This is a genomic window from Serratia sp. JSRIV002 (genome assembly GCF_019968725.1).
GTDB lineage: Bacteria > Pseudomonadota > Gammaproteobacteria > Enterobacterales > Enterobacteriaceae > Chania > Chania fonticola_B.
This window is the reverse complement of the sequence record NZ_CP074143.1, coordinates 1497590-1554389: the sequence shown is the minus strand read 5'-3', so window position 1 is coordinate 1554389 and position 56800 is coordinate 1497590. Positions and strand designations below refer to the sequence as shown.

Below are 56800 nucleotides of genomic sequence, written 5' to 3'. Positions count from 1 at the left end.
GAATAGAGTATTTATGCAGCGAAACTATTATTTAATGATGGCATTGAAAGAATTAACTGCACCGTAGTCATTAACAAAATTCCCTGTCACGTTATTGCCCGCCTTCACTGGCAACGTAAATGTCTGTGTTCCATGCGGGGCCACCATCTCACCTTCCACCGTTTTCCCATTCACCGTAATGCTCGCAAAGGAGACATGATAAGGGGTTGGATTGATGGCCTGAAGGCTATTTCCTTTTGCACTCCAGGTGACAGCTTTGACGGCATCATTGGCGTTCCCCACCAACCCGACGGGCCGGTAGAACAGCTTGATGCGCGAGCGGAACGCCATCTGCAACAAATTATCCTCGGCTTTGGCCATTTTTTTGGCCGGTATCTCGAGCACGTTGAGCCAGAATACCGATTCTCTGTCCATCGGCAATGCACCGCCGGTGTAGCTGATACGCAAGGTCTGGCCTTTGCTGGGTTCCACACGGTTCATTGGCGGGGTTAACACAAAAGGTACCTGAATAGCGGCGGGTTTGGCCGCGGTATCGCCAGTATCGATCCAGCTTTGTATCAGCACAGGAGAAGGGCCGACATTGTTGAGTTTGACACTCACCTCTTTTGCATCAGACGGATAGATCACTCGAGTGCCGGTGATCACCACACTGGCCAGGCTGCTGGTCGTAAACAGGGCTACGGCTACCAGACAGAAGGCATGGGCGGTGTTCCGGGGAAAAAACGACATGATAAGCTCCTTGCTGACATGCTGAATGGGGGAGGGTTTCCCCTCCCACCAACGTATTACTTGTACTGAATGGAATAAACAACGTTACTCAGTACGGTACCCGCAGTGGTTGCACCGTCTGCATAGTACTCAACGGCATATGGCAGGTTGGCCGTACCCGCCGTCAGGTCATATGGAACATAAGTGGTATTCAGTCTCTGGTTCTGGTTACCCGCCTGGATCACAGCTTGAGTGGAGCTTGAGCCGTCACGCAGTTGCAGGCTGACATTACTCGCCGTACCGCCCATGTTTTTCAGGTGGCCGGTCACCAGATCAACAGAAGTTCCTGCTTCGAAGAAGGCAGAAACCGTCTGCAAGGTACCTGCGCAATTGCTCAGTGCCATGTTGAAGCCTGTACGTCCTGCGGTCTGGGCAGCGGCTGTCAATTGGTTGATCCCGATGGTTGGCAATTTCACGGTTGCGTCTGCCGCTTGACCATCAACAATAACGTCGCAGGTTGTTGCCGTCAGTTCACCATTGAATGTGATAGTCCCAGTAGAAGCAGCCTGAGCCAGGCCAACAGAGCCAAATAAAGCGACGAGAGATGCAACGATTGTTAACTTTTTCATATATATTCCTACATACCTTGTGTTGTTAAACCATTCTAATGTCCATTAGAATGACGGGGTCATCCATGTGATATGGATATATCTATATATGCTTTATCAATTACAGGAGAAACTCATTCGATAATTAAAGACTTGACCCTTTCATTATCTACAGAGTAGCCGATACCACGCACGTTGATTATCAGATTATCACGAAGACCAATTGATAACAGCTTGCTTTTTAGCTTTTTAATTTCTTGCCAAAGTCGTTGATTAGATGATGATAGACCAAACTCATCCCAAACATTTCTCATAATGTTATTTTTGCTGATGACTTCTATTCTTCTATTCTTAAGTAAAAATGCTAATAATCGGGTTTGCATTTCATTCAAAAGAACAAGCCTGAAAGACAATGGGCGTTCCTCATCTTCATTGATGAAATACATCAGCCTTCTGTGATTTACATTGAAGTAAATATCTTCATCGATTAGGAATCCATGCAAATTATCTTCCATAACTATCTCGGCTAATTTTTAGATTTTAAAAACCACCCATAATGTGGAGCTATTATAGCTGCAAATTGGCGTATAACAATCCATTCTAAATAATGAAAATCCCATCCATTAAAAATGGAAATCGAGATTTTATTTTTAAAAAATCATGAATAACAGAGTTTATATCTACTTAATTTTTAAAAATGAATCTTTCAACCAATTTCACTTATTCCGTTTTATTAGCCAAATATATTGAATGTACAATCTTATCGGATTTTTCTGCCATGGCGTTGAATTTTATAATATTATTCATATAGATACACCAATTTCATCATTAGGATTTATCTAACACCACCTCCGTCAAAATGAGCAAAATTGCGCATCATGTCGCTATACAGTCCGTGATGGACCAGTAATTTTTGGCGCCTGAATAGCCCGTTAATGAACGGACTACGTTTGGCCATGATCCTGTCTAGCCCCGTACAGCCGTTGTGCTGGGATATTAAGAGCCGGGCGTTGACCCGAGCAGCCGTTATCTCAGTATCTGAACGTTTGTGACAAGGTCAAAAAACGGACATGCACCTTTCTCAACGACTACACTTGTAAAATTGGTTTGATCGCGTGTGTTCTCTTGATGTTGCGTTGTTTACGAACAACGTTCTCCCTACGATCCCACTAACGGACTTGGTATGAAGATTGAAATTCTTAAACAGGCGGTTATGGATTCGCGAGACGGCATCACCATCTCTGACAATGCCATAGACGACAATCCTTTGATTTTTGTAAACCCGGCTTTCGAGAGAATGACCGGCTACTCCTTCGAAGAAATTACCAACATCAACTGCCGATACCTACAAAATAACGATCGGGAACAGCCAGAGCTGGAGATTGTGCGCAACGCCGTTAAAAATGGCGAGTACTGTCTGGTAACCTTGCGAAACTACCGCAAGGATGGAACCATGTTTTGGAATGAGTTAAGCATATCGCCAATTCATGATGAGAGTGGGGCTGTAACCAATTTTATCGGGATCCAAAAAGACGTAACACCAAGAATGATAATCCAGCAACAGCTTCGTGATGAGCATCGGTCCCTCGAGGAAATGAAAATACACTTCGAGCAACTCTCCATAAAGGATGGACTCACCGGGATTTATAATCGTCGCTTTTTTGATACGCAGTTCGACATTCAATGCAAAATTGCCATCCGTAATGGTGACTCATTGATGCTCGCCATGATTGATGTCGATCACTTCAAATCATTCAATGATATTTATGGGCATCAGGCAGGCGATGCAGCGCTAATACGTGTCGCTGATTGCTTGAGTCAGTCTTTCAAGCGGGGGTCTGATTTTGTAGCCAGGTATGGCGGCGAAGAATTTGTCATTCTCTCCAATGGGATGACCAAAGACCAGGCAACGCTGTATGTGCAGACGCTATGCCAACTCGTACGGGATTTGAGAATACCGCACTCCGCATCCAGCACTGGGTACTTGACTATAAGCATCGGTTTTTCAGTTCATACATTTGGCCAACTGCCCTCGCCTAACGTACTACTGACACATGCCGATAAAGCGCTTTACGTAGCTAAAGCCCGGGGCAAAGATCAGTTTTTCAGTCTTTAGCAAAACCCGCCGTAAACCCTCGACAAATACGGACGGGGATATAAGGCAAAAAGCCCGAAGGGATTTAAAGATCGGTCAGGCGTTGACTGACTCTGAATGTAGGCTCCGAGAGTCTAAATAGTTGCCCCTCCTGCGTTACAGACAAAGTACGATCTTGACCACAACAGCCCTGACACTTGCAGAATTTGTGGGCCGACGGCCGGTCACACCGTATCCGCACGACCTCCTCCCTATAACAACGCGGAGCGTTTATGTTCTTGGTCTTTCGAGAGGAACAGGTTATATTTCCATTATTCTGGAAATATAGAATAAAGGTGTTTATGGAGCTTTCAAAAGCAGCGGATACCCTGAAAGAACTGGGGCATCCAACACGTCTGAGTGTGTACAGAGAGCTGGTTAAAGCCGGGCATCAGGGGCTACCTGTAGGAGAACTGCAAAAGCGGCTTGAGATCCCTGCTTCAACATTAAGCCATCATCTGTCAGCGCTGATTTCAGTTTCCCTTGTGCATCAGGAACGGCAAGGACGAATACTTTTTTGCCATGCTCACTATGAAAGTCTGGACGCACTGATCGCCTTCCTTACTGAGGAATGTTGCACTGGTAGCGCTGATTGTTCCACTACTGCCATAAATCTAAAAAATGGAGAGATAAAATGACGGACGAGCTTAAGAACGTTGACAGAGGTTTATTCGACACGTCAATTAACGAGGGGAGATTCGGTGTTCCTGCCATTCAACATCCTGCCCGCATTCTGATGCTTTATGGTTCTGTACGCGAACGTTCATACAGCCGACTGGCAACTGAGGAAGCAGCAAGATTATTGACTGCGATGGGCGCAGAGGTGCGGATCTTCAATCCTTCTGGCTTGCCTCTTCCTGATGATGCACCTGAATCGCATCCTAAAGTGATGGAGCTACGCGAGCTGGTTCGTTGGTCTGAAGGGATGGTGTGGTGCTCACCTGAGCGGCATGGTGCGATGACCGGCATCATGAAGGCCCAGATTGACTGGATACCCCTATCGGAAGGCGCAGTTCGTCCTTCTCAGGGTAAGACGCTGGCCGTTATGCAGGTCTGCGGTGGCTCTCAGTCTTTCAATGCCGTAAACCAGATGCGCATTCTTGGCCGTTGGATGCGGATGATCACCATTCCAAATCAGTCCTCAGTGGCGAAAGCCTGGCAGGAATTTGATGGGGATGGCCGTATGAAACCATCATCTTTTTACGACCGCATTGTAGACGTGATGGAAGAACTGATGAAGTTTACTCTTCTGACCAGAGGGAGTTCAGCTTATCTCGTTGATCGCTACAGCGAACGAAAAGAGTCGGCAGAAGAGCTTTCCCGGCGAGTCAATCAGAGCAAGATTTGAGGCCTGACATGAGTGATTTGATTGCTTTCAATTCGTGTGTGGCGTTTTTTCAGGCGGCAACATGAGACTGGGCTATCCCACGTTTTGACATCAACCCACCGGAAAATGGCGAAGTAACATAAAAAAAAGCAGGGGGGAGTTACTTCTCCCCTATTTTCCTAAGCCTGTAGTTTTGGGTTTGAAATTCCTTGTTTTTTTATTATAGTTCCCGCTTAGCTCATGTGACTGAGCTTGATTTGATGGCTGGATGAATGTGTTTTTACTGGCTACACACTCTTCTGAAAGTAACTAAAGCAGACCTGAGGCCTAAATTTTATCATGTGTATTACGCCACCCTGAGTTTTCCCTTCCTTCGTCGTACTGAGCCAGCCTCTGCACGCACTCAATAACGTCCCGTCTGCGGATGTGTTTTACCGTACATAAATTTTTGCCCTCAAGGGCTGACTGTATCTAAAAACCGAGAAATAACCATGTTGCTGTCCTCAACGCGTAAGGACTGGCTGGGTAACGTCCGTGGTGACGTACTGGCCGGAATTGTTGTCGCGCTCGCACTCATTCCAGAATCGATCGCCTTTTCCATCATTGCCGGTGTCGATCCCCAGGTAGGGCTCTACTCTGCTTTCTGTATCCCGGTAGTTATGGCTTTCTTTGGCGGGCGTCCGGCGATGATTTCTTCATCCACAGGTGCAATGGCGCTGCTGATGGTGACGCTGGTTAAAGACCACGGCCTTCAATATCTGTTGGCGGCTTCCATTCTGACGGGGGTCTTCCAACTGATAGCGGGTTATCTGAAATTAGGCAGACTGATGCGTTTTGTCTCACGCTCAGTGGTAACCGGATTCGTCAACGCGCTGGCAATTCTGATCTTTATGGCGCAATTACCTGAACTGACTAATGTGACCTGGCATGTTTATGCCATGACTGCGGCGGGTCTAGGAATTATTTATCTCTTCCCGTACCTTAACAAAACCATTCCTTCACCACTTGTCTGCATCGTGGTGCTGACTGGCATTGCCATGTGGCTGCATCTGGATGTACGAACTGTAGGTGACATGGGTAAACTTCCAGACAGCCTGCCTGCCTTCCTGCTTCCCGACGTGCCGCTAACTATCCAGACACTGCTCATCATCCTGCCATATTCTGCGGGGCTTGCGGTTGTTGGCCTGCTTGAGTCAATGATGACCGCTACTATCGTGGATGACATGACCGATACCCCCAGTGACAAGAACCGGGAATGCAAAGCGCAGGGTATCGCCAATATTTGTGCGCCCTTTGTCGGAGGAATGGCTGGGTGTGCGATGATCGGGCAGTCGGTTATCAACGTAAAATCAGGCGGGCGTGGGCGACTTTCTACTCTCACGGCTGGCGTAGTGCTGCTTTGCCTGATTGTGTTCCTACGTGACTGGGTATCTCAGATCCCCATGGCAGCGCTCGTCGCGGTGATGATTATGGTATCCATCGGAACGTTCTCCTGGCGCTCGATTACCAACCTGCGTACACATCCACTTTCAACCAGCGTGGTCATGCTCGCCACTGTCGCTGTCGTGGTTGCAACACATAATCTGGCCTTTGGCGTGCTGACTGGCGTACTGATAGCCTCTCTCAACTTTGCCACAAAAATATCCCGGTTCATGAGAGTCACTTCTGTTCTTGAGGATTCGAGCCGAACCTATACCGTTACCGGCCAGGTTTTTTTTGCCTCGGCAGACCGCTTTACCAGACACTTTAATTTCCGCGAAACCATTGAGCATGTGGTGATAGATGTTTCACATGCCCATTTCTGGGACATCACATCCGTCAGCGCTCTGGATAAGGTGGTCATTAAGTTCCGCAGAGAAGGCACGGAAGTTGAGATCCGTGGGATGAACGAAGCTACCAGCACCATCGTTGACCGTTTTGGTGTTCACGATAAACCCGAAGCACTCGAAAAAGCAGGCTTCTGATACTTCGTTAACACGGGTCCCCAGAAAAAAGGGCGAGAACTCTCGCCCTTTCATCATCTCGACTATTTTACCTACACAATCAACTTAAGCGATGCCCCTTTTCATCAACCACCTTCTCACCGTCTTCCTTGGTAAACGCACTTTTCTGCGCCTCTGGAAGAATATCCAACACGACTTCAGAAGGGCGGCACAGCCGGGTTCCCAGCGGCGTCACGACAATGGGACGGTTAATCAGGATCGGATGCTGCAACATAAAGTCGATGAGTTGATCGTCAGTAAAACGGTCTTCGGCAAGCCCTAACGTTTCATACGGCTCAACGTTTTTACGCAGCAGAGCCCGTACTGCAATGCCCATATCGGCAATAAGTTTGCCCAACTCATCGCGTGATGGTGGCGTCTCAAGATAATGAATAATAGTCGGTTCGGTGCCGCTGTTACGGATCATCTCCAACGTATTACGCGAGGTGCCGCAGGCCGGGTTGTGATAAATGGTAATGTTGCTCATATCAGGATCTCATTACAGAGTAACAGAGAGACGTAGCGCCAGCGCGGCCAGCGTTACAAACAGCACAGGCAGCGTCATGATAATCCCGGTGCGGAAGTAATATCCCCAAGTGATCGTCATGTTCTTCTGTGAAAGTACGTGCAGCCACAACAGCGTTGCCAGGCTACCAATAGGAGTTATTTTAGGCCCCAGATCGCAGCCAATCACATTGGCATAAATCATTGCTTCCTTGATAACCCCTGAAGCGGTGCTGCCATCAATCGACAATGCGCCGACCAGCACGGTAGGCATGTTGTTCATGATAGATGACAGGAATGCGGTCAGGAGCCCTGTGCCAAAGGTGGCGGCCCAAAGCCCTTGGTCTGCCAGTAAACTCAACACGCCAGAGAGATATTCTGTTAGTCCGGCATTACGTAAACCATAGACAACCAGATACATCCCCAGTGAGAAAATCACAATCTGCCAGGGCGCACCGCGCAGCACTTTACCGGTGTTAATGGCATGTCCTCTTTTAGCGACGACAAACAGGATAGCGGCTCCAACAGCCGCAATAGCGCTAACCGGGATCCCTAATGGTTCCAGCACAAAAAAACCGACCAGCAGAAGAAGTAATACAATCCAGCCGGTTCTGAACGTCGTCGGGTCCTTGATTGCGAGTGCGGGTTGTTTCAGACGTTTCAGGTCATAGGTCGGCGGAATATCTTTACGAAAGAACAGATGCAGCATCACCAGCGTGGCAATAATGGCGGCAATATCCACCGGCACCATCACTGAAGCGTATTCAGTGAAACCCAGATGGAAGAAGTCTGCCGAAACAATATTGACCAGGTTCGACACAATAAGCGGTAGGCTGGCGGTATCGGCAATAAACCCAGCGGCCATAACGAAAGCCAACGTAGCGCTTTTACTGAACCCGAGAGCCAGTAGCATAGCGATAACGATCGGTGTCAGAATGAGAGCCGCACCATCATTGGCAAATAGCGCTGCCACCGCCGCACCGAGCAGAACGATATAGGTAAACAACAGGCGACCACGGCCATTTCCCCAGCGGGAAACGTGCAGAGCTGCCCACTCAAAAAAGCCAGACTCATCCAGCAGCAGGCTGATAATAATGACGGCAATAAAGGTTGCGGTGGCGTTCCAGACGATATTCCACACTACCGGGATATCCGCAATGTGTACCACCCCCGACACCAGAGCCAGTATCGCGCCCAGAGTGGCACTCCAGCCGATCCCTAACCCCTTCGGCTGCCAGATTACCAACACGATGGTCAGGATGAAAATTGCTCCTGCCAGTAACATAAAACCTCCTGACAGGGCAGCGTAACTGCCCTGTATCTGTTAAAAATCAACCTGCGAGCTGTTTGAGTTTGTCGATACCTGTTGGCTCTACTGCAAGAACAGGAACCAACGCAACACGGTTAGTATGCTGGCGCTTAACGGCCTCTATTTGAGGTAGCTCCTGCTGCGCACGCTGACGAAGCAGCGGTGAATGAGTTTCCGCGATGGAAAGACTGTTATTGATAATCCAGCCCCAGGGATGGATCCCCGCCCGTTCAAGATCGGCCTGCAAATTTGCCGCCTCCAACACGGGGGTAGTTTCAGGCAGCGTGACCAGTAAGACTTTGGTGCGCTGCGAGTCCTGAAGCTGCATCATCGGCGTCGTGAAATGAGCTTTATCTCCCATTTTCTTTGCTATCTCCCGGTGATATGCCCCGGTGGCATCAAGTAACAACAATGTATGCCCGGTCGGTGCCGTATCCATGACAACGAATCGTTTACCCGCTTCCCGGATCACCCGCGAGAAAGCCTGGAAAACAGCAATCTCTTCAGTACAGGGAGAGCGTAAATCCTCTTCCAACAGATGTTTCCCCGCCTCATCCAAGTCACGTCCTTTGGTTTCAAGGATATGCTGACGATAACGTTCTGTTTCAGCATGAGGGTCTATTCTGCTGACCTGCAGGTTATTTAGGCTTCCATTGAGGGTTGTACTGAGGTGCGCAGCAGGATCTGACGTCGTGAGATGCACATCAAATCCCATCTCGGCCAGCCTGACTGCTATTGCAGCAGCCATGGTTGTTTTACCCACGCCACCTTTGCCCATCAGCATAATCAGGCCATGTTCACTGCGGGCAATCTCGTCAACCAAAGTGGACAGTGACGGGAGCGATGGTTGTTGCAGCGAGTGTTCTTCAGCGAAGGAAACTGTTTCAGGCCCGGAGGCGAGAAGCCCCCTTAGTGCAGGAACGCCAACCATATTTACTGGTTGAAGGAATAAGGTGTCCGTTGGCAGACCGGCCAGACCGACAGGAAGGGTTGCCAATGCCTCCTGCTCCCGGCCCCATATTGCAGCCGCCAATGCATCGTTTACCGCTGCTGTTTCAGGTAAAACACCGTTGATGACCAGATACTGATTTTTGAGGCCAATCGCCGCAAGCTCATTATGAGTACGGGCGACCTCCTGCAGCGTGGATTTTTGCAGTCTTGCCACTAAAACCAACCGCGTACGCTCCGGGTCAGACAAAACCTTAACGGCGTGCGAATATTGCTCACGCTGTTTTTCCAGCCCTGCCATCGGGCCAAGACAGGAAGCCCCGTCTGGATTACTCTCAATAAAGCCACTCCACGCTCTAGGTAACTGGAGAAGGCGAATGGTGTGGCCCGTAGGCGCGGTATCAAAAATGATATGGTCAAAACGGGTCAATAATGATGCGTCAGTCAGCAACCCGGTAAATTCATCAAAAGCTGCAATTTCTGTGGTACATGCACCTGAGAGTTGCTCGTTAATACTGTTAACGACATCATCAGGCAGAATGCCTTTGATGGGATCAACAATTCTGGCCCGATATTCCTGGGCGGCTGCCTGTGGATCAATTTCCAGCGCTGAAAGTCCTGGTACAGAGATCACAGGCAGAATGGTGTTGCCAATAGTCTGGTCAAAGACCTGGCCGACATTTGAAGCCGGATCGGTGCTGACAAGCAGAACCCGCTTGCCCTGCTCCGCCAGACGGATAGCCGTGGCGCAGGAAATAGAGGTTTTACCGACGCCCCCTTTACCGGTAAAAAACAGGTAAGGGGGAATATTCTGTAAGAATTTCATCTGTCCTCCAGACATGTTCAGCAACAGGAAGTCTTACCGCCACAGCAACCCGTAGGAGCTAATCCTATCTTCTCCAGTGGTATACTAAACCAGCGAGCCAACTCGGCACGTTTCGGGTATCGCCCTGCCATTACCGTTTCTCCGTCCAGTAACAGCAGTGGCAGTCCTTCAGCCCCCGATGCCTCAAGGAACGCTTTAGCTTTCTCGTTTTGTACAAAGTTCATGGGTTGCTGCGCCAGGTTATAACGGTCAACCTGGACGCCTCGCTGTTTCAGCCATTGCACATCCGCAGAAAAATCAACCAGAAACTGCTCGACCTCAGTACCGCAAACGCCGGTACTACAGCACATCGCTGGGTCAAACACCGTTAACGTTTTCATTTTTAACACCTCACATTCGAAAAAACATATGTGTATAGGTAAATTTTTTTAAAGACAAATAGCCTTGCCGCTGCCAGAGCAGTTGGCTGATACCAGCTTGCGAGCAATGCTCTGAACGTCTTCTTGTTGGCTTAACCAGGCCTGCTCGATAACCTGAGCAGCCCAGGAAGGAATATGCGGAGATAATCTGTAGTGAACCCATTTCCCCTGCTTACGATCCAGCAACAGTTCGCTTTCCCGTAACATTGCCAGATGGCGGGAGATCTTGGGCTGCGACTGCTCCAATGCTGCGCAAAGATCGCACACACACAACTCCCCCATCTCCTTGAGCAGGAGCACGATACCCAGACGGGTTTCATCGGATAGGTTTTTGAAGAGCTGTAAGGGGGTAAGCGGCATAGTTGTCTCCTGATGATCGATCTTAATCATAATCGGATTGGATATGGAGTCAATTACATATTCGAATTTTCATATGTGAAATCACGAATAACCGCAAACGTTGATGCCAGTTTGCCTTGTAACGTGATAGCACGGCACAATTTTATCACTGGCTGAGCAAAGTAAATGAGCCATACCCGCGAATATCCCTGATTGCGTAGGCTTAAGCTTTTTATGGATGATTGATCCTATTGCAAAATAACCCGCGTCGTAGAGTTTTCCAAACTCAGCCACGCGAACTTTTGCAAATGTAGTCATACAGGCGCTGGGTATCCGCCAGTGAACAGAGCCGCGTTCCAAGATTAAGCGTGGCTGCACTGCCTGCTGCAACGCCGAACCGAACCATATCCACCAGCTCTGCCCCGTTCGCCAATTTCAGCACCATCGCGCCTACCATGCTGTCACCTGCCCCGACGGTGCTAAGTTTCTTCACCGGTGGCGGGACTATCTGTATACAGGTATCACTATCAACGGCGAGAGCCCCTTGAGGGCCGAGTGATACAACAACCCGCTCAGCTCCGCCCTGTTGTACCAACTCCTTAGCGGCAGCCCGGACATCATCAGGATGCTCCAATGACCGCCCGATAAGCGCAGACAGTTCATTCTGATTCGGTTTTACCAAAGCCAGCCCCCCTACATCCAGGCAGGCCTGTAAAGCATCCCCGGAACTGTCGACGATACACTGCAATCCCATGGCTTGCGCCTGCTTAATCAGGTCGGTTAATTTTGCCAGCGTGGTGCCCGGTGGCAAGCTGCCACTCACCACCAGAATCGAACCATGGGGGATCTTCTGCACCTTCAACAGAATCTGGTCAAACTCGGCATCATTAACCCTTGCCCCTGGCATAACAAAACGAAACTGTTCACCGCTATTATCCACATGGACATGCAGGTTCTGCCTTGTCCAGTCCTGAGCTTTCAGGGTTTCTGTAACAATGCCTTCCCGATCAAGCAACTCTTTTAAGTGCTCACCCGTTGGCCCACCAATGGGAAAAATCGCACTGGCTTGCCCACCAAGATAAACAACGGCACGGGCAACATTGATACCGCCCCCACCAGGTTCAAAAATGGGGGTGGTGCAGCGCAGTTTCCCTTCAGGGTAGATCTTGGGAGTGGTCGTCGCACTATCGAGAGAAGGGGAAAGTGTTAAAGTAAAAATCTGAGTCATGATGGTCAAATCCTCTTTTTCTGATTTTACTTTGTCGATTAGGTTGAGGAAGAAAAGGGAAAATATGGGTCATGCACCGCGACTGGGAGCATTTACCCAAGCCAGAATATATCCGTACACCACAAGTATATACCTAAAGAGCTTAAGGATAATGTTAAGCAACGTGCAGCACTCAATGGCCGCTCGCTCAATGCGCAGCTGGTGCAGATTGTTCAAGATGCCATGTCCAGGCCTTCACCTGTTATTGGCTACCGTAGCGACACGGAAAAGTTAGCCGCTCAGCAGGCCGAAACCGTCAAGAAGATGGTTTTCTAAACACTCGTGCAGATGTATGCTGATAAAAAATAATTAGTTAGGACTCTGGGATGAAAAAGATCATCATTGCCATGTTGGCCTTGGCCTCACTACCCGCTAGCGCCGAGTGCTGGGTTGTGTCGAACTTAAAAGGCTCAACATTCATGAAGGATGATGCCTACAAACAAACGGATGACGGTTTTAGCGGCTCGTTCATGATAACCATTGATGAGAAAAACTCATCCGTTGTGACAAACGGCACAGACGCTGGAGGGATAAAATATATTCCTATATCCCAAAATACGCTTATTGGATTATCTCAGTCTGATTCTGGTGAGGCGGTTGAGACGTGGTCTATCAACAATGATGGAAAGGTCATGATGACAAAAGTCCTAACCGGATGGGGAGGGTTTGACTCCTCCAAAGCATTCGTTGGTGATGTAACTGGCAAATGCTAAACGCTACAGCCGGGGGCTATATATATAAAATTTTAGCGTTATCTTTGTTACTGGCGCCATGCGTTTCTAATGCTCAGTGCTGGGTGGTCTCCAACCTGAAAGGCCAGTCTCAATTCAGTCCTGAGTACAAACTTCAACAAGATGAGGCCGCTGGGACATACCATATTTCTATAAATGGGAATACAGCAAGCCTTACTTCAGTTGGTGATGTATATCAATCAGGACTTACGTACTCACCTGTGTCATCAACTTCTATGGTTGGAGAATCTCACGGGAAAAGTAACTCCTTCATCGAGACATGGGCGATTACACCTGATGGGAAAGTGCTCTACACTAAAACTCGGGCTAGTTCTTCACATTGGAGCCAATTGTCATCTTTCATCGGCGATGTTATCGGGGAGTGTTAGCCATCCTCAACTAATTATTAGAGCTTTTTATGGTAAATTAATTTTGTGCCTTATAGTAATTGTTTTAACTGGCTGCGTTCAATTCAGTCAGGTAAACCGCGGCGATGGAAAAGCATAGAAATGGTTCAGCATTATGTGCACCTCTCCTTTTCTCATTTAGCCGAACATGCGAGAAAAATTGACGAAGTCTTGGCGGGGGGATATCTCTAATCTGGCACTTTTGGAAAAAGTAGCAATCTGAATTTAGAGGTAACTATATGATTCAAAATGGTACGCCCTACAGGGCTCGAACCTGTGACCTACGGCTTAGAAGTGCGAAGGCAATACACTTCTAAGTATCTAAATAACCGCAAGATAGTTATTATTATCCAATTAAAACAATATGATAAATAAAAAACCTCATTGACGAAAATTGATGAGCGTTGATCTTTATAGCCTCAATTTACTTACACCAGCCGTTACATTAGCATCTGGTGTAAGTATTCAATAAGGAGCTACAAATGGCATCTTCGAGACAAAAATTCACCTTCGAACGATTACGTAGATTTGAACTAACTGAAGGAAAATCGCAAGAGTTTCTTTGGGATTCAGATGTAACAATGCTGGCCTGCCGTGCAACTAAAGGGACAAAAGCATTTATCTTCCAGAGTGTGTTTCTAGGGAAAACTCTGCGCATGACGATTGGCAAGATTAGCGACTGGAAAATCGATGATGCACGTACTGAAGCACGAAGACTTCAGATGCTTATTGATACAGGAATCGATCCCCGCGTTGCTAAGGCAGAGAAAATTGCTGCCGTAGAATCACAACAGGCTGAATCACGCAGAGGGAAAGTTATGTTCTCTACTGCCTGGGAAGAATATCTCAAAGAACTGAAAACGGGCATCAGCGCCAAAACTAAACGCCCTTACTCACCACGCTACCTTGCGGACCATATCAGGCTTTCTGATCGTGGGGGAAAGGCTAGAAAAGTCGGTGATGGTTTAACTATCGCCGCACCATTAGCATGTTTCCTGGATTTACCTTTATCAGAAATCACCCCAGTGCTCATTACTGAGTGGCTGACAAGGGAGAGACAAACCCGCCCGACGGTCACGGCCAACTCATACCGCATCCTTCGAACATTTTTGAAGTGGGTCGAGGACAACAAGCAGTTTCAGAGGATTATTCCAGTTGATCTCACCCAAGACCGTAATGTTAGAAAAATGGTACCAGTATCTGCCAGTAAAGCAGATGATTGCCTTCAGAAAGAGCAGCTGAAGAGCTGGTTCACTGAAGTAAGACGGTTAAGCAATCCTGTGATTTCAACCTATCTCCAGGTTCTTTTGCTCACGGGGGCACGGCGAGAGGAAATAGCATCTCTACGTTGGACCGATATTGATTTCAAATGGTCCAGCATGCGGATCAAGGATAAGGTTGAGGGCGAACGTATTATCCCATTGACACCTTATGTCTCAACTATTCTGGCTGAACTGGCTAGAACATCAAAAAGTGATGTTAGTAAAGATCGCTGGGTCTTTACCAGTAATAGTAAGAGTGGGAAAATTGTCGAGCCCCGAAAGGCACATAACCAAGCATTAGAGCAGGCAAACTTACCCCATATCAGTTTGCACGGCTTACGTCGGAGCTTTGGAACACTGTCAGAATGGGTGGAAGTACCAACAGGCGTTGTAGCGCAAATCATGGGGCACAAACCGAGCGCACTTGCGGAAAAGCATTACCGCCGACGCCCTTTAGATCTTTTGCGAAAATGGCATGAAAAGATTGAGACATGGATCTTAAAACAAGCAACAATTCGCGAAAAAATAAGTGTCGATCTGCGTTGATTTAATTAAAAATCAAATGGTTAGATTTTTTTGAAGGAATTGACAGAAATGGATTTTCAGGTGAGAATTCCAACTGTGTCCTTCATGACCACTTTTAAAACAGGAAATAAACATGATGATAGATTCAAGTATTGAGTCCACAGAAATCAGCCAGGAGGCTATCAGAGCTCGATGGGGGGTCAATTCAACAGTGTCACATCAGACTGTTAACATCTCAGAATCTTGGGAACAAGTTATCCAGCATCTGAAAGACGTTAGGTTTGGTTTTCATAAATCTGTGGCGCGTGCCAAAGAAAAATGTTCATTGCTCAGGAAAAGAATGCGCAACATTACGCTGCATAATGTTGTTGCCCGTATTGTGCCGTTCAAAAACCAGACATCAAGATCACATCAAAGTACAACAAAATCGGTAAAAAGCACTTCGCCTTCAGGATCAAGTGATGGTAGTGACCCCGATCCTGAAACTGTTTCCTCCTCGCTCAAAGTAGCTTCTTTCAAAAAACTCCTCCAAAAATTAATACAACCCAATGCTTTCTTTGCCCACATCTTAAACAATGAGGTGGCAAAATGAACGCATTCGAACTCTCAGATACCACCCAGCCACAACTCATTTCAACAACTGAGTTAGCTAAAATCATTAGCTATAAATCCCAAACCATTCGCAAATGGCTTTGCCAAGATAGATTACCTGAAGGGTTGCCTCGGCCAAAACAAATCAATGGTCGCCATTATTGGTTATATAAGGATGTAGAAAACTTTATATTAAGTTTCTCGGCTGAGGTAACCATTGATAATTAAGATAACCTTGTCCTTTTGTTTTTAATTTGCATGCTATTCCACTGTTAGCAGTGGAATAGTAGATTTGATGTTAAATAAAGGAAATCATTATGCCAATGAAAGTTACATTTTCTACAAATGACATTTCTACGATGAGCGTTTACAAAGAGGTTAGTCGAATCAAAAAACGTTCTGTATCCTTCGTTATTCGTCAAACACTACGTGAAGCTGCACCATCACTTTTGAAAAAACAAGTACCATTTCTTAGTGGAGCCATAAAAAAAACAGATTCAGAATTTTATCTAGATATATGGAAAAATCATATTCAGATGTCTAATGATATTCTGGATGCAATGAACTTTAAAAATAATATTATTGGACAGAGAATGGGCCATCTTGAGAGAGGTGAAATTATGGGGAAACTTAACAAGTTAATGAATGAAAGTGAAATAAAAAACACCATTTATATTTATATAGAAAGAAAAGTCAGTTACGCAAAAAGATTTGGATCGGGTATTAGCACTATCCTATCACTTAGAAAAACAATTCATGAGGGCATTTTTTTTGATATAAAAAGGGCTGTATTAATTCCTATCATTGAATTAATAGCTTACAGAATAGATAGTGTTTTAGAAAAGAATTGCATAGATTTTTCGTTTCCTCATATTTGCTGGATACCTATTTATTACATTAATGATAAGGCAGTGATGATCCCTGTCATTCGTAGATGTGACGTTTCATCTTTAGCTCAGTCTGAGGGTGAGATCATCATAATCAATCCTTTTGATGACGCAATCAGAAATGAAATTAATTAATGCAATAAAACACGACGCTGACTTTTTCTCATAACAAATAAATCTGTTAAACAGGTTTTTACATTATCACACAACAAACATGAAACTAAACCATGATGCTTTAAGGCACTTAGAGGTAGCTTTAATTAATAACTGATACCGGAGTTAAGCAGAATGTCTAGATTTTTTTACCATTTATACCGGAATGTGGGTGAGGTTGAGGTTGAGGATCAGAATCTTAAGTCGGAGATTGAAGACGTTCGCAAAGCTTTATCGATAAGTTCGGAACGGACACTGATTGACAGTCAGCCGTCACCCAACAAATTGAATTCTTTGGAAATCCTTATCAACCGAGGGATGGGCAGAGGCGACGATCTGGTTGTGTTAGAACTCAATAGTTTGGGGATCAACGCAGAGGAGATCCAGGAGAACATAATACGATGCGCTAAAAAGGCTATACGCATTCATTGTTACTTCCCTCAAAAGAAGCTAACCCCGGCTGCTGATGGGTATGTTTTTACTTTATTACTTCCGCAGATACAAAATGAATGCAGGAAGGTAAGTTTATCGGCGTTGAAGACCAGGAATGTTACTAAACCATTAGGGAGGAAAGAAGGAAGTGAATACTACAATGATATTCTGACATGTAAGACCATGGGACTGACACAATCACAAACAGCTGAAAAATTGAGGATCAGTATATCGACTGTTAAGCGTAATTGGAATAAAGGAATTATCGGTTAATTCAACAAGCTAATTACAGAGTAACTTTTAAACAGTCATCACAGGCTGGGACTAACTTCATCTCAAATTTAGGTGTAGGAAAAGGTATTATAATGGCTATATAATCTCACTACCTATTAATAGTTAGCTAAGAGATATATTACCAGTCAGATTACAACAGTATGTCCATACTAAGATCTGATACCAGTATATACCCCTGCCTTTGAGTAAGTATAGCCCTACCTTTGTGGCAATAACCAATATGGTCCCTGACAGATCGTAGGACCAACTACATAGGTATATATTATGAACACATACATTGGGTCGCATGGATTACACAATGCAGACAATCTAGACACAATACTTGAGGTACTCGGCTATGCCACCAATGAGTATTCCAGCGTTATGGCTGTGCGTGCTGATTTCCATTATCCCCCCATACTGGAAGATACCGTCTGCTGCTTCCCTAACCTTAAACCTGGAGCAATATCCCGGTCCATAAACGCGTTAAAAGAGATGTTGAAAAACAGTGAGCGGCGAAGAAAACGTAACGGTACACAGGTCCACCGCAATACCCTGCGTAATGTATGGGCTAAAGAATTCAGCCAGTCAGGGAAATGCCACTTCCACGTTTGCTTTGTATTCAACGAACAGGCCTACAACAAGCTGGGAGATTATAATATCGACACCAGCTTACGAATGATGATCACCAGAGCCTGGTACAGTGCATTAGGACTGGAACTGGAGGACTACCCTGGGTTGGTTCACTTCCCTGATAACTGCCGGTATATCCTGGACCGAAACTCAGCAGATTATATCTATGAGTACGGGGAGCTACTACATCGACTGGACTATTTGACCAAACTTGATAGCAAAATTTACGAAGAAGGTGAACGCAACTTCGGAGGTAGTCGGAAATAGCCATGTGAGCAGGCCTTCTCTGCGTGGGAAGGCCTTTTTTACTTCAGAGTTAAGTAATATGCCCCACGATCGCACAAATTAACCGGTAATCAGTGACGTAGAAAATCTCCGGGCTATCAGCGCTTTGCTCACCGATAAAGAAGACCCAAGCCTTATCTTTTAATCTTTTTGCTTTAGCTTCCTGTGCCTCTGTCCGAGCAGCTTCCAACTCTTTACTTACCACTGTCCGCTTGGCTTTTGACCACCCAGCCCATTTTATGTGGATCTGGTAACTTCGGGAAGGTTTACGCTTTCCTGATTCGTCTTCTGCCCACGCGCCAGACAACGAGATGATGAGTTTTTCATCATCTTCAACAAATTTATTCCAGAGTAGTTCAGCATAAAAGATCTTTGGCTCCGGGTAGGGCTGAATTTTACTTTGGAGCTTTTTAAACACATCTGAGTAAGTTTGCCCCTTGATACCAGGAACGTTTAGCGACATTCCTCGATCATATGGGAAGCGGATGAAGGCACGGCAAATATTGCGGATAGTATTCACTTGACGCCGGGATTGTCGTTCAGGTGAATTACCTTCACCAGATACTGAGGATGCTGAACGCGTCGAACTGGACTTGCTTTCATCACCTGCGATACTTGGTTCAACAACCGGGCGTTGCTCAATCAACTTTAATCCCGAGGGCATTAAACTTGGAGCACTGTCCAGTATGTTGCGGACACTCTCCTTCTGCCCCTGGCGAATTACTGTGCTTTCAGCATCAGCATCACATTCATGATGATGTTGAATATGGCGTTTCTTTTTAAAATAGGCTCTGACTTTTTTATCTTTTTCCCATGCAGCCGGATGCATGGTTATACCACATCCCCAGCACACGTAGCCTTCAGTATCAACGCTATCCAGCAGCCAGAGATCTTCAGCCTCGACTTTTTCTCCGGTACGTTTATCACGTGCAGATTCCATTACTTTCTCCTTAACGCAGAACGTTTGTATAGGCTAGTAGCCTTTATTCAAACCGCTGTTCCCTTTCACTATCTTCCCGTTGTTCGCATTCTTTTTGGCGTTCTACCCACTGAATCATTTTTTCACAAACTACTTTGGCAGCCTCAGAGATACCTGGGCATTCGTGTTTGAGCAATTGACCCATCGCATCCGCTCTAAGTTGCATGACGTTCGCCCGACTTCCAGACCAAGATGAAGGAATAACTCGCTCAGCGAAAGAATCAAGAACAGCTTTTGGATTAGGTGAGGCCTCAAGAAACTTGATAGCATCTTCCGTCAAGGTAAGTTCGTTCTGCTCGGGATCTTTTGGTGCTTCATAGATCAATGCATCCTTTGACCAAAGAGTTATACCAGCCGCAATAGAAGGCCATACGTGTGGATCATTTTTTGCCTTACACCACTCAATTAAGTCGTCGACATCAATTTTGGCAAGCGGTAACCCACGTGAGCTACTACGGTTAATAAAAAATAATCTTCTTTTTTTCTGTTCTTCATCCCCTTCAAAAATGCGATCAAGGAATGCCTCAGGCATCAATGCTGCGGTTGCCTCAATGGACTTTTTAAAAGACTGAATATAACCGTAGTGCCTATCAACAAAAGAAAAAATGGTGTCCAGCCATTCTAACTTTTCTGACTCATTGCCATCAAAACGCAGCGCAGCACCAACGACGAGCTCCATTCTATAATCTCTGGACCCACCAGAGACATTATCATCTCTGTTGAGTCTATGGATTGCGGCTCTCAGGCCAGCCTGCCTAAGGTCCGTACCAAGAGTATCAACTGTTTTATCCTTGCCATGAACCTTCATGCTGAGAGCATCTAAAACTACATCATCGCCATTTGGTTTACTCAGCAACTGGAGAGTAAGATCAAGAACACAGTCTCTTGGTAAATTAGCATATTGCTCTCCCCACAGGATCGGTCCATACATGGACAAATTAGTGCCAGACTCATCCAGAAGCGTCATGCAGCGCTCCAAATCCTGTACTGTGAACTCCCGCCGCGGATGCAAGCTAACCAATACCTGTCTAAGTTCAGAATGCTGCACGCATTGGTCAAGAAACTCCTGCGCTAATGCTGGATCAACAGAGTCAACTTCTTCAATGAAGCCACCTATGACTTCAAAGCCTTTATTAATACCTGGCTGCTTTTCTATTTGTTCAACAAGTCGCTGCCAGCCAACACGTAGATCATGTGCCCCTCGAGCAAGTCCTCGACCAAAGACGGCGCGATAGGGCATTCCACCGATGAAAAACAGCTCTGCTCCTAACTCCTCAAGCACATGATTTGATAAGGCAAAGTCCTGTCCCAATTGAAGTACTTTGGCTTCCAGTCGTTTTCCGGCTGCGGCATATTTATTGGAGTCCTCATGATCGAAATCCGCATCCAGTGCCCAATAATCATGATTTGTACTCAACACATATGTCTTTATTGTTGGAATTAACTCCGTGGGCTCCAACTCCTTCTCTAAGGCAGCAAGATTGTCCGGCAACTGCTCAACATCATCTCCATCGCTACGCTTGGTATAGTCAAAATAGACCATTGAACGAACGGCTTTCCAACCTTCCCCCCAAGGACTAAAAGCATTTAATGTACGGGCAGCATCAACGAGTTTGTCTCGCATTGCTTCTTGAAACCAAACTCCCCTGAATTCGTTAGCGAGGATTGATCGTGCGGGCCCTTCAAGCTCAGGATCTCCGGAAGTCCCTAATCGGACCACAACGTCAATAAAGGCGCTGCGCCATTCTACAAGTTCATCATAGTTGGGTTCGTATCCATAGTCCCTTGGTCGGGCTCCAAACTCATTCACCCCAAACCCTGACCACGGTGGGCCGTCCAAGGCAGTTGACAGCATTTTGAAACCTAGAGATCTGCGCGCCACCATGTCTGATGCAATGCATTCGTTCATTAAATCAATACGCTGGCTCAGGGATGAGTGAGTACCAGACAGGTACGCCTGGAAAAACCTTGGGACCATGTTTCGAGCAGAATGCTGGTCATTATTATCGGCTTCGTCGTCTGCCATTCGAATAAGGAGCCTGGCGCATCGCTCAAAGGCGTTCGGTTCGTATGCCAATACTTGTAAAAGACTGAGAACGCTTCGCCGCTGCGGGTTGTAGCTAGATTCCACACCTTTAAAATCAGATGAGGAGAGTACGGCCTCAATTCGGTTGAGTAATGCTTCAGGTGCAACTGGCCCGATATACTCAAGTATTCGTGCCGAAGCGTCATTTAGTTCGATTATACTCCCTAGCATGCCTTCAGGCTGAAACCAAGCTTCAACAATCTCTCTCGCAACAGGGTGGTCATGCAACAGCCCAAGCCGGTGTGCAAAAGACATTAATAAACGCTCACAATCCGGAGCTTCAAATGTCGCCCTAAGTTGATCAACCGGAATACTATTAAGTGCAGATGCTGCCAACTTGTTAGCAATGGCATGGGGAAGTATGGCTCTCCAGTGGGATCTCTTCTGAACAACATGACGTTCCATCAACTTCGTAACAGCTTTGAATAACTGGATTTTAGGATACCCAAAGAATGCACCCAATATTTCCAGTTCATCGGTAACAGCATCTGGACTAGAGACCGAGAACGAATATACCAGAGACAATATTTCAGCTTGCTCCCGTAAATTACCGTCGGGATGATTACGCTGTTCAAACAAGCGATTAAACAACTGCGCATCAGAAAGCAGAGCCAAACTCTCACCTTCCTTCCCCCTCTCCGCTATAGCCAAAGCAACTCTTGCATTTCCGTCTGCAAACTCAGCAATTCGGCGGGCATTATTCTGACCAATAGAAGGGAAGCGACGGATAAGAAGTTGCTCTGCCACCTCCGGACCATCTGTCTCAATGTGGATGACCTCTGTTGTCTGTGGTTTGTCATCTCTAATGTCGTACTCGATAGTGATGAGACTTACTTCTCTTCCAGAGGCTGATACTTTGCTGGCAAGTGAAGCGTGTAGTTCTGATGGGCAATTGTCGAGGATCATGATGGCTCGTCGGCCCTCAGCGATCAGCTTATCGAGCATCGCCGTTGCCGAAGGCACTGGCTCAGATCCAGTATCAACATAAATAGCTACTGTTCGGTCAAGCGCATCTGTTCCAACTGTTTCATCGAAGAGTGCCTGAACGATCCTTGTCTTCCCAACACCAGACAATCCTGTAATACGAACGGCCTTATTCGTTGACCGGATAAGAGCTCGCATTGGGCTAATTGCTTCATCAATTTTGAGTTTTTGCCCCTTTCCCGATGGCAAAGTAATGGTTACACCAGGGGCTGAGATTAAAGTGTCCGTAACACCTTGTGGTGGATTGCTCCACGCACCGTATGGTTGCCAACCGGAATACCCTTGTCCAAGTTTCCCTTTTGTCCACAGCATGACTGATTGGTGTTGGCGCAACCATTGAATGAGTTTGGAACGATCGTAGAAATCAAGATGAAGATTGCCTTTGTTGGGATCATCTTTTACTGCATCTCGCATTGCTTTGAGACGGTTCGCTTTTCCTGACGGCGAGCAATCATCGCCTAAGCTGACAATTATGTAGCTACCTTGCTTTCTAGCTTGTTCAGAGATGATCGATGAAAGCGCTTTGCCAGTGCCCATTTCCTTCTCGATTGCAGACTTTGGCATTTTAGATTTCTTTGCCTGAAACACGGTATCAGGCCTTACAAGAAAGCCAGCATTCAGTTGATCAACTGGAATCTGAACATGGATATCAACGCCTCCGTCAGGGGCAGTGATTGAACCAGACCAATTTACACATGCTGTGCGATGGCCATACATTGCCACTTCAGCTTCCGCAAGACTAGCAATCAGCTCTTCTAGCTGAGTATCGGAGAGCCGAAGTAATTCGTCTTTTTCAATGTCAAAGATTGCCACGCCTTCACCTTAGTAAAATTTCTGTCATAGTTCTTACACAAGGGACACTTATTTATCCGTTCCTCGCACTTAAGAGCGGATAAGCGCTGTTTGAGTTTTTCGCTTTGCCGGAATGGAACCTGGCGAATAAATGAACCAAGCCCAGCGTTTGCACATAACAATCGTCGCGCCAGCGTGCAAAGACGCGTTAACTTTATAATCCCCCCTTGCCAGCTGCCGGTCAGATAAGCATGGTAACGTCAGTTATTATCACTTATGGTATTTGGTCATATTCAAAGCGGCATTCATTGAGCTTTTTAGTCGCTTGGTATTCCGCACGAGCGAATTTGTCGATGCGCCCACGCTCAGAGATAAGATGCAGGTTTTTCCGTGCACGAGAACCGATGACATAGAGCAGTTTCATCGCGCTATCTTGCCCGTTCTGGTCATTTCTGTTTGGCAGCATGTTCTCCAGGAGCGCATAGGCAATGACGGTATCGAACTCCGCCCCTTTGATGCCGTGGATCGTTGATATCGTGATGCCGGTTCGACTCTGAAAAACCTTCCTGAAGGTGGCAATGTCACCGATCATTTCAGTGCCTTCCTTCTTCAGTCTTTCGATCCTTGCCTGCGAGCTTTCGAAGAATGCCTCGTAATGCTCGTGAAGCTGCGTGAATGCCTGAATGTCGAAAGCTAGATTCGAAAACAGCTTATCGAAGAAGAACCTGAGATAAACCAGCCCATCCGTAGCATCAATAGTGATGGCATTACACTCTCTCAACAAGCTCTGCCTCGTGAGCATGGATACGTTTGCGCCTACTCCCTCAAGATCACTGAGAACCTCGCCAGCCCAACGTAGTCTGCGCACGTACATGCCTGGAGACGCCTGTGTAAGTGCGATCCTTGATAGCTTGTACCAAAAATTATCTGGATCTCGCGCGAACGGCACCATGCCGGGGCCGTCAAACTCATACTCGGGCATGCTCGCGACCAAACGGCGCGTCATGCTCGCCAGGTGCATCCACTGAGGCGCGAGGATGCAAACCTCATGAGGAGGAATGCCAATTGTCTCGATATTGAAGCGGATGAGCCGGATTAACTCATCTTCCAGGCTGTCTTTGTTCACCGAATCATTGAGCGAAATCAGGCTGGGGTATGCCTTGTCTTTGGATGCGGCCTCGATACGCGTGTCGTATATGTTGTAGTTTCCGAAGTAGTTGATGATGCGTTCGGAAGAACGGTAGTTCTGGGAAAGTTCAAGCTCCGCTAGCTTGATGCCAGCCATTGACTGGAACTCCTCGAAGGCGATTGGGTACCCGCCGAGTGATTCATAGATGGCTTGATTTGGGTCACCGACAATGAAAGCTTTCGTTCCCTGACCCGCTTTCAGAATGGACGCGATGATGGAGTACTGAATGCGCTTCGTATCCTGATACTCATCGACTAGTATGAAGGAAAATAGCTGCCCGAGAATGGCGCTGATCTGAGGCTGCGCTGCGATCAACTGATAAGCGTAGTAGAGAATCAGTTCAAAGTCGATCTGTCGGGTTTCCCGGAGATAGTCGAAGTATTGCTCCAGGATTTCAGCGAGCCCTGCGTGCTTCCAGTCTTGCGGGCACGAAATTACGTAACCCTCATCGGTAAAGAAATACTCACAGTCCCAGATGGTGATTTTGGGCTTCTGATAAGGTTGGCACAGTTTCTCCAACACCTTTTCGCGCTCATGCAGGTCAATGACTCGAAAACCGCGATCCAGCGCTTCGTGGTAGATGCCATAAGGCTTCAGTATCCATTCGAGACAAAATGAATGGATCGTGCCTATCCAGAGCTTGGATGTATCAACCCCGAGGTTTTCGATACGCTCATGGATCTCGTCTGCGGCGCGATGGGTATAGGTGATCGCGACGATGAACTGCTTGTTCGACTCCAACTGCGACAATTCATAGGCAATTTTGTAGGTGAGCGTGCGTGTTTTTCCGCTGCCAGGACATGCTATGAGAAACACGCTGCCAGGCTCGCGGATGGCAGCATCTTGCTCAGGATTCAGATCCCCTTCATCCCATGTGAACATAGCTAGAAGACCTCAAGTACATCGTTGATACGATCATCAGGAAAACCCGCGAACATCTCATTTTTAATGTCGACGAAGTCGATGTCGCCATTTTTAAACAGCTGTAACTTGGTTCTAAATTCAGCCAGTGTTTCAGGGTTTACAAATGGATCGTCCTCTTCTATGAAGTTCATTCGATAGCTAAGGATGTTGAACCAGACTTCTTTTTTTACTACCGGATGGGCAAAAGCAATGGCGTCGAGTATGTATCGAGGAATAGCTGTATGAGGATCAACTTTTTTTCCGAGCAAAATGGCAAACCAGCCTTTCCCCTGATTTTCCGCCATAGTCAGAACACGTTGACCGTATCGGGTTATATCCTCGGATTTAAGACTTGCCTTAGCTTTTGCGATAGTTGGCACGTCGGTGTAAACATTAGGAAGTACCGCTATGACTTTACTGGCGTTCCCAGCGGTTACGAAATCAACTTCAAACGTGTGAGGAGCGAAGAACGGCGCTATCCAGTTATTATCATTGCAAAAAGCTTCCAGTTGCACTTTTCGCGCCAAGCCTTTTTTCTCGGATGCCTGATACTTTGCCTTGCGCTTCGCTATCGCCTCGCCCTCACCGTCCACCGCTTCAGTGTTAATAATAGATTTGTCCAGATCCGTGACGATACTGCACCGCTTGCGAATACGGTCATCATGAAACAGGACGGCAACGTTCTGAAAACCGGTGCTACGGATGTTGATGAGACTGATGCCAAGCTCATCTAGACTGATGCCTAACACTTTCTTGACCAAAATTGGGATCAGAATTTCTTCAGCATCGCCTTCCACCAAGATGACACTCTTGGCAAACAGCAGGTTGCTGCGCACGGCATCAAGATAGCGCTGAATATTACCGATCTCCTCAGGTTGCAGCCCAGAAGCGGGCTGGTAGGCTTCGCACCGCCCCCCGTCCCTTCCGAGAATATTTACGTTCTGAACATTGCTGATTTCAGAGATGTGGGTCGAATGCGTCGAAAAGATGATCTGTGTGTCTTCATAATTGAGCCTGTCGAATAGCGTTTTCTGAATATGTGTGTGTATGTGAGCTTCCGGTTCCTCTATCAACAGAAAGTTTGCAATTGTCTGTCTGGCTTTCCTGTACTTGAACTCCAACAACTTGAGAGTAAGGAAGATCAGATTAGCCCCGCCCAAGCTTAAATCCTGAATGGGACCTTCATGTTCTTCGCCGGACTCTCCGACGAACAGCTTGAGAGACTGAAATAACTCATCGGCCTCTTCGGGAAGATCAGATTTAATCGACAGAGAGGAGGGAGAGTACGCCTCACCTGCAGCATCCTTGATGGTGCTGCGGATGTCGGTGCGCACATTTTGCACATCAGGAAGAGCCTCAATTGAATCATTGAGCTCTTTTACCTGGTCGGTGATAGCGGTAAACAACACGGGGTCAATATCACCACTCTTGCTCTTCAGCAGGGTCAGTAGAGGGTTGGTTCTGTTGTTGTGAAACTCCGCTACAACGTCCCGTAATGCTTGGACGAACGTAAACGAAATTTCTTTGGAAACAGAAAGCACACTTGGGATTTTGGCGCCAATGCACCGAAACTCCGTTTCCTTGTTAAACCTCACGTTCTGGAAGTCACCGACAACCTGCCTGTAGAAGGTTTCATCATTGAAGTCCGCTTCGCTGCGCCCCGTGAAAATCGTCTCGTAGTCGTCAATAGTTACCGGGCCGAGAATAGCGTCCAAACCAGCATGATCTCCTTCATCTAGTTGGGAAAGACGCAGCCTGATTTCCTTCTTCGGACGAAAAATAAGATTATAGGTAGCCTTTCCAACATTTTCTTCTTCAGCAAGCCCCGTACCGTGTAGAAATAAAGCCTGGACTGCTTCATCTGCAGAAATCTCTTCGAACTCCAGGCTGATGATGATCCAGTGTCCCTGCCATCGCCCCAAACCGCGATGGAAGTCACTTTTATCCAACCGGTAGGCCGAACGAATCATATTGTCATCAAGCAAGAGCCTGATGGCTCTGAAGAGATTTGTTTTTCCTGCGCCGTTTTCACCAATAATTGTGTTGGTACCTTTATTGAACAACAGCTTTGTATTGGCGAAGTTTCTATAGTTGAGCAGGCTGAGCTTGGATATATGCATGGAGGTCTCATTATTTAGAGGCCTGCCCTACTTGTCAGTTGGCTTTCCTCATGGAATGTAGAGATTCAAGATACTACTAAAAGTGCATTGGCCAAAGCTGATATTATCAACATGTTGAGTGGAATCAATATCTCTGCAGGTGGCTGCTTCTTTAGCGATCTAGGTAGCGTTTTGATGTGGTGCACCTTGACCGCTGATGCAATCGCGATATGCAATATGGTTAAAGTACATTTGCATTTCCAACCCATCTTCGGCCAGCGGAAAGCTGCATTGTGCAAAACAACCCTGCCCATCCAAATAATTTCAGATAGATATTATTTCCATGAACTCCCTGCATCCTTAATGGATTGCGGGGCTTTTTGTTTTTTCCTGAGATCTCCGTATGCATAAACTTGACCACCTTCAGGCCATTGAGAAACCGCTGGCTTCACTCCCCCATAACCTTCGAAATAGTATTATTGAACGTATTCGCAACCTTACGCACTACGAACCGGTCATCGGGATCATGGGCAAAACAGGTGTGGGAAAATCGTCGCTCTGCAATGCGCTGTTCCATAGCGAAGTTACGCCCGTCAGTGATGTCAACGCCTGCACTCGTGATGTGCTTCGATTCCGCCTGAACCGCGGTGACCATAGCATGATACTGGTAGACCTACCCGGTGTAGGTGAGAGTGAACGGCGGGATAGAGAATATGAATCTCTGTATCGCCGTATTCTTCCTGAGCTGGATTTGATTCTGTGGGTCATCAAAGCTGATGATCGTGCTTTCTCCGTCGATGAACGCTTCTACCGGCGAGTGATGACGGGTTACCAGCAGCGGGTACTGTTTGTCGTTAACCAGGCTGACAAAATCGAGCCATGCCATGAATGGAAGACCACCAGCAATACGCCTTCGCCAAATCAGTTAGCTAATATCGAGGCCAGGCTGAATTCCATTCGTCAGTTATTTTCACTGTACAATCCGGTGTGCGCCGTCTCAGCCAGGACAGAATGGAATCTACCGTCAATGGTCGAAATCATGATGCGTTGCCTGCCTGACCGTGCCACCAGCCCTCTGGCGACGCAACTGCACGGGAGGTTATGCAGTGAACCGGTAAAAAAGCAGGCACGTGAGGGCTTTGGCGATGCGGTGGGAGAGGCGTTTGATTCTGCGGAAGCTGCATCATTTATTCCCGCACCACTAAAAGCGGTCATTCGTACCGTCCGCGAGGCCGTGGTATCCGTTGCCCGTGCCGTCTGGGACTGGATTTTCTTCTGAGTTGGCGCACCTGCCGTTATCTTCGGGACATACCCTGTCCGTTCTGACGTTTTATAATCTATCGAATTTGGTATGTTTTCTCTCTACGCCCCGTCACGGTTGATTTCGGCAACAGTAAAAAATACGTCTTCTTGTGTCCATTCCCTGTCCCACCTCATCGTTAAAATAACTGTTTTATTTTCAGCTAATTATCTCACTGGAGAACCTGTCTCATGATTCAGGCTGAACGCCGTCATGACCGGCTTGCCGTCAGGCTTTCGTTAATTATCAGCCGTCTGGTGGCGGGCGAAACGCTAGATTTGCGAACGTTGGCAACTGAATTTGGCGTGTCGGTTCGCACCCTGCGCCGGGACTTTCGGGAACGGCTGATGTATCTGGATCTAGAGTATCGCAAGGGTCAGTGTCGCTTGCTGTCCGGCGGCCGCCAGAGAGAGCTGGCGGTGATGACATTTGCCCGCCAGTCGGGCGTTGAAGCACTGTTTCCTGGTATGGATAACCATCTGGTCGCTTCACTGTTGAGCGGTCCTGGTGAGTCTCCCTGCCTTATCTGGCAGGGAGTTGCCCAAGCGTCATCCCCAGACTTGGGCGTGTTCACACGACTGGTGAGCGCAGTATCGGAACACCGGAAGGTGACGCTACTAGGAAGCGGTTGTCGCTGCACAGACCTTGCTCCCTATCGCTTGGTTCTGCGTGAGGGAGAATGGTATCTGACGGGTGAGCATCAGGCCCGGATTGCCGTTTTTCCCCTGACTGATATTCGGGCGGTCACGCTCCACAACGGCAGCTTCGCTCCAGATATAGCGATGCGCGACATCCTCTCTCACCCGGATTTTCTTCAGGCTTTACCCCACTTTCGCTTTTTCCATTCATTGCTTGTCGTAACTGACGGCGGGCTTATACCTCAGAAGGAATAATCACAATGAAATTGCTTACCACTACAGTGCTGGCCGCCAGTTTTTGCCTTGGTGTTGTGTTTCCGGCTGACGCTGGAAACACTGTCGGCACAGTCAAAGCCTGGCAATACATGCAGGCTGACGGCTGGAAATCCGCCGATGGCATGGATGACAATAAGCTGCACAACATGCTCTATCAAGCCAGCGTGATTGATAACTACCCGTGGACGAAACAGTTTCTGCTACGTGTCCGTGGCGGCGGTGCCATTTTCCTGGCCGACAAGAAAACCCACACCATTCGCCAACTAAAACTGAATCCACTTAGCGGTAATTACAACGATATTGAAACGGTCTACCAGGGAGAGAATAACGGAAATGGATGTTATTTCGCCATTATTGATAACAAATTCTGGGCAAGAGACGAGGCCGAGCAGAATGTTCTCTATGGCTATCCTCGCGTCGATAATGTGGAAAACGAGCTGGCTAAAATCAGGCAGCAATTCAGCCCACAGGTAGTTATGGTCATGCCGGATAACTGTGTGAATAAACAGCAACAAGCGGCGCTGGCGGCTAAACGCTCAGAAGAGGATCGGAAACTGCAGCAATGGGTAGCGCAACAAAGCCTGGCGGAATTGTGTCGTCGGACGGGCAACTGCTGAGACAGTACCCGAAAGAAGAGTAAATAGACCAGTAACGTCTTCGGACCGGGCTTCAGATAGCTATCCCACTGAGTAATTTCTCCGGGCGACACCGGGGTTTCACAGATAAGGAAATCATGTTTTCGCAAAGTCGGGGTGGATACTGCGGCTTTTGGCAAGCTGGCCTAGCTGGTCCCATTTTATCTGTGGCGGCGGGCTAAAACGCTTGGGCAGAAACCCACGTATTGCTGGGTCTGGTTGGTGATGTTGGTACTGATCATTCTGATCTGATGTTAGTTAACGTCTGACAAGAATATATCAGGGGATACATGGATTTATTACAAATAATGCAGACTGCAAAAAATTCAATTTACTGATTTAAGGACAGAATTATGCGTCTACCTCACGCAGTGCTGATGGTGTCAACTCTGGTGTCAGCAACAACCGCTCAGGCCATACCGAATATGTGGACCAGTGGTTTTGGTCAGGGTGTAACAGAATACCTGATCACCAATTCGGAAAATGTCGTTTTTAACCTTAACTGCACTATGAACCCAGATGAGCAAAATATCTTGCAACATCACGTGCTCATTGAGCTGCCTGACGGTACTGGTGCAGATTCACGCGATGATAAAACTGCAATAACGGTTGTGAACGATGACCAACAGTTTCCGTTACCCTCTTCGCTGGGGTGGCGAAATGGGGACAACGCCTGGATCCAGTTTATTGATGCCCTTGGTCACGCCGCAACGTTCGATGTTTATGTTAATGATAAAAAAGTAGGGAGCTTTACTCCCGGTATTAAGAATACGAAAAAAGAGCTGGATGACCTTAGCGGGTGCAGGAATACCGCTGGTTAACTTTCTTTATCAGCAACCAATCGATCATCTTACGGGCCATGCCTCCTTCGGGAAGCATGGCCTTTCGTTTTTAATCTCCGAATAAGGACTTTGTAGTGTTACGCCAGCCAGACCTCGCGTGAGCCGTCACCATAAGCGCTCACTGACTTTTATTACCTCCCTCCAACGTACAGGCCCCTCGGTTTTTCCGGTGGGGCCTTTTTTGTTATTTATTTCATTTATAAGGATATTTTTCATGAATACACATTCTACCCCGCCTACGGCCTCCTCTCAGACAAACACACTGACCGCCACTGCTGTGCCAAACCGCCAGCGGCTCCGTTTCTGGCCACAGCACTTTGGCAACATACCGCAATGGCTCATTCTGGAGCCGCACGTCTTTGGCTGGATGGATCGCCTGTGTACTGATTACAACGGGGGCTCCTGGCACTTTTATACGCTCAGTAACGGCGGGGCCTTTATGGCTCCAGAAGGCGATGAGCGGTGGTCACTGTTTAACGGTATGAATGGTAACTGTGCCGAGATGAGTGCTGAGGCCGCAGGGATCACCGCCTGCCTGATGGCCTTCAGCCACCACGCTTGCCGCACTGAGAGCGAAGCGATGACCGAACATTTCTACCGCCTGCGGGAATACGCACTGCATCACCCCGACAGCCGTGCCATTTTCTCCCTGATTGACTGAGCAACAAGGTACTCTCACCATGAAGATAACGTTATCCCCAATGGTGGCTGAAATGTCACCTGGCGAACAACGTACCATCCGACGCGCCCTGAACCTGCTGGCAAAACAGTTACGGGAGCCCGGAGTGGCGTTCACCTCCACCAGCGTGACCCGCGACTGGTTGCGCCTGCATCTGACCGGGCTGGAACGTGAAATATTCGTCGTGCTGTGGCTCGACAATCAAAACCGTCTGCTGGCTCAGGAGACGTTGTTTACCGGCACCATCAACAGTACCACCGTTCACCCCCGTGAGTTGGTGAAGTCTGCCATGAAGCACAATGCGGCGAGTGCTGTACTTGCGCACAACCATCCCTCCCAATTAGCTGAGCCTAGTCAGGCAGACAGAAACATCACCGACAGGATCAAGACCGCGCTGGAATTGGTGGATGTGCGAGTGCTGGATCACCTGGTTGTCGGAGGACTGGATATCGTCTCATTTGCCGAACGTGGCTGGCTGTGAGGAGTACAAAATGATCACCACTACACCGCTTTTGCGTTTTGGTCTGCAATGCAGTTCGGCCCATATCACCGAAGACGACAACGTAGTGCTGTACCGGATTTCTCATTGTCACGATGAGTTTAGTAACGGTGAGTGGATCTCGTTCTCGGGCACTGGCTATCAGATCCGTCTGGATGCGTGGGCACACCCGATATTGCAACTCAAACGGTTGGGGCTCTCCAAACCCTGTCGCCGTTTGGTCACCACTCTGATGAAACGCTATCAACTGACCCACCTACATATTGATGCGCTGAGTGAGGTCTTGCCCGGTTTTACCACCTTCAGTTGGTAATGACTCGCCACACCAAAGCCTGTCTCATTCTCTCATCCACGACACACACCAGCCTTATTGCGGGACAGTGCCTATTTCAAGGAAACTTAACGATGACCGATAGTAAACCTGATACCCCCTCCCAGGGTGCTGATATCACCCCACCAGCCTGGGGACTAAAACGTATCATCACACCTCAGTTTGGTGCTCGCCTGGTACAGCAAGGCCACCAACTGCATTACTTGGCAGACCGTGCCGATATCGTGGGGAAGTTCAGTGATGCCGAGTTGCGTCATCTCGACCAGGTATTCCCGCTATGGCTTCAGCAGTTGGAGTCGATGCTGATGTCTGCTGAACTCAATCCCCGACAACAACACTGCGTCACACTCCATGCGAGCGGACTGACACTCGAAGCCGATACGTTGGGCTCCTGCGGGTACGTGTATATATCTATCTATCCAACATCAGCTACAACTGCATAAAACGGCTTTCCCTCACCCAAGTATTCACGCTTTTTCCAACCTTCTATCAGGATAACAATCATGCAAACTGTATCGGTTACCCCGAAACGGGCAGCACCGTCTTGCCCATCACCCATCGCGATCTGGCAGGTATTGCTGACCCATCTATTGCAACAACACTATGGTCTGGCACTGGAAGATACCGCCTTTAGTCACGAGGGTGTGATCCAAGAGCATCTTAATGCAGGGATTTCCCTGGCGGATGCGCTGAATTTTATCGTGGAAAAATATGAACTGGTCCGTATTGATCGCACCGGTTTTAGTATCCGTGAACAATCACCGTTTATTACGCCTATCGATCTTCTCCGGGCCCGACAGGCTACGGGTCTGATGAAACGCCGAGGTTACAAGGCCATCACTCATATCACCAACGGTAAAAACCAACGACAGGGGGCACATCCGTGAAGATCGACCTGAATGTTGAAGTCGACAGTATCCAGGTACTGGGGCTGAACATGGGGAAGATAGCCGTTGCTGTTGATGGTATCGAGCTGGAAGCGTTGATCAAGGCAGTCAATAACCACGGTTATTCCCTGCAAAAAGCCAGTGAACCTGAATACGATAATGTTGTATCGCCTTGCTCATTAACCCTTGAAACCATGAAAAATCAGCCAACGCAATAACTCCCGTAACGCACGATCCCTTCACAAGCATCAACGCTACCCACTGGGTGGCGTCTTGTTTTTATCCCTATCTTAAATAGAAGAAAACAAAATTATGTCGACACTTATTCATGCTGAACCCGAAGTTTTAACCGGCCATACCGAAGTGATTTGTTCAACCAATATTGAACGTATAGTTGTTGGGCGTAATGCCGCTCTGGCGCAAATTGAGTCTATTATCCACCAACTTGAAGATATCTCGACCATGACCAGCAGTATTGGCGGTGGAGTAGCAAGAGACTGGGCTATGCGTCAAGACTTCCGCTGCGGCTGCTGGCTGATGGAAAAAGTAGAAACCGCCATGCCAGTGATCACCCGCAATTTTGATCGCTACCTATGGCGAGACCTGATGAAAAAATCAGGAATGCTATCGATCATGGACGCTCAAGCCCGTGACCAGTGGTATAGAAACCTGGAAGGGGATACTATCCCTACCATTAGCGAAGCCAACATACTCAGTACCTTTGAGCAACTGCATCAGAGCAAAGATGAGGTCTTTGAGCGTGGGGTGATCAACGTATTCAAGTCGCTTTCATGGGATTACAAGTCGAATCACCCTTGTCGGTTTGGCAAAAAAATTATTGTGTCCAATCTGGTGAGTTACAACCAATGGGGATTTACGCTAAATCACAGTTACAGGCGGGATCAACTGGCAGATCTTGAACGGATGTTGTTCCTGCTGGAGGGCAAGGCGATCCCGGACAACCGGAGGGATGTCACCGCTCGGCTATGTGAGCATATCAGCGCCCATCGGCAAAGGGCGGAAGTTTATGAAGATGAGTATTTTGAGATAAAATATTTTATGAAGGGTTCGGCGCACCTGACACTTAAGAAACCGACGTTGATTGATAAGATGAACGATATCATCGCAAAACACTATCCAGGGATGTTAGCTACTTCACGATAATGTTGATTTGCGTAGATAAAATTTACTTACACCAGCCGTTACATAAATTTTATTGCTTGTAACTACCGTTGATAAACTTATCGTAAGCTATTGATTTTTATGGTACGCCCTACAGGGCTCGAACCTGTGACCTACGGCTTAGAAGGCCGTTGCTCTATCCAACTGAGCTAAGGGCGCATTGAAATGCGGATGCGGCAACCGAGGTTGCGGAGTTGGATTATACGGTCAGAGGTTATCGAGTCAATGCCTTTTGACAATGTGACGGCGGCAGAGGTGTTTTATGGCGATTTTTCGCACACAAAAGCTATGATAAGTCACCCTAACGCGATGATCTGGCTACGCTAATCCCCTGCCACAATACCTTCTCATCAACCGCTTGTGGTTCAGCCGCCGGTGCCAATAAGCGTGGGCGTGGGTTTGGCCCCTGCCCTGCTTTTTGCGACAAGCAGGCACGAGCCGATCGCACCACGGCGTTAATATCCCCCCAATCGGCCTGCGGAACGTTTAGCACATTACAGGTCCGCGCCAGCATTGCCCTCGGCAACTCACTGGCTGGCAAGACATTCATCGATGCCAGGCAAAGTGGCGTAGCAAGCAGCAATGCCAACAGTAAAAGAGCGCTACGCATCATTGGCGGCCCCTTTTGTAGCACTGCGCCATGCGCTGGCTCCAGGAAGGACGGCCCTCTTTCGGCTTACAAAGCCGATGTAATGCCTGCAACAACGCCACCTGCGTCGGATGCAGTGAGGAATCAAACACCGTTTCACCAATATGCCGCTGTTCATCTGGTGGATTTCCACCAGGTTGATGCAATGGATAGAGCCGAGTAATCGTCTGCATGATCCTGCCTCCATAGGCCCCAAACACTAGGGGCAATGGGTAAAGCCTAAAAGACTGGGGGTAAAAAAAGCGTAGAGGATCATTCCGTTGGTGTAAAAAATGTCTAAACCGCGACGCAATCGTGTGCTTATTCTCTGCATTAACCCGATCGAAAGCCTGACAGCGCGCCTCTCTTCTGCCAAAATAGCGCCATCCCCCGCTTTTCTTAAATGATGGATTTCCTCACTGATGGCAGCAAAGATTATTGATGGCAAAACGATTGCGCAGCAGGTTAGAAACGAAGTGGCTGAGCAAGTGAAACAACGTCTGGCAGTTGGCAAGCGTGCGCCGGGCCTGGCGGTGGTACTGGTTGGTGAGAATCCGGCTTCGCAGATTTATGTCGCCAGCAAGCGCAAGGCCTGTGAGGAAGTGGGCTTTATCTCTCGCTCTTACGATCTGCCCAACTCCACCACCGAGCCTGAACTGCTGGCGCTGATCGACAAATTAAACGCCGATAAAGAAATTGACGGCATTCTGGTGCAACTCCCTCTGCCTGCGGGCATTGATAATGTGAAGGTGCTGGAGCGCATCAGCCCGGATAAAGACGTGGACGGTTTCCACCCTTACAACGTCGGCCGCCTGTGCCAGCGTGCGCCTAAACTGCGCCCTTGCACCCCACGCGGTATTGTCACCCTGTTGGAACGCTATAACATCGATACCTATGGCCTGAATGCCGTGGTAGTGGGTGCCTCCAACATCGTTGGCCGCCCGATGAGTATGGAGCTGCTGCTGGCGGGCTGTACCACCACCGTCACGCACCGCTTTACCAAAAACCTGCGCCACCATGTAGAAAATGCCGATCTGCTGATCGTGGCCGTGGGCAAACCTGGATTTATTCCAGGTGATTGGATCAAACCAGGTGCGATCGTGATCGATGTCGGCATCAACCGCCTGGAAAGTGGTAAAGTAGTCGGCGACGTAGACTTCGAAGCCGCAAGCGAACGTGCGGCCTTCATTACTCCGGTCCCAGGTGGCGTCGGCCCCATGACCGTTGCTACACTGATCCAAAATACCTTGCAAGCCTGCGAGGAATTTCACGACGTTCAACCTAACTAAGTTAAGGCAGTATGGAAATTTTCAATCTGGAAGGTCACCCTCATGTCGAACTGTGCGATCTGCTGAAGTTCCAGGGCTGGTGTGACAGCGGCGGTGCCGCGAAAGAAGTGATCGCCGAAGGGCAGGTCAAAGTAAACGGTCAGGTCGAAACGCGTAAGCGCTGCAAGATCGTTGATGGCCAGAAGGTCAGCTACAAAGGCATGAACGTCACGGTTAAAGCCTGATTGTTCAAGCGCCAGGAAAAAAATGCCGGGTCGGCTAAGCTACCCGGCATTTTTGATCTACTCAAACCTGTTAATGCTCCAATGCAACGAAGCACACGTGTTGCATAGCACGCAACGTGCCATACAGTTCGTCCAGGGTCGTCCTTTTCCTTACCGTTAGCTTAAAGTTAACTTCAATCTTGTGCTTTTTGACGTCACGTATCGTCATTGCATCAATCAGGTTTCTTTGCTGATTGAGCTGGGCCATCAAGCTGGCTAGCCCTGCCTGCTCATCGAGTATCAGCCGTACTTTGACCTTCCCCAGATAGTGATCCCTCGATTGCAGCAGGAAAATATAGGGGCTGATTTTTATCGCCAGTAAAAACAGTGCAGTAGCCAAGATTGCGTGCAAATAAAAACTGGCTCCGCAGGCAATCCCCACTCCCGCCGATGCCCAAACGATCGCGGCGGTCGTCAGACCGGAAATGGCGTCATCACGGCGGTGCAAGATCACCCCAGCACCCAGGAAGCCCACCCCACTGATAATCTGTGCGGCCAACCGCATGGGATCGCTGCGAATATTGACGGATATCTCGGCGTAATACTCCGCAGACTGAATCGACACCACCGTTAATACACAGCTGGCGACGGCAATGATCACGCAGGTTTTAAACCCAACGGGCTTGCCCTTGGATTCACGTTCCAGGCCAATCACGCCCCCCAGAACAAACGCCGCGACTATCTTGCCTACCGTCGCCAGATGGAGCGGCCCCAACCCGCCCAGCACCGATAACCAGCTGTCCATGTGGCTTCCTATTGCTGCGCAGGCTTCATTGCCGCCGGCGTTTTCTGTTTAGAAAGATCGTCCTTGAAGAAAATAAAGAAGAACACCGAGACAACGGCGGCGATAATCGCCGAGAACAGCCAGAAGCTTTCCCACTGCGGTAACGCCTGCGGGCCCTGCTCAGTCACGGTGCTGTTGAAGATCTGGCCGCAAATGGTGGACGCGAACAACAAACCAAAACCATTGGAGACGATAAAGCGCAGACTCTGGGCCTGAGCTTTGATTTCGGGCCGTGCTTTACGGTCGACATAGATGTCCCCTACCGTAAAGAAGAAGTCCCAGCAGAAACCTTGCAGCATCAGGCCAATCAGGACAAACGTCATGTTGGCGTCAAGCGCAGCCTGAGAGAACAGCACCGAACGGATGATCCAGCACACCGCGCCCATCATCAACGTCACCTTGAAGCCCGCTTTCAGTAGGAAGAACGAAAGCAGGAACATAAACACCACTTCACAGGCGATCCCTACCTGCATCATGGAGGCGGCGTTATCAAACCCGAGCGCTTTGAGGAATACCGGAATATAGGCGGAATAGGCGGTTTTGGGGATCATCAACACAAAGATGCTCAGCATCAGAATGGAGAAGTTACGATCTTTAAACAGCGACAGCGCATCCAGGCACAGCAGATCGCGCAGGGTGAAGGTGCTGCCCTTGGCCTTCGGCGGTGTATCCGGCAAGGTAAAGCAGTACAGCCCCAACCCTACCCCAGCGGCCGAAGCAATGTACCAGGTCATGGTATCGCCGGAATATCCCATCTGCCCGATGATGAAACCTATCGCCATAAAGCCGAAGGTGCCAAACACGCGGATCACCGGGAAGTACTTCACGCCGTTGATATGGCTAAAGCTGATGCTGTTGGCCAGCGCGGTAGTCGGATAGAACAGCAACCCGACCAGGAAGATCATCACCAACGTCATGGTAGTGTCCTGCGCCTCGATAAACTGCGGTACACACAGGATCACCCCGGCGTTGATCAGGTGCAGGATCGCCATGACTTTCTGAGAAGCAAAGAAGCGATCTGCAACCATGCCGATAAACAGCGGCGAGAGTATCGTTGCCAACCCCAACAGCGCATAGGATGAACCGATAATGGCCGCCATACCGTAGGTACTCAGCACCAGGCCCATCGTCATATTCCAGGCACCCTGCATGAAATACTGCACAAACATCATGATCAGCAGGCGAGGAGTCTTGTTAAAGTCCATGAGATCTCCCCCTATGCCACGTTAACGGTCAGGCCGTCATACGCAACGGTGATGTTTTTATCACGACAGGCCGCCACCAGTTCCTCATGCAGCAACTTGCCGCTGTGAGAAATATGTGACACCACGATCTGGCTGTCTGAATGCAGGCACTCCATCGCACGCAGCTTCTCTTGGGCGGCAAACACGGTTTCCAGGCTCATATGATTGTCAGTGCGATCGTCGCCGTTGAAACCGTAGGTGCATTCCAGCACCACCAAATCCAACGCTTTGCCCTGTAGCCACTGCCAGGTGAGTTCCGGGAACCAGCCGGAATCATGGCCATAAAAAATCGTCTGGCCGTCTTTTTCGATCACATACACGTAGCACAGCTCCCACTTGGCATGGTTAGCCAGCAGCGGTGTGATCTTGTAGCCATGGCTTTCTATGGTGACAAAAGGCACCAGGCAGTGGAAACCAAAACGCTGTTTGCTGTAACCCGGTAATACCGCAGCACAACCGTTGATCGCCCGGTCGTTACCAAAAATCTCCAGCGGATGGTCGATATTGAAGCCGTACCCCTCCATTCGGCTAAACAGCTCACCGACGTTGAAGTGATCTGGATGTGTATGGGTAAACAGCAGGTCGGTGAAGCCACTCGCGTCCAGCCCATCACGCAACAGCTGTTGGCTGAACTCCGGGGCGACGTCGATCAACATCACGTCATCAATAATCGCCGAAGAGTGGGTACGCAGATCTTTCCCCTTGAGAAAACGGGCCTGTTGGCAATGTTCGCAGCGGCAAAACGGATTAGGGATCCCTTCAGAGGCAGCCGATCCCAGGAAATGTATTTTCATTTTTTATCCTTTTTATTCAGTACATTACTGACCTATCGTTCCTATCGCCTTCGTTAAGGTGAACCATGAAGGTGATTTTGGAACGTGTCAATCATAATCCCGAGACCAAAAAACGGTTAACACTGCAATGCATATTGGTGATCGGCTTCAAAAATTTAATTTAATATTTAGCAAAATCAATTCACTAAAAATAACATTTGGTCATTATTACGTTTTTCATCAATTTAGTGACATCGGTTTAATTAAGTACAAATAACAGCCACTTAATTATGGAACGATCCAAATTTCATGCTTGGATAGAAATCGAGATAGCGGAGCGCTCATGCCGGTGTTAGCATCAAAACAGGCGGCTCAAAGCGGTGGGAAAATGGCAACTATCAAGGATATAGCGAAGCTGGCGGGGGTATCTCATGGCACCGCTTCCAACGTGCTCAACGGGCGCGGCAATGTCAGCGTTGAAAAGATCGAGGCGGTCAAACAGGCCGCCCAGCAAATGGGTTATCAAATTAATGCCCAGGCGCAGTCGCTACGCGCCAGCAAAAGCAGTGGCGTTGCGCTGATCCTGCCCGATATCAACAGTGAGCAGTATCACCAGCTCTACCGCGGGCTTCAGCAATCGTTACGATCTTCTTTCCCAGGCGATCTGGATCTTTACGTCACTAACGATCTGCCCTCTGCCGAAAGAGATATCTTGCAGACGCTGGCCGCAAAATCCTACCAAACCATCGTTACGGTCTCCTGCCTTGCCGACAGCGAAAGCTATTATCAGACACTGCGGCTGCCAGCGGATCAGATCCTGTTTGTCTATCGCCATCCAGCGCAGGCCAAGGCCACATTCAACCTGAACTTTTGCCTGGCTGGCCAAGCCATTGCCAGCGAGATCGCCCGCGCTCAGCCCGCACACGTTGGCGTGCTTTGTGAGCCACTCGCCTATACCAACGGCCAGTGTTTTGTCGAGGCATTGAAAGCTACGCTGGCACAGTTAAGCCCATCGACCCAGCTCACTGTCGTGCCATCACCGTCCAGTGAATGCCACACCGCCGCTTTCGCTTTTTTTGCTGGCCAGCCGCCACAGGTACTGATTGCTCAAGACAGTGAAAAAGCCCGTTGCCTGACGCAGGCGGCCTATCTGGGGAGCGCGGTCCCCTGCCCGCCGATCTGGCAACTCAGCGATAACGAACCCGCCGTAGTAGCCAATCAGTACCACTATCAGATGGATTACGCCCGGCTGGGTCTGGAAATCGCCCGTTATATCTGCGGATTAGTGACACTGGCCGATGAGCAGATACTGGATAGCCGCGGCTTTGCTCTCGACGTTCAACCCATGCCCGCCGTTTCTGAGCAGGGTGAAACGCTGAATATGCTGATCTTGCCTAGCCCCTCCACCGATGCGCTGAAAAAACTGTTGCCGCATTTCTATCGCCAGACCGGTATCAAGGTGAATCTCGCGGTTTATCCTTATGATGAAGTGTTTGAGATCCTCTCGAATCTGCATCTGCATCCTTATTACGATTTGCTGCGTATCGATATGGCCTGCCTCCCCTGGTTTGCAGAAAAGGCCCTCACGCCGTTGGCAGAAATTGCCCCAGCGCTACCGGAACTACTGGATAACTTCTCGGAAGAAATTGGCCATCATTTCAGCCAGATTGACGGCAAAGCCTATGCGTTGCCGTTTGATGCCAGCACCCAGTTGCTGTTCTATCGCCGCGATCTGTTCGAAGACCCCACGGTCAAACGCATGTTCTATGAGAAATCCGGCAAGGAACTGAAGATCCCGACCAGTTTCGACGAATTTGATGACATTACGGCCTTTTTCACGGCGTCTCATCAACCCGGTAACCCGCAGCGTCCGATAGGTTCATCAACGACTCTCGGTAGTTCCGGGTTAATTGCTACCGAGTTTCTGCTGCGCTATTACGCATTAGGTGGGCGGCTAGTGCACCAAGACAAACCGGTGCAACTGGAGGCAACATCAGCCATCGAAGCGTTGCGGCAATATCAGCAACAGCTTACCGTCACCACCAATCTCAACAGTGAATGGTGGAACGCTGCGGTGGCCCAGTTTGAGCAAGGCCAAGTGGCGATGCTGATCATGTATATGAATCTGTTCAACGACGTCGCCCACAGCCCTCTATCACCGGCAATAGGTTACGCGCCAGTTCCGGGCAACATCCCGCAGATGGGCGGTGGCTCGTTAGGCATGTCTCGTTTCAGTGATAAGAAGGCGCAGGTAGAACAGTTCTTCCGTTGGCTGTATTCGGCTGAAATTACCGAGCATCTGGTGCTTTTGGGCGGTAACAGTGCCCACCGCAGCATCTATCAGAATCAGCGCATCCTGCATCTCTATCCGTGGTTCAACCTGCTACGGGATAATCCTAGTACCGGCATCCGTGAATCTCGGGGTTTACAGGGCGAGTTGTTCAACCTGCGCCATGCGGAGATCATTATCGGCCAGGGCGTGACCAACGTGGTGAACAAGATAATGGATCCGCAGCAAGCCATTGATTACATCAATCAGCGACTGGTCAATGAAACTCAAGCCTGAAGGAAGCCATGTTTGCCACCTTACCTGTAAGAATGGGCCGTGCCAAGGAGAGGTATTTTCCAACTGCGGCGAGATTGGCCGCAGTTGGAAATCTATTACCTATAATCCTTACTCACAGCTGGATTTACCGGTTTTATGATTGATGGCACCTTTGGATATCAACAGATTAGCAACATCAGTAAACCCATTTTCACAGGCACCACTGAGAGGACTGGCGTCAATTTTTGGATTTTCGTTCTTCGCCACCACATTTATATCCGGGTTAAACTGCAGAATGTATTTTACCACCTCAAGTCTTCCATCCACTGCGGCGACCATAAATAAAGTTTCACCATCTTGCTCGACAGCATCCCAGTCGACATCCCCCTTTAAGCGCTCATGAAGATATTTTACAACCTCCGCGTTTTTCCCCATGACGGCTGATTTGACCGAATGATAAACATCGGCCCTATCCGTTGCTCGAATATCAGCACCCTGTTCGGTAAGATACTTAACCATATCCAAATAACCAATAAAGGCAGCCCATCCTAAAGCGGTCTGTCCCAGAGAGGCCTCATCCTTCGCTTCCAGATTCTGCCCGGCCGCCACCATTCTTTTTACCTCTGACAAATTTCCCTGTTTAACTGCATCGAACCAGGCTGCATCAGGGCCTTCTGACGGTTTCTCATAAAAGATACGATGTGACAGCAATTTATCATTGGCGATTTCATGCATCTCTTCATAGCTAAATCTAAATTTTGATAAATCAACTGCAGATTTATTTTCCTGAGCATGTAAGCCAAGGGGTAAAAATGTAAAAAAGGCGGCTGTAAATATAATATTTTTTAAGTTCATAATTAACTCCATGTAATATACTTAATTTGAGCGCATTCCTAAACAATAGCTCATCCAACATATCCGTTATGTGCCGTTCTTATAAAGATTAAAGATACTAGTATTCCCACAAAATAATCACAACGCATAATTTTGCACAATAAGTTCAAAAAAACTGATTAGCTATAACGATTTATGCAGGGGTGTTTTTAAGCCACCCGCTTGGCGAAAATGAGATTTGATGGGTAAACCAAAGGAGAGATCCTAGTGGCAAGGACCCACTTGTAAAAAAGTGGGTCCTTGGTCTGGTGTTATTACTATTTACTTACGACGCCAGCTAGTCCCCTGCGGGCCATCTTCCAGCACGATATTCATCTCGTTCAACCGATCGCGAGCGGCATCTGCCAGCGCCCAGTCTTTGGCGGCACGCGCGTCGTTACGCTGTTTGATCAACGCTTCAATCTCTGCCACTTCCGAGTCGTCCGCTTGCGCGCCACCTTGCAGGAACTGTTCTGGTTCCTGTTGCAGCAGGCCCAAGACTTTGGCCAGTTTACGCAGCTCTGCCGCCAACCCATTCGCCGCCGCCATGTCTTCGCTCTTCAGACGGTTTACTTCACGCGCCAGGTCGAACAACGCGGAATAGGCTTCCGGGGTGTTGAAGTCGTCGTCCATGGCTTCACGGAAACGCGCTTCAAAGGCTTCACCACCAGCAGGTTTGGCATCAGCGTCGGTGCCACGCAGCGCGGTATATAAACGCTCCAGAGAGGCACGCGCCTGCTTGAGGTTCTCTTCGCTGTAGTTCAATTGGCTACGGTAATGGCCAGACATCAGGAAATAACGCACGGTTTCGGCGTCGTAGTAGCCTAGCACGTCACGGATGGTAAAGAAGTTGTTCAATGACTTGGACATCTTCTCTCTGTCGATCATTACCATCCCGGAATGCATCCAGTAGTTGACGTACGGGCCATCGTGTGCGCAGCTGGATTGAGCAATCTCGTTCTCGTGGTGCGGGAACATCAGATCGGAACCACCGCCGTGAATGTCAAAATGGGTGCCTAGCTGTTTGCAGTTCATGGCCGAGCATTCAATATGCCAGCCAGGACGGCCTGGACCCCAAGGTGATTCCCAGCTTGGTTCGCCCGGCTTGGACATCTTCCACAGCACGAAGTCCATCGGGTTGCGTTTTACATCGTCGATTTCCACGCGCGCACCGGCTTGCAGTTGCTCCAGATCCTGACGGGAAAGCAGGCCATATTGTGGATCGCTATCGATGGAGAACATCACGTCGCCGTTGCTGGCCACATAGGCATGATCGCGTGCCAACAGGCGTTGGGTGATCTCGATGATTTCTTCGATATGATGGGTGGCTCGCGGCTCCTGATCCGGGCGTTCGATCAGCAGCGAATCAAAATCGGCGTGCATCTCTGCCAGCATACGCGTGGTCAGTTGATCACAGGTTTCACCGTTTTCTGCCGCACGACGGATGATTTTATCGTCCACGTCGGTCACGTTACGCACGTAGTTCAGCGAATAGCCGAGGTAACGCAGGTAGCGCGCTACCACGTCGAAAGCAACAAAGGTACGCCCGTGGCCGATATGACACAGGTCATAAATGGTTACCCCGCACACGTACATACCGACTTTACCGGCATGAATGGGCTTAAATTCCTCTTTTTGACGACTCAGGGTATTAAATATCTTTAGCATCAGGGCTGTCCGTGGTGTGCGTGATAACAAACATATCCGCATATTGAAACCCGAAGGCTGTTCTATTGCAAGGTCAAGCCCAAGGATTGCTGAATTGATCGGCAGAAAATTGCGTGGGATCGGAATTAACCTGATCCAGACTAAGATAACAACACGTGTATTTCTGCCGCGAAACTGCCACCCTAGCCACTGCTGACTGATTAATTGAGATATGTTATAAAGTCGGTCTGATTGCTCACACGCCTTCCTATGTGACAGCTCATTTCATCTTGCTAGGACTAAAACTATGGTTACTTTCCACACCAATCACGGCGATATCGTTATCAAGACCTTTGCTGACAAGGCACCGGTTACCGTTGAAAACTTCCTGAACTACTGCCGTGAAGGCTTCTACAACAACACCATCTTCCACCGTGTCATCAACGGCTTTATGGTTCAGGGTGGTGGTTTTGAACCTGGTATGCGTCAGAAAGACACCAAAGCAACCATCAAGAACGAAGCTAACAACGGCCTGAAAAACACCCGTGGCACCCTGGCAATGGCTCGTACCAACGATCCACACTCTGCCACCGCCCAGTTCTTCATCAACGTGGTAGATAACGACTTCCTGAACTTCCGTGCTGAAAACTCCCAGGGTTGGGGTTACTGCGTATTTGCCGAAGTGGCAGAAGGCATGGACGTGGTCGAGAAGATCAAAGCGGTAAAAACTGGCCGCAGCGGCATGCACCAGGATGTACCGGTTGAAGATGTCGTGATCACCAGCGTTACCGTCAGCGAGTAATCGCGGCTGCATGAGCACGCTGTTCATCGCAGACCTGCATCTATGCGTACAGGAACCGGCAATTACTGCCGGTTTTCTGCGTTTTTTGCAGCGTGAAGCCGTTCACGCCGATGCGTTATATATCTTGGGCGATCTGTTTGAAGCCTGGATTGGCGATGACGACCCCGAGCCGTTGCATCGCGAAATTGCCACCGCACTCAAGGCGTTGCACCAGGCCGGAGTACCCTGCTACTTCATTCACGGCAACCGCGATTTCCTGTTGGGTAAGCGCTTTGCCAGGCAGAGCGGCATGATCCTGCTACCGGAAGAGCAAGTCGTCGAGCTGTATGGCCGCAAGATCCTGATCCTGCACGGTGATACCCTGTGCACCGACGATCAGGCCTATCAAGAATTCCGCAAGAAAGTTCATAACACCTGGATCCAACGTGCTTTTCTGGCTCTCCCCCTGCGCTGGCGCTTGAAGATCGCCGCTAAAATGCGTGCTCGCAGCCAACAAAGCAACCAATACAAATCCACCGCGATTATGGACGTTAACCCGCAGGCCGTTGAGCAGGCCATGTTGCGCCACAACGTCCACTGGATGATCCACGGCCACACCCATCGCCCAGCAGTCCATCCGCTGGCATTACCAAACGGTAAAGCCCATCGCGCGGTGTTGGGAGCCTGGCATACACAAGGCTCAATGATTAAAGTCACGGCAGATGCCGTGGAACTTATCGAGTTCCCCTTCTAGGCCGTTTTCCAGCTTTTGATGGTAAAAACCGTCGACGCAACCGTTTTCCTCTCCCTGTACCCATGATATGCTCTACGCCCTCATACGGCCTGCCAGCCGACGTTTGTCCACATCACAGGAGCCATGCACTCATGGGAGCCACCGCTACTTCAGCCGCCAACGCTGGGGTTAAAATCGCAATCGTAATGGGTTCAAAAAGTGACTGGGCCACTATGCAGTCCGCGGCCGAAGTTCTGACCACGCTGAATGTCCCGTTCCATGTCGAAGTTGTCTCCGCCCACCGCACGCCGGACAAGCTGTTCAGCTTTGCCGAACATGCCAAGGCCATGGGTTTTGACGTGATCATCGCCGGTGCCGGTGGTGCTGCGCATCTGCCAGGCATGTTGGCGGCCAAAACGCTGGTTCCGGTGTTGGGTGTTCCGGTGCAAAGCGCTGCGTTAAGCGGTGTCGATAGCCTGTATTCCATCGTGCAGATGCCACGCGGCATTCCTGTGGGGACGCTCGCCATCGGCAAAGCCGGTGCGGCCAACGCCGGGTTGCTGGCAGCACAAATCCTGGCGCTGCACGATGCCGGACTGGCACAGCGGTTGGCACAGTGGCGTCAGGCACAGACCGACGAGGTGCTGAACCATCCAGACCCACGGGAGGATGCATGAAGCCGGTTTGCGTACTGGGTAACGGCCAGTTAGGGCGTATGCTGCGCCAGGCCGGTGAGCCGTTGGGCATTGCGGTTTATCCTGTCGGTTTGGATGCCGAGCCGGAAGCGGTGCCCTATCAAAACGCGGTGATCACCGCAGAGATCGAACGCTGGCCAGAAACCGCCCTGACCCGCGAGCTGGCGACACACAATAACTTCGTCAACCGCGATATCTTCCCGCGGCTGGCCGATCGCCTGACGCAGAAGCAACTGCTCGATCAACTTCATCTCGCTACCGCACCTTGGCAATTGCTGGCAAATGCTGACGAATGGCCTCAGGTGTTTGCCACCTTGGGTGAGTTGGCGATCGTTAAACGCCGCGTGGGTGGTTACGACGGCCGCGGCCAGTGGCGTTTGCGCCCGGGCCAAGAGGCTGAGTTACCGGCGGATAACTATGGTGAATGCATCGTCGAGCAGGGGATTAATTTCTCTGGCGAAGTATCGTTGGTGGGTGCCCGTGGTCACGATGGCCTGTCGGTATTCTATCCGCTGACCCACAACCTGCACGAAGAAGGCATTCTGCGTACCAGCGTGGCGCTGCCACAGCCCAACCCGGCGTTGCAACAGCAGGCCGAGCAGATGTTGGCTGCGATCCTCGATGAGTTGAACTACGTGGGTGTAATGGCGATGGAGTGCTTTATCGTCGGTGACAGCCTGTTGATCAACGAACTGGCTCCGCGTGTCCACAACAGTGGCCACTGGACGCAAAATGGCGCTTCCATCAGCCAGTTTGAACTGCATTTGCGGGCCATCCTGGGGCTGCCGCTGCCTAAGCCGGTGGTGAATACCCCTTCGGTGATGGTCAATCTGATCGGTACGGCGGTTAATCAGCAATGGCTGGCCCTGCCGCTGGTGCATTTGCACTGGTATGAGAAAGAGGTGCGTGAGGGGCGTAAGGTGGGTCATCTGAATCTCAACGATCCCGATGCGGCCTCTTTGCAACAGGCGTTGCAGGCATTAGCGCCGCTGCTGCCAGCCGAGTATCAAAGTGGCTTGGCCTGGGCACAGCAAAAGCTGGGATAATCCGTTCACAACTGCAAATTAAGGGTTCAGCCACGCTGAACCCTTTTTTATTCGCCGCTTACCCTTCGTAGCTGCGAAACAACGCCCGGCCGCGCAGCAGGCGCACGCCAAGCCAGCCGCCACACAGCGAGAGCAGCAAGGCACTCAGCAGCGGTAACGCCCACCACAGCACCGGCGTAGGTGCCCACGGGAAGTCGAACACCTTGGTCTGCAACAGCCAAAGCGCCGCTTCTGCCCCCACCGCCGCCGCGATCCCGGCCACCAGCCCAAGCAACGCAAACTCGCACCACAGCGTACCGCGCAACAGGCGTTTACCTGCGCCTAGCGTGCGGTAAACCACCAGCTCCTGCCTACGTTGCCGCATCCCTACCTGTACCTGTGCCAGTAACAGCAGACCGCCGCAGATCACCACCAGCACCACCATCACCTCCAGCGCCCTGCTCACCTGCTGCAACACGCCGCCGACCTGCTTGAGGATCGAACCGATATCCAGCAGGCTCAGGGTTGGGAACTGGCGGTTGAGCTGGGTCAGCACCTTGCCGTCACCGTCATAGCGGAAGCTGGTCAGCCAGGTTTGTGGCTGGCCGTCCAATGCACCCGGCGGGAAGATAAAGTAAAAGTTTGGCTTCAGGCTTTCCCAATCCACCTGCCGCAGGCTGGTGACTTTAGCGCTGAACGATTGGGTATCGCCGCTGAACGTCAAGGTATCGCCCAGCTGGATCTTGAGCCTGCCGGCGATCCCTTCATCCATCGAGACCTCGCCGGTTTTCGGCGGCCAGGAGCCTGCCGTCAACGGGTTATGGTCCGGCAGATCGCGTTGCCAGGTCAGATTCAGTTCACGGTTCACCGCCTCGCCACCGGGATCGTCTTCATGCACCCGCTCCGTCGCCACCTGCTGGTTAATTTCCGACAGGCGTACACGCACGATGGGATAAAAGGTTTCCTCATGCAGCTGATGCTGTTGCAAGAAGGCTTTCACCTGTGGAACCTGTGCCGTGGTCATATTCAACAGGAAATAGTTCGGGCTGTCTGGCGGTAACTGTTGTTGCCAACGATCGAGCAGATCGCCACGCAAGACCAGCAGCAGGGCCAGTAACATAAACGACAGCGAGAACGCCGCTAACTGGCTGATCGTCACCCAAGGCTGATGCAACAGACGATTCACCGCCAACCGCAGCGCCAGATTTTTCAGCGTGATGCGCCGCAGCAGCAACAGGCTGCCCCAGCCTATTCCCCCCAGCAGCAAGGCCAGCACCACCATACCGGCCAGAATGGCCCACAGTAGCGTACTTGCCCCCATTAATACCGTCAGTAGCCCGACCACAATCACCGCAGTAGCTGGCAGGAAGTAACGCAGCGGCCAGACGTTGGCTACCACATCCCGGCGCAGTACGCGCAGTGGCTGAGTCGCCAGCAGTTGCCGGTACGGGCGCAACCCAACCAGCAGAGAAATCATGACCAGAGCCCCCATCGCCCACAGCCACGGCCAGCCCCCGGCTGCGGGGAGTTCCCCCGGCAACACCGGTGCCAACAAGCGGATTAACACCGCTTCAAACCCGAGACCAATCACGCTGCCGCAGGTTCCCGCCAGCAGTAACACCGCCAACCACTGGCCAATAATCAGCTTGCTGAGCGCCTTTCTGCCAGCCCCCAGGGTTTTCAGCACCGCAATCAGGTCATAGCGGCTGCGGCAATAGTGACTCATGGCTACCGCTACGGCGGCAATCGACAGCAGCAAGGTCAGCAATGCCGAAAGCAGCAGGAACTGTTGGGAACGCTGTAGCGATTTGCCTAACGCACTGCCGGACTCCTCTAACCCATACCAGCGCTGATCGGGTTTGAGCTGCGGTTTGAGACGTTCTTCATAGCGTTGAATATCGGTTGGCGCACCGGCAAACATATAACGGTAGGTCAGGCGGCTGCCCGGCTGTACCGCTCCGGTTTTATCCACATCGGCCAGATTGATGATAATGCCAGGTGCAGTCTGGAACGGATTGAAACCGGAGTCCGGCTCCTGCACGATTTCACCGGCGATGCGTAACGTGGTATCCCCCACCTCCAGATTGTCGCCGACCTTGATATCCAATAATGCCAACAGACGCGGAGCCACCAACACGCTGCCTGGCACAGGTTTGAGATTGGCTGGCAAGGTTTCCAATTGCCCATACAGCGGATAGGCCGCATCGGTAGCCTTGACGTTGGCCAGTAGCGGACGATCCCCTGCGTAGGTCATGGTGGTAAAAGAGAGCTGGCGGCTGACTTTCAGCCCCTGTTGCTGGGCATCGAGCAGCCAGCCTTCCGGCACCGGGCGCGCGGTACGCAATACCCGATCCCCGGCGATAAAATCGCGGCTTTGCTGGCTCAAGCCTTTGTCCATGCGATCGCTGATGCTGCCCAGTGCCAACACGCAGGCCACCGACAGCGTCAGCGCCAGCCAGACGATCAGCAGCGAAGGCGAACGCCATTCACGCCAGAACCAACGCCAAATCATGCTTCCTCCCACAGCTTGCCTTCACGCAAGCGCAGCCGCCGCTGACAGCGAGCCGCCAGGGTCTCGTCATGGGTGACCAGGATCAGTGTGGTGGCGAAATCGCGGTTGAGGGAGAACAGCAGATCGGCAATGCGCTCACCGGTCTGGCGATCCAGGTTGCCGGTGGGTTCATCGGCGAACAGCACCCGAGGGCGGCCACTGAACGCCCGTGCCAACGCCACACGCTGTTGCTCCCCGCCGGAAAGTTGCGCTGGCAGGTGATTAAGACGCTTGCCTAACCCTAGCTGCTCCAACAGTTGCACCGCTTGGTCCCGGCTTTGACGATCGCTTTCACCACGCAGCAGCGCAGGGAGTTGTACGTTTTCCAACGCGTTCAAGGTGGGGACCAGCATGAAAGACTGGAACACAAAACCGACGTTTTTTGCCCGCAGCGCAGCTCGCCCTTCTTCATCCAGCGCGGTCAGCGATTCCCCCAGCAGGCTAACTTCGCCTTCGCTGCCGTCGTCCAGCCCGGCGAGGATGCCCAACAAGGTCGATTTCCCCGAACCGGACTCGCCGATCAGCGCAATTGTCTGCGCGGGTTTGACAACCAGCTCGACTCCGGTAAGGATGGTAAGCTGATGCTCACCCTGACCAACGTGTTTACTAAGATGATGAACTTCAAGAACGTTTTCCGCTGGCATCTTCCCTTCCTTTTGCTGTTGGGATTATTCAGTTTACGTGCTGTCGCGGCCGATACCTTATTGATTTTGGGCGACAGTTTAAGTGCTGGCTATCGGTTGCCGGTAGCGCAAGCTTGGGCCACTCGCCTGGCCGATGAGTGGCAGAAACAACCTGGCCACCCGACCGTGGTCAATGCCAGTATCAGCGGTGACACCGCCGCTCAGGGGCTGGCACGCTTGCCCGAGCTGTTGAAACAACATCAACCCCGCTGGGTGCTGATCGAGCTGGGGGCCAACGATGGTCTGCGCGGCTTCCCGGCTGCGGATATCGAGCGCGACCTCAACCAGATTATCACGCTGGTTTTGCAGGCGGGGGCCAAACCGCTGCTGATGCAAATTCATATTCCGCCAAACTATGGCCGCCGCTACACCGAGGCCTTCGGTGCGCTGTATCCTGCGTTGGCCAAGCAGTTCAACATCCCGCTGCTGCCGTTTTATATGGAACAGGTGGTGATCAAACCGGAATGGATGCAGGATGACGGTTTGCACCCCAATCAGGATGCCCAGCCGTTTATCGCCACCTGGATGGCGCAACAGCTGGAACCACTAGTTAAACATGAGTCTAACTGAATAGGGTTAGCTACTAGGTAAAGTTATGCAAAAAGCGGTATTGATAACCGGCTGTTCCAGCGGGATAGGATTGATTGCAGCGCAAGATCTGCGTAACCGTGGCTATCGCGTGCTGGCCGCCTGCCGTAAGCCGGAAGACGTGGAAAATATGCGCCAGCTTGGGCTGGAAGGCATTGAGCTGGATCTGGACGATAGCGCCAGCGTAGAACGCGCCGCCGCACAGGTGATCGAACTGACCAACGGGCGGCTGTACGGACTGTTCAACAATGCCGGTTTCGGCGTTTACGGGCCACTCAGCTCGGTTTCACGCCAACAGCTGGAACGGCAATTCTCCGCCAACCTGTTTGGCACCCACCAGCTCACCCAGTTGCTGCTGCCAGCCATGCTGCCGCATGGTGAAGGGCGCATTATTCAGACCAGTTCGGTGATGGGGTTAATCTCCAGCGCCGGGCGTGGGGCCTATGCCGCCAGCAAATTTGCGCTGGAAGCCTGGTCGGACGCGTTGCGTATGGAGCTGCACGGCAGCGGCATTCAGGTCAGCCTGATCGAGCCAGGCCCGCTGACGACCCATTTCACCCAGAACGTCAATCAGGCGCAGAGCGATAAACCGGTGCACAACCCGAGCATCGCCAAGCGTTTGACGCTGCCTGCCGAAGCGGTGTTACCGAAGCTGCGCCACGCGCTGGAAAGCCCCAAAGCCAAGCTGCGCTACCCGGTTACCCTGCTGGCGCATACCATGAGCATCCTGCGCCGCCTGCTGCCGGGCCGTGCACTGGACTGGTTATTGCGCAGTAATGGTTAAGCAAACGGGGGCCAAGGGTTGAAGCGCGCCGCTTTGCCCCCATCTAGAGTAGATTGGCTCCGCAAGATCAGATTAGAGAGAAACCATGCTAGCTCAAGCCGTTGTTGATATTAACGAAACTAACCTGCACCAGACTCTGGAACAGTCCATGTCCCAGCCGGTGCTGTTCTACTTCTGGTCGGATCGCAGCCAGCACTGTCTGCAGCTCACCCCGATACTGGATAAACTGGCGGCGGAATACGCGGGTCAGTTCGTTCTGGCGAAGGTGGATTGCGATGCCGAGCAGGCAATCGCCGCCCAATTTGGCCTGCGTTCCCTGCCAACCGTCTATCTGTTCAAGGATGGTCAGCCGGTTGATGGCTTCCAAGGGCCGCAGCCGGAAGAGATGATCCGCGAATTCCTGCAGCGTTTCCTGCCAAAAGCCGAAGACCTCAAGCTGGCGGAAGCCACTGAGCTGTTGCAGGAAGACCGTGCAGCAGAAGCTCTGCCTTTGCTGAAAGATGCCTGGAGTCTCAGCAATCAGCGCAGCGATATCGGCCTGACGCTGGCGGAAACCCAGATCGCCCTGAACAAGACGGATGATGCCGAAGCGGTGCTGGCGACCATTCCATTGCAGGATCGCGATACCCGTTACCTCGGCTTGGTCGCGCAGATTGAGCTGATGAAACAGGCTGCCGATACGCCAGAAATTCAGCAGTTACAGCAGCAGGTTCAGCAACAGCCGGAAAACGTCGAGCTGGCCGTGCAGCTAGCCTTGCAACTGCATCAGGTTGGCCGCAACGAAGAAGCGCTGGAATTGCTGATGGGTCATCTGAAAAAGGATTTGGCGGCGGCTAACGGTAGCGCCCGCAAGACCTTGATGGATATTCTGGCCGCACTGGGGACTGGCGATGCGCTGGCCGCCAAATACCGCCGCCAGCTGTATTCACTGCTGTATTAATCGAACATGGGCGCAGCCGCACGGTTGCGCCCTGTATCAAATATCAAGCCTCCTGCGCCGGTTTCCCCTCTTTGACAAACAGCATGGCGATAAAACCCACCACCGTGATCATCGCGGCAAAGTAGAACCCCGCATTCAGCGTCCCCGTGCTGTCGGCAATAAAGCCGGTCACGTAAGGTGCAAAGATCGACGCCGCCATACCAAAGAAGTTATACAGCCCGAAAGCGGTGCTAAGCGCGGCACGCGGTGCGTTGTCTGCCACCAGTGCGATCAGTACCGGGTTGAGGCTGATTTTGCCGATAAACCCATACAGCACCAATACGCCAATCAACGCCGCTTCACTGGTGGAATAGACGATGCCGAAGATCGCCAGCAGTGAGAAAGGCAGCATAAACAGTACCACCGGTTTTCTGCGGCCCAGCTTGTCGGAGATATAGCTGCAAATCAGCGTCCCCAGTACCGAGATCCACGGCACGATGGAGGCGATGCTGGCGGCGTGCACAATATCCATGCCGCGTTCTTTTTGCAGATAATACGGCAGCCAGGTAATGATCACGAAGAAGCCGTAGATCGAGCAAAAGATGGTGATGTAGGCCATCAGCAGGTTACGGTTTTTAAACAGATCCAGGAAACTGAATTCGCTCTTTGTTGCTGTAGCGGCTGGGGTATCGCCCGCACTTTGCGGCGCTTTTTCCCGAATGAAAAACAGCATCAGCAGCGCCACAATCAATACCGGAACCGCCATCGCCAGGAACGGCATCTTCCACGAAGTATGAAAATGCTCGATCATAAAGCTGGAAAGGTAATACCCCAGCGCGATACCAAACGACATCCCACTGCCGATCACCGCACTGCCCAAGGTGATCCATTTCTTGGGGATGGCCTCGGAAGAAAGCGCATACTGCGGGCCATAATAGACGCCTTGCGAAGCGCCGGTCAGCATCCACAGCACGATGAAAATCAGAAAGTTGGATGAAATGCTGACGGCTGCGATAAACAGCGCAAACAGCATGAAACCGCTAACCAGAATGCGTTTTCTGCCCAAGCGGTCGCCCAATAGCCCGGCAGGCACCTGTAAAAGAGTGTAGGTCAGAAAGAACAGGCTGCTGATTAAGCCCAGATGGCTTTTTGACAGCCCGAACTCGGTTTGGATCTGCGGCATGATGGGGCTAAGTACCGAACGCCCGGCATAGATAACCACCCAGCCGAGGAAGAAGATCACGACGGTTTTAATCCAATAGGGCACTCGCTCTGTTTTTATAGTTTGCATATTCATTTTCCCTTGGTTGATGGGCCGCTAGGCCCACCCAGTATTACGGCGTAATTAATGTCCCCGCGGTGCCTGCCAGTACCGACTCGATATCTTGCAGAGCACCGATATGTGCCACCTTGCCGCTACGCTGGACAAAGCGGCTGACCGCCATGATTTTTGGCCCCATCGAACCATCGGCTACCGCCATCGGGGCCAGCTCTTGGGGGGTGGCCGAACGGATGGCTTTTTGCTGCGGGGTGCCCCAGTGCTGATACACCGCATCAGCATCGGTGAGGATCACCAGGTGATCGGCATCCAGGGCTTCAGCCAATAACGCAGAGGCCAGATCCTTGTCGATCACCGCTTCGCTACCGATCATTCCCTGTGCGCTGGCCACCATCGGAACGCCGCCACCGCCGTTGCAAATCACGATGTGGTTTTTCGCCAACAGCAGATTGATCGCTTCAATATCGACGATCTTTTTCGGTTCAGGGGAAGGCACCACCCGGCGCAGGTATTTCCCATCCAGCTTCATGCTCCAGCCATACTTTTGTTCCAGCTCGGCTTGCTGCTGTGGCTCATAAACCGGCCCGATAAATTTGCTGGGTTCCCGATACGCCGGATCTTCGCTGTCTACCAAGACGCGAGTCAGCAACGTGGACACCGGCTGAGCAGGATGGAACGCCCCTAGCTGCTGGGCCAGCATATAGCCGATCATGCCCTGGCTTTCCGCCACCAGAATATCGAGCGGATAAGGAGGAACATCGCGATAGGCCAGGTTTTGCAGCGCCAGCAACCCTACCTGCGGGCCGTTACCGTGCACGATGGCGATGCGGTATTTCTTGGCCAGCTTGCCAATGGCATCGGCAATTAACGCAATGCTCTGGTACTGATTCTCTGCAGATAACACCGCGCCACGCTTTAACAGGGCGTTGCCCCCCAAGGCAATAACTAACGTTTCCATTCGGATATCCATTTTTTAAGTAATAACAGCCCATACCGAACGACACTTGGTATGGTTTTGCGCTGATGAATTAATAAAGACGATTGATAACCATGACGCCCAGTAAAACGCCCAATAGCGTGTCCGCACCGGAAAAATGGCCGGTTGCCAACATGTCGTTGATGGCCGCGGGTAATTCTTGGGGCCTGAGTAAGGCATGTGCCAGAAGTTGTACCGGGGTGGAGAAGATCCCCTGCTCGGCAAACTGCAAATAGTGGACGCTGACCAAGGTGGTCAGTTGGTTTAAAGGTTGGCTGGCGGCAAAAAAGGACGGCAACCTTGCGACACCCACGCGGCGATCGAGATGAGCCGCCAGCAACATGCCCAGCACCGTGTCATCATTGCTTGGCGTCAAGCCAGGGCCTTTGCCAAGCACGGGGCTCCAGTCTACTTTCTGCCCCAACAACCAGGCGGTAAAGTGCTGCTGTAGTTCGCGAATTTCCAGGCAATGCGGCTGTTCAACCAGGCTATCCAAGCGACCAAACAGGCCGGTCTGGGCGTCAACATCGGCCAGCGCGGCAGCCAATGGCGGCAACGCAATTTCTCCACTCACCTTCAGGCAGAGATCCAAACACCTCCCCTGGCGGTAGATGGCAATGTCCTCAAGCTCAATCCCCGTCGCAGAAAGCTGGCAATGCTGGGCTGCAGGCAGGCTATCAAAGATTTCGTCGAAGTCGTCGTCGCCAATTTCCCAGCCCATCGGGCTAAGCCCACGTCCTTCACGGTGCAGCGTCAGTAACCGATCGTTGGGCGAGAGAAAGTTGATGGCATTGTTGAAACGCCCCACGCAGCGTAACGGACCGTAATCTTGCGTGGCATAGCGGCTGATGGCTAACGCGGTGATGTCCATAACTTGCTCCCTAGCCCG

The 56800-nt window shown here is 50.2% G+C and carries 58 protein-coding genes, 1 tRNA gene and 1 pseudogene; 34 read left to right on the top strand and 26 right to left on the bottom strand.

What is annotated here, in order from left to right; translation table 11 throughout:
- Positions 1-27 precede the first annotated feature (27 nt).
- From KGP26_RS07090 to KGP26_RS07080, 3 genes are all read right to left on the bottom strand, one after another.
- Complete coding sequence (locus tag KGP26_RS07090) at positions 28-729, bottom strand: fimbria/pilus periplasmic chaperone (protein WP_021805395.1); 702 nt, start codon at positions 727-729, stop codon at positions 28-30.
- A 56-nt stretch (positions 730-785) separates the two neighbouring features.
- On the bottom strand, positions 786-1337 hold the full coding sequence (locus KGP26_RS07085; protein ID WP_021805396.1) for a fimbrial protein: 552 nt from the start codon (positions 1335-1337) through the stop codon (positions 786-788).
- 113 nt (positions 1338-1450) lie between these two features.
- A complete protein-coding gene (locus KGP26_RS07080; RefSeq protein ID WP_080670578.1) occupies positions 1451-1831 on the bottom strand; it encodes a helix-turn-helix domain-containing protein in 381 nt (126 codons plus the stop codon).
- Positions 1832-2499: 668 nt separating this feature from the next.
- Between KGP26_RS07080 and KGP26_RS07075 the strand changes: the two genes are divergently transcribed.
- The 4 genes from KGP26_RS07075 (at position 2500) to KGP26_RS07060 (ending at position 6741) form a co-directional block, all read left to right on the top strand.
- Positions 2500-3432: a GGDEF domain-containing protein gene (locus KGP26_RS07075; protein ID WP_059200094.1), complete on the top strand. Its 933-nt coding sequence runs from the start codon at positions 2500-2502 to the stop codon at positions 3430-3432.
- 320 nt (positions 3433-3752) lie between these two features.
- Complete coding sequence (locus KGP26_RS07070; RefSeq protein WP_094981214.1) at positions 3753-4088, top strand: helix-turn-helix transcriptional regulator; 336 nt, start codon at positions 3753-3755, stop codon at positions 4086-4088.
- Positions 4085-4798 carry an arsenical resistance protein ArsH gene (arsH, locus tag KGP26_RS07065; RefSeq protein WP_094981154.1) on the top strand — a complete coding sequence of 238 codons (714 nt, stop codon included), beginning with the start codon at positions 4085-4087 and terminating at the stop codon, positions 4796-4798. Before KGP26_RS07070 ends, arsH begins: the two co-directional genes overlap by 4 nt.
- Positions 4799-5268: 470 nt before the next feature.
- A complete protein-coding gene (locus tag KGP26_RS07060) occupies positions 5269-6741 on the top strand; it encodes a SulP family inorganic anion transporter (protein WP_223665207.1) in 1473 nt (490 codons plus the stop codon).
- Between the two features lie 79 nt (positions 6742-6820).
- Here the strand turns inward: KGP26_RS07060 and arsC are convergent, their stop codons facing one another.
- The 6 genes from arsC to pfkB all read right to left on the bottom strand — a co-directional run bounded on the left by arsC (position 6821) and on the right by pfkB (position 12332).
- On the bottom strand, positions 6821-7246 hold the full coding sequence (gene arsC / locus KGP26_RS07055) for a glutaredoxin-dependent arsenate reductase (protein WP_021805401.1): 426 nt from the start codon (positions 7244-7246) through the stop codon (positions 6821-6823).
- Positions 7247-7258: 12 nt separating this feature from the next.
- A complete protein-coding gene (locus tag KGP26_RS07050) occupies positions 7259-8548 on the bottom strand; it encodes an arsenic transporter (RefSeq protein WP_094981156.1) in 1290 nt (429 codons plus the stop codon).
- A 46-nt stretch (positions 8549-8594) separates the two neighbouring features.
- On the bottom strand, positions 8595-10346 hold the full coding sequence (gene arsA, locus KGP26_RS07045; protein WP_223665206.1) for an arsenical pump-driving ATPase: 1752 nt from the start codon (positions 10344-10346) through the stop codon (positions 8595-8597).
- A 17-nt stretch (positions 10347-10363) separates the two neighbouring features.
- A complete protein-coding gene (gene arsD / locus KGP26_RS07040; protein WP_021805404.1) occupies positions 10364-10726 on the bottom strand; it encodes an arsenite efflux transporter metallochaperone ArsD in 363 nt (120 codons plus the stop codon).
- Between the two features lie 48 nt (positions 10727-10774).
- Positions 10775-11125, bottom strand: a complete 351-nt coding sequence (locus tag KGP26_RS07035; RefSeq protein WP_094981158.1) for a transcriptional regulator — start codon at positions 11123-11125, stop codon at positions 10775-10777.
- A 265-nt stretch (positions 11126-11390) separates the two neighbouring features.
- Positions 11391-12332, bottom strand: a complete 942-nt coding sequence (gene pfkB / locus KGP26_RS07030) for a 6-phosphofructokinase II (RefSeq protein ID WP_223537924.1) — start codon at positions 12330-12332, stop codon at positions 11391-11393.
- A 108-nt stretch (positions 12333-12440) separates the two neighbouring features.
- Here pfkB and KGP26_RS07025 point away from each other — a divergent pair, with 108 nt between their 5' ends.
- From KGP26_RS07025 to KGP26_RS06990, 8 genes are all read left to right on the top strand, one after another.
- Positions 12441-12647, top strand: a complete 207-nt coding sequence (locus KGP26_RS07025; RefSeq protein ID WP_179248312.1) for an Arc family DNA-binding protein — start codon at positions 12441-12443, stop codon at positions 12645-12647.
- Between the two features lie 50 nt (positions 12648-12697).
- Positions 12698-13084: a hypothetical protein gene (locus KGP26_RS07020; protein ID WP_223537921.1), complete on the top strand. Its 387-nt coding sequence runs from the start codon at positions 12698-12700 to the stop codon at positions 13082-13084.
- A 907-nt stretch (positions 13085-13991) separates the two neighbouring features.
- Positions 13992-15317, top strand: coding sequence for an integrase family protein (locus KGP26_RS07015; RefSeq protein ID WP_223665205.1), 1326 nt, complete (start codon positions 13992-13994; stop codon positions 15315-15317).
- A 112-nt stretch (positions 15318-15429) separates the two neighbouring features.
- Positions 15430-15888, top strand: coding sequence for a hypothetical protein (locus KGP26_RS07010; protein ID WP_223665204.1), 459 nt, complete (start codon positions 15430-15432; stop codon positions 15886-15888).
- Positions 15885-16115: an AlpA family transcriptional regulator gene (locus KGP26_RS07005; protein ID WP_223665203.1), complete on the top strand. Its 231-nt coding sequence runs from the start codon at positions 15885-15887 to the stop codon at positions 16113-16115. Before KGP26_RS07010 ends, KGP26_RS07005 begins: the two co-directional genes overlap by 4 nt.
- Positions 16116-16204: 89 nt before the next feature.
- Positions 16205-16909, top strand: coding sequence for a hypothetical protein (locus tag KGP26_RS07000; protein ID WP_223665202.1), 705 nt, complete (start codon positions 16205-16207; stop codon positions 16907-16909).
- A 153-nt stretch (positions 16910-17062) separates the two neighbouring features.
- Positions 17063-17632, top strand: coding sequence for a hypothetical protein (locus KGP26_RS06995; RefSeq protein ID WP_223665201.1), 570 nt, complete (start codon positions 17063-17065; stop codon positions 17630-17632).
- 285 nt (positions 17633-17917) lie between these two features.
- On the top strand, positions 17918-18532 hold the full coding sequence (locus KGP26_RS06990) for an inovirus Gp2 family protein (protein ID WP_223665200.1): 615 nt from the start codon (positions 17918-17920) through the stop codon (positions 18530-18532).
- 49 nt (positions 18533-18581) lie between these two features.
- Here the strand turns inward: KGP26_RS06990 and KGP26_RS06985 are convergent, their stop codons facing one another.
- From KGP26_RS06985 to KGP26_RS06970, 4 genes are all read right to left on the bottom strand, one after another.
- Complete coding sequence (locus KGP26_RS06985; protein WP_223665199.1) at positions 18582-19490, bottom strand: hypothetical protein; 909 nt, start codon at positions 19488-19490, stop codon at positions 18582-18584.
- 43 nt (positions 19491-19533) lie between these two features.
- Complete coding sequence (locus KGP26_RS06980) at positions 19534-23412, bottom strand: hypothetical protein (protein ID WP_223665198.1); 3879 nt, start codon at positions 23410-23412, stop codon at positions 19534-19536.
- A 253-nt stretch (positions 23413-23665) separates the two neighbouring features.
- Positions 23666-25462: a UvrD-helicase domain-containing protein gene (locus KGP26_RS06975; protein WP_223665197.1), complete on the bottom strand. Its 1797-nt coding sequence runs from the start codon at positions 25460-25462 to the stop codon at positions 23666-23668.
- Between the two features lie 2 nt (positions 25463-25464).
- A complete protein-coding gene (locus KGP26_RS06970; RefSeq protein ID WP_223665196.1) occupies positions 25465-27603 on the bottom strand; it encodes an ATP-dependent endonuclease in 2139 nt (712 codons plus the stop codon).
- A gap of 382 nt (positions 27604-27985) precedes the next feature.
- On the opposite strand from KGP26_RS06970, the gene KGP26_RS06965 reads away from it, so the two are divergent.
- The 12 genes and pseudogenes from KGP26_RS06965 (at position 27986) to KGP26_RS06910 (ending at position 34833) form a co-directional block, all read left to right on the top strand.
- On the top strand, positions 27986-28861 hold the full coding sequence (locus KGP26_RS06965) for a GTPase family protein (RefSeq protein WP_223665195.1): 876 nt from the start codon (positions 27986-27988) through the stop codon (positions 28859-28861).
- Between the two features lie 212 nt (positions 28862-29073).
- Entirely contained in the window at positions 29074-29775 is a 702-nt protein-coding gene (locus KGP26_RS06960) for a WYL domain-containing protein (protein ID WP_050082059.1), read from the top strand.
- 5 nt (positions 29776-29780) lie between these two features.
- Positions 29781-30413, top strand: a complete 633-nt coding sequence (locus tag KGP26_RS06955; RefSeq protein ID WP_223665194.1) for a hypothetical protein — start codon at positions 29781-29783, stop codon at positions 30411-30413.
- A 123-nt stretch (positions 30414-30536) separates the two neighbouring features.
- A pseudogene (locus KGP26_RS06950) lies at positions 30537-30683 on the top strand (DUF4339 domain-containing protein); the annotation flags it as partial.
- A gap of 101 nt (positions 30684-30784) precedes the next feature.
- Positions 30785-31252 (top strand): hypothetical protein, encoded by a 468-nt coding sequence (locus KGP26_RS06945; RefSeq protein WP_223665193.1) that lies wholly within the window; start codon positions 30785-30787, stop codon positions 31250-31252.
- 235 nt (positions 31253-31487) lie between these two features.
- Complete coding sequence (locus tag KGP26_RS06940) at positions 31488-31934, top strand: antirestriction protein (RefSeq protein ID WP_223665192.1); 447 nt, start codon at positions 31488-31490, stop codon at positions 31932-31934.
- Positions 31935-31953: 19 nt separating this feature from the next.
- On the top strand, positions 31954-32433 hold the full coding sequence (gene radC, locus KGP26_RS06935; protein ID WP_223665191.1) for a DNA repair protein RadC: 480 nt from the start codon (positions 31954-31956) through the stop codon (positions 32431-32433).
- 10 nt (positions 32434-32443) lie between these two features.
- On the top strand, positions 32444-32764 hold the full coding sequence (locus tag KGP26_RS06930) for a DUF5983 family protein (RefSeq protein ID WP_223665190.1): 321 nt from the start codon (positions 32444-32446) through the stop codon (positions 32762-32764).
- A gap of 92 nt (positions 32765-32856) precedes the next feature.
- Positions 32857-33225: a type IV toxin-antitoxin system YeeU family antitoxin gene (locus KGP26_RS06925; protein WP_223665189.1), complete on the top strand. Its 369-nt coding sequence runs from the start codon at positions 32857-32859 to the stop codon at positions 33223-33225.
- A gap of 60 nt (positions 33226-33285) precedes the next feature.
- Entirely contained in the window at positions 33286-33669 is a 384-nt protein-coding gene (locus KGP26_RS06920; protein ID WP_223665188.1) for a TA system toxin CbtA family protein, read from the top strand.
- The gene (locus KGP26_RS06915) at positions 33666-33887 is read left to right on the top strand and encodes a DUF5983 family protein (RefSeq protein ID WP_223665187.1); all 222 of its coding nucleotides are present in this window, start codon (positions 33666-33668) and stop codon (positions 33885-33887) included. The genes KGP26_RS06920 and KGP26_RS06915 overlap by 4 nt, the downstream gene beginning before the upstream one ends.
- Positions 33888-33981: 94 nt before the next feature.
- Entirely contained in the window at positions 33982-34833 is an 852-nt protein-coding gene (locus KGP26_RS06910) for a DUF4942 domain-containing protein (RefSeq protein ID WP_223665186.1), read from the top strand.
- A 100-nt stretch (positions 34834-34933) separates the two neighbouring features.
- Here KGP26_RS06910 and KGP26_RS06905 read toward each other — a convergent pair.
- The 3 genes from KGP26_RS06905 to KGP26_RS06895 form a co-directional block, all read right to left on the bottom strand.
- Positions 34934-35010: transfer RNA gene (locus KGP26_RS06905), tRNA-Arg, on the bottom strand.
- Positions 35011-35152: 142 nt separating this feature from the next.
- Complete coding sequence (locus tag KGP26_RS06900) at positions 35153-35464, bottom strand: hypothetical protein (RefSeq protein ID WP_209528426.1); 312 nt, start codon at positions 35462-35464, stop codon at positions 35153-35155.
- On the bottom strand, positions 35461-35673 hold the full coding sequence (locus KGP26_RS06895) for a hypothetical protein (RefSeq protein ID WP_209523136.1): 213 nt from the start codon (positions 35671-35673) through the stop codon (positions 35461-35463). The genes KGP26_RS06900 and KGP26_RS06895 overlap by 4 nt, the downstream gene beginning before the upstream one ends.
- A 228-nt stretch (positions 35674-35901) precedes the next feature.
- Between KGP26_RS06895 and folD the strand changes: the two genes are divergently transcribed.
- Positions 35902-36768, top strand: coding sequence for a bifunctional methylenetetrahydrofolate dehydrogenase/methenyltetrahydrofolate cyclohydrolase FolD (folD, locus tag KGP26_RS06890; protein ID WP_223665185.1), 867 nt, complete (start codon positions 35902-35904; stop codon positions 36766-36768).
- An 11-nt stretch (positions 36769-36779) separates the two neighbouring features.
- Positions 36780-36992, top strand: coding sequence for a ribosome-associated protein YbcJ (gene ybcJ, locus KGP26_RS06885; RefSeq protein ID WP_021180059.1), 213 nt, complete (start codon positions 36780-36782; stop codon positions 36990-36992).
- A 70-nt stretch (positions 36993-37062) separates the two neighbouring features.
- Here ybcJ and KGP26_RS06880 read toward each other — a convergent pair whose 3' ends face one another.
- Genes KGP26_RS06880 through KGP26_RS06870 form a run of 3 tightly spaced genes read right to left on the bottom strand, consistent with a single transcriptional unit; the run spans position 37063 to position 39853 of the window.
- Entirely contained in the window at positions 37063-37776 is a 714-nt protein-coding gene (locus KGP26_RS06880; RefSeq protein WP_094981159.1) for an MgtC/SapB family protein, read from the bottom strand.
- A gap of 8 nt (positions 37777-37784) precedes the next feature.
- On the bottom strand, positions 37785-39020 hold the full coding sequence (locus tag KGP26_RS06875) for an MFS transporter (protein WP_021180061.1): 1236 nt from the start codon (positions 39018-39020) through the stop codon (positions 37785-37787).
- 11 nt (positions 39021-39031) lie between these two features.
- Positions 39032-39853, bottom strand: a complete 822-nt coding sequence (locus tag KGP26_RS06870; protein ID WP_223665184.1) for an MBL fold metallo-hydrolase — start codon at positions 39851-39853, stop codon at positions 39032-39034.
- A 367-nt stretch (positions 39854-40220) separates the two neighbouring features.
- Between KGP26_RS06870 and KGP26_RS06865 the strand changes: the two genes are divergently transcribed.
- The gene (locus KGP26_RS06865) at positions 40221-42398 is read left to right on the top strand and encodes an extracellular solute-binding protein (RefSeq protein WP_094981215.1); all 2178 of its coding nucleotides are present in this window, start codon (positions 40221-40223) and stop codon (positions 42396-42398) included.
- 108 nt (positions 42399-42506) lie between these two features.
- Here the strand turns inward: KGP26_RS06865 and KGP26_RS06860 are convergent, their stop codons facing one another.
- Both KGP26_RS06860 and cysS read right to left on the bottom strand, forming a co-directional pair.
- Positions 42507-43232, bottom strand: coding sequence for an ankyrin repeat domain-containing protein (locus KGP26_RS06860; RefSeq protein ID WP_209528421.1), 726 nt, complete (start codon positions 43230-43232; stop codon positions 42507-42509).
- A 300-nt stretch (positions 43233-43532) separates the two neighbouring features.
- Complete coding sequence (cysS, locus tag KGP26_RS06855; protein ID WP_094981162.1) at positions 43533-44918, bottom strand: cysteine--tRNA ligase; 1386 nt, start codon at positions 44916-44918, stop codon at positions 43533-43535.
- A 286-nt stretch (positions 44919-45204) separates the two neighbouring features.
- Between cysS and ppiB the strand changes: the two genes are divergently transcribed.
- The 4 genes from ppiB (at position 45205) to purK (ending at position 48152) form a co-directional block, all read left to right on the top strand.
- Complete coding sequence (gene ppiB, locus KGP26_RS06850; RefSeq protein ID WP_021180066.1) at positions 45205-45699, top strand: peptidylprolyl isomerase B; 495 nt, start codon at positions 45205-45207, stop codon at positions 45697-45699.
- A 10-nt stretch (positions 45700-45709) separates the two neighbouring features.
- The gene (lpxH, locus tag KGP26_RS06845; RefSeq protein WP_115158697.1) at positions 45710-46432 is read left to right on the top strand and encodes a UDP-2,3-diacylglucosamine diphosphatase; all 723 of its coding nucleotides are present in this window, start codon (positions 45710-45712) and stop codon (positions 46430-46432) included.
- Positions 46433-46563: 131 nt separating this feature from the next.
- Positions 46564-47088, top strand: a complete 525-nt coding sequence (gene purE, locus KGP26_RS06840) for a 5-(carboxyamino)imidazole ribonucleotide mutase (RefSeq protein WP_021805417.1) — start codon at positions 46564-46566, stop codon at positions 47086-47088.
- Positions 47085-48152, top strand: a complete 1068-nt coding sequence (purK, locus tag KGP26_RS06835) for a 5-(carboxyamino)imidazole ribonucleotide synthase (RefSeq protein ID WP_223665183.1) — start codon at positions 47085-47087, stop codon at positions 48150-48152. Before purE ends, purK begins: the two co-directional genes overlap by 4 nt.
- A gap of 58 nt (positions 48153-48210) precedes the next feature.
- Here purK and ybbP read toward each other — a convergent pair whose 3' ends face one another.
- Both ybbP and ybbA read right to left on the bottom strand, forming a co-directional pair.
- On the bottom strand, positions 48211-50643 hold the full coding sequence (gene ybbP, locus KGP26_RS06830; protein ID WP_223499060.1) for a putative ABC transporter permease subunit YbbP: 2433 nt from the start codon (positions 50641-50643) through the stop codon (positions 48211-48213).
- Positions 50640-51326, bottom strand: a complete 687-nt coding sequence (gene ybbA, locus KGP26_RS06825; RefSeq protein WP_037375255.1) for a putative ABC transporter ATP-binding protein YbbA — start codon at positions 51324-51326, stop codon at positions 50640-50642. Before ybbA ends, ybbP begins: the two co-directional genes overlap by 4 nt.
- Here ybbA and tesA point away from each other — a divergent pair.
- From tesA to KGP26_RS06810, 3 genes are all read left to right on the top strand, one after another.
- Entirely contained in the window at positions 51297-51935 is a 639-nt protein-coding gene (tesA, locus tag KGP26_RS06820) for a multifunctional acyl-CoA thioesterase I/protease I/lysophospholipase L1 (protein WP_051363221.1), read from the top strand. The two genes, ybbA and tesA, sit on opposite strands and share 30 nt — an antisense overlap.
- Positions 51936-51960: 25 nt before the next feature.
- A complete protein-coding gene (locus KGP26_RS06815; protein WP_021180073.1) occupies positions 51961-52737 on the top strand; it encodes an SDR family oxidoreductase in 777 nt (258 codons plus the stop codon).
- Between the two features lie 85 nt (positions 52738-52822).
- Positions 52823-53677 (top strand): co-chaperone YbbN, encoded by an 855-nt coding sequence (locus tag KGP26_RS06810; protein WP_021805422.1) that lies wholly within the window; start codon positions 52823-52825, stop codon positions 53675-53677.
- A 43-nt stretch (positions 53678-53720) separates the two neighbouring features.
- Here KGP26_RS06810 and KGP26_RS06805 read toward each other — a convergent pair whose 3' ends face one another.
- The 3 genes from KGP26_RS06805 to KGP26_RS06795 all read right to left on the bottom strand — a co-directional run bounded on the left by KGP26_RS06805 (position 53721) and on the right by KGP26_RS06795 (position 56782).
- Entirely contained in the window at positions 53721-54947 is a 1227-nt protein-coding gene (locus tag KGP26_RS06805) for an MFS transporter (RefSeq protein WP_059200055.1), read from the bottom strand.
- A gap of 43 nt (positions 54948-54990) precedes the next feature.
- A complete protein-coding gene (locus tag KGP26_RS06800) occupies positions 54991-55893 on the bottom strand; it encodes a carbamate kinase (RefSeq protein ID WP_115158692.1) in 903 nt (300 codons plus the stop codon).
- Between the two features lie 70 nt (positions 55894-55963).
- Positions 55964-56782 (bottom strand): DUF2877 domain-containing protein, encoded by an 819-nt coding sequence (locus KGP26_RS06795; protein WP_223665182.1) that lies wholly within the window; start codon positions 56780-56782, stop codon positions 55964-55966.
- Positions 56783-56800: the final 18 nt, after the last annotated feature.

Bases quoted from the DNA above. Each gene is read 5' to 3' on its own strand.
- KGP26_RS07080 (WP_080670578.1), bottom strand. From the start codon at position 1,831: ATGGAAGATAATTTGCATGGATTCCTAATCGATGAAGATATTTACTTC.
- KGP26_RS07070 (WP_094981214.1), top strand. From the start codon at position 3,753: ATGGAGCTTTCAAAAGCAGCGGATACCCTGAAAGAACTGGGGCATCCA.
- KGP26_RS06975 (WP_223665197.1), bottom strand. From the start codon at position 25,462: ATGTTCACATGGGATGAAGGGGATCTGAATCCTGAGCAAGATGCTGCC.
- KGP26_RS07005 (WP_223665203.1), top strand. From the start codon at position 15,885: ATGAACGCATTCGAACTCTCAGATACCACCCAGCCACAACTCATTTCA.
- KGP26_RS07075 (WP_059200094.1), top strand. From the start codon at position 2,500: ATGAAGATTGAAATTCTTAAACAGGCGGTTATGGATTCGCGAGACGGC.
- KGP26_RS06815 (WP_021180073.1), top strand. From the start codon at position 51,961: ATGCAAAAAGCGGTATTGATAACCGGCTGTTCCAGCGGGATAGGATTG.
- KGP26_RS06895 (WP_209523136.1), bottom strand. From the start codon at position 35,673: ATGCAGACGATTACTCGGCTCTATCCATTGCATCAACCTGGTGGAAAT.
- KGP26_RS06925 (WP_223665189.1), top strand. From the start codon at position 32,857: ATGACCGATAGTAAACCTGATACCCCCTCCCAGGGTGCTGATATCACC.
- KGP26_RS06810 (WP_021805422.1), top strand. From the start codon at position 52,823: ATGCTAGCTCAAGCCGTTGTTGATATTAACGAAACTAACCTGCACCAG.
- pfkB (WP_223537924.1), bottom strand. From the start codon at position 12,332: ATGACTCAGATTTTTACTTTAACACTTTCCCCTTCTCTCGATAGTGCG.
- purE (WP_021805417.1), top strand. From the start codon at position 46,564: ATGGGAGCCACCGCTACTTCAGCCGCCAACGCTGGGGTTAAAATCGCA.
- KGP26_RS06965 (WP_223665195.1), top strand. From the start codon at position 27,986: ATGCATAAACTTGACCACCTTCAGGCCATTGAGAAACCGCTGGCTTCA.
- KGP26_RS06880 (WP_094981159.1), bottom strand. From the start codon at position 37,776: ATGGACAGCTGGTTATCGGTGCTGGGCGGGTTGGGGCCGCTCCATCTG.
- KGP26_RS06870 (WP_223665184.1), bottom strand. From the start codon at position 39,853: ATGAAAATACATTTCCTGGGATCGGCTGCCTCTGAAGGGATCCCTAAT.
- tesA (WP_051363221.1), top strand. From the start codon at position 51,297: ATGAACTTCAAGAACGTTTTCCGCTGGCATCTTCCCTTCCTTTTGCTG.
- lpxH (WP_115158697.1), top strand. From the start codon at position 45,710: ATGAGCACGCTGTTCATCGCAGACCTGCATCTATGCGTACAGGAACCG.
- arsH (WP_094981154.1), top strand. From the start codon at position 4,085: ATGACGGACGAGCTTAAGAACGTTGACAGAGGTTTATTCGACACGTCA.
- arsA (WP_223665206.1), bottom strand. From the start codon at position 10,346: ATGAAATTCTTACAGAATATTCCCCCTTACCTGTTTTTTACCGGTAAA.
- KGP26_RS06955 (WP_223665194.1), top strand. From the start codon at position 29,781: ATGAAATTGCTTACCACTACAGTGCTGGCCGCCAGTTTTTGCCTTGGT.
- KGP26_RS07035 (WP_094981158.1), bottom strand. From the start codon at position 11,125: ATGCCGCTTACCCCCTTACAGCTCTTCAAAAACCTATCCGATGAAACC.
- KGP26_RS06940 (WP_223665192.1), top strand. From the start codon at position 31,488: ATGAATACACATTCTACCCCGCCTACGGCCTCCTCTCAGACAAACACA.
- KGP26_RS06995 (WP_223665201.1), top strand. From the start codon at position 17,063: ATGTCTAGATTTTTTTACCATTTATACCGGAATGTGGGTGAGGTTGAG.
- KGP26_RS06910 (WP_223665186.1), top strand. From the start codon at position 33,982: ATGTCGACACTTATTCATGCTGAACCCGAAGTTTTAACCGGCCATACC.
- arsD (WP_021805404.1), bottom strand. From the start codon at position 10,726: ATGAAAACGTTAACGGTGTTTGACCCAGCGATGTGCTGTAGTACCGGC.
- ybbA (WP_037375255.1), bottom strand. From the start codon at position 51,326: ATGCCAGCGGAAAACGTTCTTGAAGTTCATCATCTTAGTAAACACGTT.
- purK (WP_223665183.1), top strand. From the start codon at position 47,085: ATGAAGCCGGTTTGCGTACTGGGTAACGGCCAGTTAGGGCGTATGCTG.
- KGP26_RS07020 (WP_223537921.1), top strand. From the start codon at position 12,698: ATGAAAAAGATCATCATTGCCATGTTGGCCTTGGCCTCACTACCCGCT.
- cysS (WP_094981162.1), bottom strand. From the start codon at position 44,918: ATGCTAAAGATATTTAATACCCTGAGTCGTCAAAAAGAGGAATTTAAG.
- KGP26_RS06960 (WP_050082059.1), top strand. From the start codon at position 29,074: ATGATTCAGGCTGAACGCCGTCATGACCGGCTTGCCGTCAGGCTTTCG.
- arsC (WP_021805401.1), bottom strand. From the start codon at position 7,246: ATGAGCAACATTACCATTTATCACAACCCGGCCTGCGGCACCTCGCGT.
- KGP26_RS06795 (WP_223665182.1), bottom strand. From the start codon at position 56,782: ATGGACATCACCGCGTTAGCCATCAGCCGCTATGCCACGCAAGATTAC.
- KGP26_RS07090 (WP_021805395.1), bottom strand. From the start codon at position 729: ATGTCGTTTTTTCCCCGGAACACCGCCCATGCCTTCTGTCTGGTAGCC.
- KGP26_RS07050 (WP_094981156.1), bottom strand. From the start codon at position 8,548: ATGTTACTGGCAGGAGCAATTTTCATCCTGACCATCGTGTTGGTAATC.
- KGP26_RS07060 (WP_223665207.1), top strand. From the start codon at position 5,269: ATGTTGCTGTCCTCAACGCGTAAGGACTGGCTGGGTAACGTCCGTGGT.
- folD (WP_223665185.1), top strand. From the start codon at position 35,902: ATGGCAGCAAAGATTATTGATGGCAAAACGATTGCGCAGCAGGTTAGA.
- KGP26_RS06970 (WP_223665196.1), bottom strand. From the start codon at position 27,603: ATGCATATATCCAAGCTCAGCCTGCTCAACTATAGAAACTTCGCCAAT.
- KGP26_RS06860 (WP_209528421.1), bottom strand. From the start codon at position 43,232: ATGAACTTAAAAAATATTATATTTACAGCCGCCTTTTTTACATTTTTA.
- KGP26_RS06985 (WP_223665199.1), bottom strand. From the start codon at position 19,490: ATGGAATCTGCACGTGATAAACGTACCGGAGAAAAAGTCGAGGCTGAA.
- KGP26_RS06990 (WP_223665200.1), top strand. From the start codon at position 17,918: ATGAACACATACATTGGGTCGCATGGATTACACAATGCAGACAATCTA.
- KGP26_RS06805 (WP_059200055.1), bottom strand. From the start codon at position 54,947: ATGCAAACTATAAAAACAGAGCGAGTGCCCTATTGGATTAAAACCGTC.
- KGP26_RS06930 (WP_223665190.1), top strand. From the start codon at position 32,444: ATGATCACCACTACACCGCTTTTGCGTTTTGGTCTGCAATGCAGTTCG.
- ybbP (WP_223499060.1), bottom strand. From the start codon at position 50,643: ATGATTTGGCGTTGGTTCTGGCGTGAATGGCGTTCGCCTTCGCTGCTG.
- KGP26_RS07000 (WP_223665202.1), top strand. From the start codon at position 16,205: ATGCCAATGAAAGTTACATTTTCTACAAATGACATTTCTACGATGAGC.
- KGP26_RS06800 (WP_115158692.1), bottom strand. From the start codon at position 55,893: ATGGAAACGTTAGTTATTGCCTTGGGGGGCAACGCCCTGTTAAAGCGT.
- KGP26_RS06865 (WP_094981215.1), top strand. From the start codon at position 40,221: ATGGCAACTATCAAGGATATAGCGAAGCTGGCGGGGGTATCTCATGGC.
- ppiB (WP_021180066.1), top strand. From the start codon at position 45,205: ATGGTTACTTTCCACACCAATCACGGCGATATCGTTATCAAGACCTTT.
- KGP26_RS06920 (WP_223665188.1), top strand. From the start codon at position 33,286: ATGCAAACTGTATCGGTTACCCCGAAACGGGCAGCACCGTCTTGCCCA.
- radC (WP_223665191.1), top strand. From the start codon at position 31,954: ATGAAGATAACGTTATCCCCAATGGTGGCTGAAATGTCACCTGGCGAA.
- KGP26_RS07010 (WP_223665204.1), top strand. From the start codon at position 15,430: ATGATGATAGATTCAAGTATTGAGTCCACAGAAATCAGCCAGGAGGCT.
- KGP26_RS06900 (WP_209528426.1), bottom strand. From the start codon at position 35,464: ATGATGCGTAGCGCTCTTTTACTGTTGGCATTGCTGCTTGCTACGCCA.
- KGP26_RS06945 (WP_223665193.1), top strand. From the start codon at position 30,785: ATGCGTCTACCTCACGCAGTGCTGATGGTGTCAACTCTGGTGTCAGCA.
- KGP26_RS06875 (WP_021180061.1), bottom strand. From the start codon at position 39,020: ATGGACTTTAACAAGACTCCTCGCCTGCTGATCATGATGTTTGTGCAG.
- KGP26_RS07015 (WP_223665205.1), top strand. From the start codon at position 13,992: ATGGCATCTTCGAGACAAAAATTCACCTTCGAACGATTACGTAGATTT.
- KGP26_RS07085 (WP_021805396.1), bottom strand. From the start codon at position 1,337: ATGAAAAAGTTAACAATCGTTGCATCTCTCGTCGCTTTATTTGGCTCT.
- ybcJ (WP_021180059.1), top strand. From the start codon at position 36,780: ATGGAAATTTTCAATCTGGAAGGTCACCCTCATGTCGAACTGTGCGAT.